This is a genomic window from Paenibacillus sonchi (genome assembly GCF_016772475.1).
Taxonomy (GTDB): domain Bacteria; phylum Bacillota; class Bacilli; order Paenibacillales; family Paenibacillaceae; genus Paenibacillus_AQ; species Paenibacillus_AQ sonchi.
This window is the reverse complement of record NZ_CP068595.1, coordinates 6,913,430-6,971,100: the sequence shown is the minus strand read 5'-3', so window position 1 is coordinate 6,971,100 and position 57,671 is coordinate 6,913,430. Positions and strand designations below refer to the sequence as shown.

The window sequence follows — 57,671 nt, the reverse complement described above, 5'->3', positions numbered from 1 at the left end:
AGTGCAGCCACCAATGCGCCGGCAGATGATATCAAAGACCGCAAGGTCACCATTAAGATCCATTATCCTACACCGGACCTGACGGAAGTGCGGGCGCAGGAAGATGATAAGATCAAGCGTTTCCAGGAGGAATACCCGAATGTAGAGATCGTCAAAGATGACTGGCAGTACAACGTTAGTGAAATCGGTGTGAAAATGGCTGCCAATGAAGCCCCGACCTTCTTCAATACGTACGCCACGGAAGCAAAATTCCTCGTCGAAAAGGGCTGGGTGGCGGACATCACCGATCTGTGGAACAAATATGAGTACAAGGACCAGATCAATCCCGTCCTGCAAAACCAGTTCATCATTGACGGCAAGGTATATGGCATCACCCAAAAAGGCTATGTCACCACAACGATGCTTAACAAAAAAATGCTGGATGACAAAGGTGTAGCTGTTCCGCCCATGGACTGGACCTGGGAGGATATGCTGAACACCGCCAAAGGAGCGGCCGACGCCAAAAAAGGCATCTCCGGTATCGCTCCGATGGGCAAAGGCAATGAAGCGGGCTGGAACTGGACCAACTTCCTGTTCGAAGCCGGCGGGGAGATCCAGAAGGTTGACGGCAGCAAAGTGGTAGCAACCTTTAACTCCGAGGCGGGTGTGAAGGCGCTGGATTTCTATAAGAAGCTGAGATGGGAAGCCAATGCCATTCCTCAGGACTGGGCACTGGGCTGGGGCGACGCTGTAGGCGCATTCCAGCAAGGACGCACAGCGATGGTCATGGCCGGTTCCGACGGTGTGATTGAGCAAGCCCTGAACCAGGGCGGCTTGAAACCGGAGGATGTGCTCACTTATCCAATGCCTGCTGCGGAAAAGGGCGGCAAGCACACGGGCGTACTCGGCGGCGACTATCTGGTCATCAACCCGAACGCCACCCCGGACGAGCAGGAGATGGCTTTCCGCTATGTCACTTTTGATTACTTCTCCGACAAAGGCCTGGAAGCACTGGATGCGATTCTGCAGCAGCGCAAAGCGGACGGCAAATACTTCATCCCGCCGCTTCTGGACTACTATGCCGCCGATTCTGATTTTGGCAAGAAAACCAAAGCTATCTATGACAAGTACGATATTGTCTATCAATACAACCCGGATATTATGGCGCTGCTGGATGGCAAGCCGGAGGCGCAATACAATACACAGGATTACTATGCAACGATGTCCAATGTGATTCAGGAGCTTTTCTCCAAAAAAGGTACGGACTCCAAAGCCCAGCTTGACGCCGCAGCCAAAACCGTACAGGAAAAGTTTTTTGATACGATTAAGGTTGAGTAGTGCGTAGAAAGAGTAGTCCGTGAAGACAACCAAATAGTTGAGAAGAAGGCCGGGAAAATTTCCGGTCTTTTTCCATTTTAGACAGGGATTCGGGAACATCGCAGTGGGCGTGTGTCCAAAAACGAAAAAGCTATTTGAGGTGGGAATATGTCAAGTGAAAAAATTCACGTTCGCAAAAAAGACAAAAAGAACGGAGAAAACATACATAAAATGGAACATAATCCTGATTAAGAGCGAATGAAAGCGCTTTGAAAACAAATCAAAAAAAACTTTATACTTTGTGAAAGATTTCACTATACAACCCTGATGCGATGTGATAAGATGAATGTGTAGAGAAAAACAACCTAAAAATTGACAGGAGGACGAGGGAGATGGCAGTTAAGAACGAAGTCGCCGCCCAAGTGAAACAAACCACTGCTGAAGAGTATATTCAGACTTTGGTGGATAAAGCAAAGAAAGCTCAAGAAGCTTACATGCAGCTGGATCAAGAGCAGGTTAACACAATCGTTCATGCAATGGCTCTGGCAGGACTCGACAAGCACATGTACCTGGCAAAGCTCGCCGTAGAAGAAACAGGCCGCGGCGTTTATGAAGACAAAATCACGAAGAACATCTTCGCAACAGAATATATCTGGCACGGCATTAAGTATGACAAGACAGTAGGCGTAGTAGAAGACAATCAATATGACAGTTTCCAAAAAATTGCCGAACCGGTCGGAATCGTTATGGGTATCACACCGGTAACAAATCCAACATCCACCACGATGTTTAAGGCACTGATCGCCGCTAAGACACGTAATCCTATTATATTCGGGTTCCATCCATCCGCGCAAGAGTGTAGTGCCGCAGCAGCCAAAATTCTCCATGACGCAGCCGTAAAAGCCGGCGCTCCTGAGAACTGCATCCAGTGGATCGAGCTGCCTACGATGGACAAAACAAACGCACTTATGAACAATCCGGACGTTGCGCTGATCCTGGCAACAGGCGGTTCGGCAATGGTTAAGGCAGCTTACAGCTGCGGCAAACCGGCTCTTGGCGTAGGCCCTGGTAACGTGCCTGCCTTCATTGAGAAGAGCGCCGATATCGATCAGGCCGTAACGGACATCATCCTTTCCAAAACATTCGACAATGGTATGATCTGCGCTTCCGAGCAGGCAGTTATCATTGAAGAAGCGATCTTCGATCAAGTGAAGAAGAAAATGATCGCCAACGGCTGCTACTTTGTAAATAAAGAAGAAGCTGCCAAGCTGACAAGCGGCGCAATGAACGTGGAAAAATGCGCTGTAAACCCTGCAATCGTAGGTCAATCTGCAGTGAAAATCGCTGAAATGTGCGGAATTCAGGTTCCTGCCGGCACTAAGATCCTGGTAGCAGAGCTTGAAGGCGTAGGCACCAAATATCCGCTGTCCGCTGAGAAATTGAGCCCGGTTCTGGCTTGCTACAAGGTTAAAAATGCTGACCAGGGTATCGAACGCGCGGCACAGGTTGTTGAATTTGGCGGTATGGGCCACAGCTCGGCCATCCACTCCCATAACGAAGAAGTGATCATGAAGTTCTCGAACCGTCTGCAGACCGGACGTATTCTCGTCAACTCGCCTTCCACACATGGCGCAATCGGCGATATCTACAATACGAATATCCCTTCACTGACTCTGGGCTGCGGATCTTACGGCCGCAACTCTGTATCGCAGAACGTAACTGCCGTCAATCTGATCAACGTGAAAAGGGTGAACCGTCGTACCGTGAATATGCAATGGTTTAAAGTACCTGACAAGATTTACTTCGAAAAAGGTGCCACTCAGTACCTGGCCAAAATGCCTGATATCACACGCGTAGCTATTATCACTGACCCAATGATGGTTAAACTGGGTTATGTAGAAAGAGTTGAGCACTACCTGCGGCAACGCCAGACTCCAGTAGCGATCGAAGTGTTCTCGGAAGTTGAACCGGACCCGTCGACCACAACTGTAGAAAAAGGTACAGCTATGATGAACAGATTCCAGCCGGACTGCATCATCGCACTCGGCGGCGGTTCCCCAATGGATGCTGCCAAAGGCATGTGGCTGTTCTACGAACATCCGGACGCTGACTTTAACGGTCTGAAACAGAAGTTCATGGATATCCGCAAACGTGTATACAAATTCCCTAAGCTTGGAAACAAAGCGAAATTCGTAGCAATTCCAACTACTTCGGGTACAGGTTCTGAAGTAACATCTTTCGCGGTTATTACTGACAAAACTACTGCCAACAATACGAAATACCCATTGGCTGACTACGAGCTGACTCCAGACGTAGCGATCATCGATCCTGAGTTTGTATACAGCCTGCCAAAAACAGCTGTTGCCGATACAGGTATGGACGTTCTGACACATGCCATCGAAGCTTACGTTTCGGTTATGGCAAGCGACTATACGGATGGTCTGGCTATCAAAGCTATCCAACTGGTATTCCAATATCTTGAAAAATCGGCACTGCAAGGCGACAAGCTTGCCCGCGAAAAAATGCACAACGCATCTACGCTGGCTGGTATGGCTTTTGCCAACGCATTCCTGGGCATCAACCACAGCTTGGCGCACAAATGGGGCGGACAGTACCACACTGCCCATGGCCGCACAAATGCCATTCTGATGCCGCATGTCATCCGCTACAACGCTAAGAAACCTACGAAGTTCGCTTCGTTCCCTGAAATATTCACACTTTGTAGCTGACGAACGTTATGCCGAAATCGCCCGCATTCTGGGATTGCCAGCCCGCACCACTGAAGAAGGCGTAACAAGCCTGATCAACGCTATCCGCGACATGAACAAAAAACTCGGCATCGAAGAGTCGTTCCAGGCACTTGGTTTCGATCCTAAGGATTTCGAATCCCGTGTAGATTATCTGGCTGACCGTGCATTTGAAGACCAATGTACAACTGCCAACCCTAAACTCCCGCTGGTTTCCGAACTTGCTGATGTATACCGCAATGCTTTCTACGGCAGATTCGACAACTAATTAACGGTTGTATGGCAAAAAATAAGGTTAAAGGTTAATATGGGACTGGATGGAAGTGACAAATATCACCGAAATAGTGATATTTGTCACAGTCCTTTTTCAGAAAATAAACTAAAATGTTTATATAAACAACGGTCCCGGATATGAAGATATAATTGTGAATTTTATAACAATATGATCTTTTATGGGATCACGAGACACGGGATTAACCTTCAAGCCCGCGATCTCTACAAATATAATAAATATAAATGGAGGGATTTAGCATGTCGGTGATTGAAAAAGATGTACAAGAAGTTAAGGCTGGATGGCGCGGTTTTGTAAAAGGAAAATGGTCCAGAAAAGTAAATGTGAATGATTTTATCGAAAAGAACATCAAACCTTATCTTGGCAAGGAAGACTTCCTTGCAGGCCCTACTAACAACACTACTGAACTTTGGAAGATTATTTCCGAAATGACCAAGCAGGAAATTGCTAATGGCGGTGTACTGGATGTGGATGTTAACACAGTATCCACGATCGTATCCCACCAACCTGGCTACATTGACAAAGACAAGGAACAAATTGTCGGCGTTCAGACTGATGCGCCTTTCAAACGTTCCATTCAACCGTTTGGCGGAATCAAGATGATGATCGATGCCACCAAAGCTTATGGCTTCGAACTTCCGCAAGGCATTGTTGACATGTTCACGAACATCCGCAAAACGCATAACCAAGGCGTATTTGATGCATATACTTCTGAAATGAGAGCTGTTCGTAAAGCCGGTATCATCACAGGTCTTCCGGATGCTTATGGCCGCGGCCGTATCATCGGTGACTACCGTCGCGTAGCTCTTTACGGCGTTGACTTCCTGATCAAAGAAAAGAAACAAGATCTTGCGAATCTTGAAGTGGATTCCATGACCGATAGCGTTATCCGTCTTCGTGAAGAACTTTCCGAACAGATTCGTGCACTCGGCGAACTGAAACAAATGGCTCAAATGCATGGAATGGATATCTCCAAGCCTGCTAACAACGCCAAAGAAGCTTTCCAGTGGGTATACTTCGGTTACCTCGCAGCTATTAAGGAACAGAACGGTGCGGCAATGTCCCTTGGACGTGTATCCTCTTTCCTTGATATCTATGTAGAACGTGACCTTGCAGAAGGCACTTTGACTGAAGAACAAGCACAAGAACTGGCTGACCACTTCATCATGAAACTGCGTATTGTGAAGTTCCTGCGTACTCCTGACTATAACGAATTGTTCAGTGGAGACCCTACATGGGTTACTGAATCCATCGGCGGTATGTCTGTAGACGGAACAACACGCGTTACCAAGAACAGCTTCCGCTTCCTTCACACCCTGTACAATCTGGGACCAGCTCCAGAGCCAAACCTGACTGTACTGTGGTCGGAAAAATTGCCTGAAGGCTTCAAAAAATACTGTGCTAAGGTTTCCATCGAAACCAGCTCAATTCAATATGAAAATGACGATTTGATGCGTCCGATCTACGGTGACGACTATGGTATTGCATGCTGCGTATCCGCAATGCGTATCGGTAAACAAATGCAATTCTTCGGAGCACGCGCCAACCTGGCCAAAGCTCTGCTGTATGCAATCAACGGCGGTGTGGATGAAAAATCCGGCGTGCAGGTAGGTCCTGAGTATCCGGCCATCACTTCCGAATATCTCGACTACGATGAAGTAATGAAACGCTTCAAACCAATGATGGAGTGGCTGGCTAAGACTTACATGAACACGCTGAATGTTATCCACTACATGCACGATAAATATTCTTACGAACGTATCGAAATGGCTCTGCATGACCGCGATATTCTGCGGACTATGGCTTGCGGTATTGCTGGTCTGTCTGTGGCAGCTGACTCTCTGAGCGCCATCAAACACGCTAAGGTAAAAGTAATCCGCAACGAACAAGGCATCGCGGTAGACTTCGAAACTGAAGGCGAATTCCCTTGCTATGGTAACAATGACGATGCCGTCGACAGCATTGCAGTAGAACTGGTTGAATCGTTCATGACGATGATCCGCAAGCACCACGCTTACCGTGATGCGCTGCCGACTCAATCGATCCTGACCATTACTTCCAACGTAGTATATGGTAAGAAAACTGGTACTACTCCTGATGGACGTAAAAAAGGCGAACCATTCGCTCCAGGTGCGAACCCAATGCACGGACGCGATAAGAAAGGCGCTTTGGCTTCCCTGAGCTCCGTTGCCAAACTGCCGTACGAAGATAGCTTGGATGGTATCTCCAACACCTTCTCCATCGTGCCAAAAGCTCTGGGTAAAGAAGAAGAAGGACGTAAATCCAACCTGGTATCGATGCTTGACGGATACTTTGCAAGCAAAGGTCACCACCTGAATGTTAACGTATTTGCCCGCGAACAATTGCTGGATGCTATGGAACACCCAGAGAACTATCCACAATTGACCATCCGCGTTTCCGGTTATGCTGTTAACTTCATCAAGCTGACTCGTGAACAACAAATGGATGTTATCAACCGTACATTCCACGGTGCAATGTAATACACAAGCGGTAGCTTGGGTTCTAGGTATACAGTGAAATAGCTGCAAGGTGATACCGCCCTTGAGTCAAGGGCGGTAATATCTTGTTTAAAATTGATTAAAATTTTAAGTTTCCGAAAGGATGACCTCATATGGCTAACGGACATATACATTCCTTAGAAACCTTTGGAACCGTTGACGGACCAGGTATTCGTTTTGTTTTGTTCATGCAGGGCTGTCTCTTGAAATGCCAATACTGCCATAATCCTGATACCTGGGGTTTGAATGAAGGCAGAGAAATGAGTATTGAAGATGTCCTTGCTGAAATTGAGCCTTATCTGAATTATTACCGTTCGTCCGGTGGCGGTCTGACGGTTTCAGGCGGTGAACCAACCCTGCAGGCGCATTTTGTAAAACAGCTGTTTACCGAAGTGAAGAAACGCTGGAACCTGCATACTACACTCGACACCAATGGTTATAATGAAGGCGACAAAATCAATGATCTGCTTGAACTGACAGATCTGGTGCTGCTTGATCTGAAGCACATTGATGATGAAGCGCATATCAAGCTTACCGGTAAATCCAATGAGCGTACGCTGAAGCTGGCCCGGTGGCTGTCTGATCATAACCGCAAGATGTGGATTCGCCATGTATATGTGCCCGGCATTCATAACCGTGAAGAGGACCTGCTGAACCTGGGACGCTTCATTGGCACACTGAACGGCGTGGAAAAGTTCGAAATCCTTCCTTATCATCAAATGGGTATCTATAAATGGGAAGTGCTCGGAAGACCTTATGAGCTTGAAGGTGTCCCTTCCCCAACCGAAGAAGAAGTGCAGCGCGCCTACCGGCTGATTGAAGAAGGCCGCAAGCAAACTGCATTGGTCTAAGCTGCTTGCCTTATCCAAGCCGTTCCAATAGTGAAACAACTGTTGGGACGGTTTTTTGCAGTAATAAGGAGTTAGGTTATATGACATAGGGAGATAGACAATCAATATGGTGCCGCTTACATTAGAGGTTTTTATCCCTGCTGTGGATGAATCTTAACCTTACGGTAACAAACCTTGTTTTCTATAATAAGAGATGTAAGGGAAATCAACATATAGGGAGGGTCACCCCAATGAAGAAAAGTGTAACATTGCTCTTGTCCCTGCTGTTCGTAAGCTCTGCAGTATTGGCTGGCTGCGGCGGCAGCAATTCCAAAGACAATAACGGTGAGGCAGCCGCAACGAAGGGGGCTAACGCCGGGAATGCTACGAATGCGCCTGCTACGGAAGAACCGGCCAGCAGCGAGCCTTTTGAAATGACCATTCGTCATACGCAGGTGGGGGCCGACAAACAGAAGCGGCTCGCGATCCTGGAGGATGTTGTAGGGAAAGTGCAGGCCGAAGTCCCTGGACTCACTTTTAAGCTGGACGGTGTGGACTCGGATGTCAACCGTAAGGAGAAGCTGCGCGGTGAAATGGCGGCCGGCAACCCTCCGGAGATTTTTGACCTCTTCGGCAGCCCCGACTCCAAAATATACGCCAAGGAAGGCAAATTGCTTGATCTGACACCGATTCTGGAAGAGCTGGGCATCAAAGACAAGTTCTCCAATCTTGATCCGTTTACGTACGAAGGTAAGATCTACGGACTGCCGATCGGCGGCTCCGGTGAAGGTTTCTTCTATAATAAAGAATACTACACCAGCAAAGGCTGGAAGGCGCCTACAACCTTTGCGGAATTGGAACAGCAGCTTGCAGATATCAAAGCTGACGGCAAAGTGCCGCTGGCCGGAGCCTCCAAAGCAGGCTGGGTGCCTTTGATGCTGGCTAACCATCTCTGGTCGCGTTATGCCGGGCCGGATGTGACGGCAAAATTCGCCACCGGAGAAGCCAAATGGAGTGATCCGAATGTGGTGAAAGGTTTTGCCAAGTATAAGGAATGGGAAGACAAAGGCTACTTCAAAAAAGGCGAGCTTGGCTTCGAATATGCTGAGTACACTACCCAGTTCACCAGCGGCGAAGCGATTCTAATGTATGACGGCACCTGGAAGTCCTCCGTATTCAAGGCAGGCCAATCCGGCGAAGGCCTGATCGGCAAGGTTGGCTTCTTCAATATCCCGCCAGTGGACGGAGGGGTTGGCGATCAGACAGCCTTGATGCGCGACGTGAACAATGGATATGGCTTCTCGGCTTCTGCAGGTGAGGATGAACGCCAGCTTGCGGCAGTGAAGTCTTTCATTAAGAATATGTACAATGAGGAAATGCAGATTCGCGGATTGGTTGAAGATGGCGTGCTGCCTGCCATGAAGATTGATCAGGCTGTACTGAATAAAAATATTACCGACGATTTGATGAGTGAAATTGTGGCTGTGCTGAACAACTCCGAATCTTCATTCCCGGCCTTCGACTCGCTGGTACAGGCGGATGTGACTACTGAAATCAGCAATATTCAGATTCAAAAGCTGATCGGCGGACAGACGACCCCTGAAAAAATGGGCGAGGCTCTGCAAAAAGTCCAAGAAGAAGCCAACGCGGCAGTGGAATAAGGAACGGTACACGGAATGTACCCTGGTGCTTGCTCCAGGGTACATTTTTATCAGATCTAACCAGCACCCTGATTCTCAAGCAATCGGAGGAAAGACATGAACAAATCACTCAGAAATCCACTGGTGTTCACTTTGTTTATATTGCCTGCATTACTCCTGTTTTTGATATTTTTTATTTATCCGATTTTCAGCTCGCTTTACTACAGCCTGACCAGTTGGAACGGTGTATCAGATACCGTTAAATTTACAGGGCTGAGCAACTTTGAAAAAGCCTTTGGCGATGACCGTTTCTGGGTTTCGGTCAAGAATAACGGCTGGTTTATTTTATTCTCTGTATTCATTCAGGTTCCCCTGATTGTGTTGTTCTCGCTGCTGATTGCGAATGTCAAAAAGCTGAAGGGACTCTATAAAACAGCAGTGTTCATGCCTTCCATTATGTCTACAGCGGTTATTGGCATTCTGTGGGGATTCATCTATGAGCCCAATATCGGATTATTCAATAAAGTGCTGGGGATCGTGGGAATCGAACCGGTATATTGGCTGTCGGATGAAAGGTTCGCTATGCTGTCCATTCTGATCACCAATGCCTGGCAGTGGACCGGATTCTATATTGTAATGGTGCTGGCAGCGATTCTGTCCATCCCCGGAGAATTGGATGAGGCTGCAGCCATTGACGGCGCTTCGCGCTTCCAGCGGGCTACACGCATCACTTTGCCGCTCATCGTGCCGATCATTTCCGTTGTGATTATGCTGTCCATCGCCGGTGCCATGAAGGCTGCGGATATCGTGATTGTTATGACGAAGGGCGGACCGGCAGGCTCAACTGAGGTAATGGCCACCTATATGATTAAATACGCAATTACCAACTTCAAATACGGATACGGGAACGCCATAGCCGTTCTGATCTTTATATTCACGCTTGTGGTCACGGTGCTGTACCAGCTGCTGTTCGCCCGGCGTAATGAAAGGATTGAATACTAATGGTGCGCTCATTGAAAAAAGGCATTCCTCATGCCGCATTGCTGGGTTATCTCGTAGTTGTGCTGTTTCCGTTCCTGTTTGTCTTATTCTCTTCCGTTAAGAAGGACAATAATGCGATAGCGCTGAACCCGTTTGGCATCCCGAAGGAATTTGTGTTTAACAATTATGTTGAAGCCTGGGTAAATGCCAAGATCAGCACGTACTTTTTTAACAGCTTATACATTTCGATATTATCTTCGGTGGTATCCATTCTGCTGGCTTCGATGTTCGCCTTTGCAGTTACGCGGATGCGTCAGGGCAAGTGGAATAAAATTCTTTTCTCGCTGGTTCTGATAGGAATGCTGATCCCAAACAATGCGTTGATGCTTCCGATTTATACGATTGTGCGCAAGCTGCATATCCTGAATACGCACTGGGCGCTGATCATCCCTTATATTGCCAATGCCATTCCGTTTACGATTATTATTTTGGCGGCGTTTATGCGTTCTTTGCCCAGTGAAATTGAGGAAGCGGCGGTTGTGGATGGCTTGAAGGCACCGGGTATCTTTGCTAGAATTATTGTACCTTTGACGGTTCCCGCCATGGTTACAGTATTCATTGTTAATTTCCTGGGAAATTGGAATGAGTTTTTGCTGGCCAATTATTTTCTTTCGAATGACGAGCTGCGCACGCTCCCGGTGGGAATGGTCCAATTCCGTGATCAGTATCAGATGAACTACGCGCAGATGTCCGCAGGCATTGTCTACAGTGTGCTTCCGGTCGTGATTATTTACGCCATTTTGCAGGAGAAGATTATTGAAGGGGTTACAGCGGGCAGCGTAAAAGGATAATCCTATTCACAGTCAGGGGCATTAGCCGATGAATTTGCGCTACAGGTTGTTTACGGCGTTTCTGGGCCTGATTATCATTCCTCTGTTTATTCTTGGCATGATTATGTTTTTTGTGACTTATAATTCTATTGAAAAGAAGTACAGCCAGCAATCCGAATATTCGCTGAAAGCGATCAGCTATAGTATTTCCAGCGTCTTCAAGGACATGGACAATGTCACAGACAACGGAATTGCCACCTCTGTATTTCATATGGCCCTTAGCGCAGAGGACCCGTCCAAACAGGATTTAACGGATGCCGAGCAGCTCAGCCTGAACGCCAGCCAGCGCAATTTCCGCAGTCTGCTGTACAATCATCCTTCGATCAGCTACGCTTTTCTTTACAATTTTAATGGAAAAGGCAGCTCGGAGATCGTCTCGGTGTTCAATAAGGAGAATTTCCGGACGCTGCCCTATGACAAGTTCAAGGGAAGTGAGCTGTACCAGGAAGTTATGGAGCTTAATGGTGTGCCCAAATGGCTCGCACCGCATGAATATCCGGAACTGACGGGAACGGAGCCTGTATTTACACAGATCCGTCTGGTGAAGGAGCTCAGTTTTTTTCAGAATATCGGCATTCTGGTGGTGCAGATCAAGAACTGGGAGTTCGAATCGATCTTCCGCAATCTGAAAATCGGGGACAGCGGCCAGAAGGTTTCCTTTATGCTGGTCAATGATGACGGAATGATTCTGTTCGACCCGGACCGCAAGCTGGACGGACAGGACTTCCGTTCATTTACGAATAAGAAGTTCGCCTTTCAAAAAGGATTCCAAAGCTTCAAAACAGAATTCGCCGGGGAGAAGAGCATCCTCTCGGTCTATCATCTTAAGGACTATCCCTGGAGCCTGGTCTCTGTGACTTCGTGGGATTCGTTGTCCCGTGAGGTGACTGTGTTTGCCCGCTGGTTCGTGGTTGTGATTTTCCTGTGCCTGCTGGGTGCAGTGATCTTCAACCTGTTTTTTATGAACCGGATTACAGGCGGCATTGCTGTGATTGTCCGTTTTATGCGCCGGGTTGAGGATGGGGATCTCACTACGCGCGTGGAAGAGAGGGGCAGCGACGAAATGACCCTGCTTGCCAAAGGCTTCAATGATCTGATGGACAAAATCAACAGTTTGTTCAATCGGGTCCATGTGGAGCAGCGGCGCAAAAACCAGGCTGAAATGCGGGTGCTGCAGGCACAGATCAAACCGCATTTTCTGTTCAACACGTTAGAGTCGATCAATGTGCTCGCCGTGCAGAATGAAGGGCGCAAGGTCAGCGAGATGGTCTACAGATTAGCCAGTATTCTGCGGATCAGCATTCAGGACAGGGATGAAATTACGCTGGAAGAGGAAGTCACACATCTGCGCAATTATCTGGATATCCAGAAATTCCGCTTCGAGGATGTATTCGATTATGAGATTGAGATTCCCCAGGAGCTGATGGGCTGCGGAATCCTTAAGCTGACTCTCCAGCCGCTCGTCGAGAACAGTATCCAGCATGGTTTCGAAGGCATTGACTACAAGGGCCTGGTTAGGATAAAGGGCTGGGAGAACCGCGGGAATCTGATTCTGCAAATCCAGGATAATGGAATCGGGATGACTTCAGCCCAGCTCGGGATGTTCCAGTACATGGTGGGTGAATCCGGGGAGTCAGCCGAACGGAACTCCGGGGACATAACAGGGCACGGCATTCATCTGGAGCGGCGCGGGCTCGGCGTCCGCAGCGTAGCTGACCGCATCCGGATTGAATATGGCGACAGATATGGGATTTTTATCTGCGCAAGTCCAGGGGAAGGCACTATCATCCAATGCGTCATCCCTAAATACGGGCAGGGGGAAGATCATTATGCTAAAAGTATTATTGGTTGACGATGAAGCCCCGATTCTGGGCAATCTGCGGCGCGTGCTGCCATGGCAGGAGATGGGGATGGAGATATACGGCATGGCCCGCAGCGGCATGGAGGCACTGCGCATTGCCGAGGAACAGGCCCCGGATCTTGTGCTGTGCGATATCCGCATGCCTGTCATGGACGGATTAACCTTCGTAGGCAAGCTGCGCGAGATGGGGCTGGACAGCGAGGTTCTGCTGCTCAGCGGCTATCAGGAATTCGATTACGCGCGGGAAGCCATCCGGCTGGGCGTGAAGGAATATATCTGCAAGCCGATTCATTATGAGGAGCTGGGCAACAAGGTGCGGGAAATCGGCACACGCATCCGCAGCAAACAGTACAAGGATAAGCTCTATAACAGTATTCCCCTGTTTCAGGAACTTACCCCGGCAGAGGACTCAGCCAAAAAAACGCCGGATCAGCTGATGAACCAGGCGGCCCAATATATTTCGGAGCGGCTGAGTTTTGATCTCGGGATTGAGGAAGTGGCACATAAGATCGGGATCAGCAGCAGTTATTTTTGCCTGCTGTTCAAGAACCGGTTTGCCATGACCTTTGTGGAGTATGTTACTCTCCAGCGGATGGAGGCGGCGAAGTTCATGCTGGCCAGCAGCGACAAGAGCATTGCGGCAATCAGCACGGGTGTGGGTTATCAGGAGCGCCGGTATTTTACAAAAGTGTTCCAGAAGCAGACGGGAATGACTCCTAAAGAATACCGCGATCAGCATAAAGTACCGGGAATACGGTGAGTATGACGCAGTGCGACACGTATATAACTAAACAAGCCATCACTTTTAAGGGCATAGCTCCTTTGAGGTGGTGGCTTCTTCTTGCGCCCCTATGATTCGCGAACCGATGGATATCTTCGTGTATAATGAGTTATACCAATCTTATAATAACCGGATAAAAGGAGCGCAGGCATGTCAAACCGTAAATGGATCTTTGCTCTTATCCCACTCTTTCTGCTGTTCGCCTGGCTGCTGGCTCAATTCACCCTGTCCTTTCTCCAGATTCATCGATTGGTCGAGCCGCTGAAGGCGGCTTCGCCGAGTGCCGCAGTATCCGGTCCAAAGGTTGTGCTGATTTCCCAGGAGCTGGACAATTATTTCTGGCGGTCTATTGAACAGGGCGCCCGCAAAGCTGCCGCCTCCTACGCCATGCGGCTGGATTATATCGGCCCGGACCGCATCAATCCGGCCGAGCAGATCAAGCTGCTGGACAAGACAATTGCAAGCAAACCCGACGCCATTCTGATTCAGGGCCTTAACAATCCGGATTACCGCCGGCTGATCGACAAGGCTGCGGGTCTTGGCATCCCTGTCATCACGGTGGATACGGATGAACCGGAATCCGAAAGAGTGGCTTACGTCGGAACGGATAACGAGCGGGCCGGGAGACAAATGGGAGAGCTTGTGGTGCAGGCCTCCGGTGAGCGGGGCGACATCGGAGTGCTGATCAGCAATGAGCAGGCCGAGAACCAGCGGCTTAGACTAGCCGGATTCCGCTCTGTTATCGGACGCTATCCCGGACTTCAAATCGTGGAAATCAGAGCTTCAGACATTTCGCGGCTTCAGGCTGCGCAGCAGGCGCAGAAGATGCTTATCCAGAGTCCGAATATCCGCTTCATGGTCGGGTTCAGTTCCATGGACGGCCTGGGATTCCTGGAGGCCAAAGAGCGGCTTGGTGCAACCGGACTGCATATTTTTGCATTTGACGATATGGAAGAAACGGTGGATGCCATCCGCCAATCGAAGATCGAATCAGCTGTTGTGCAGCAGCCCGTTGAGATGGGGGAGCAGGCCATTGAACAGCTCCATGATTATTTCAGCGGAAGCCCCCCTCCCACCTTGACGTATACCAAAACCTATGTAATCACGAAGGAGTCTCTGAACCCGGATGATGGAGGAGGTACGGAATGACGATTCGAGCCAAGCTGCTGATTGGTATCCCCCTCCTTGTGGTACTGGCCAACACCATTGCATTTTTTGTGTTCCAAAGTGGAAAGGTTGTTCAGCGGAGTTACGATGAAATGCTGGGCCGGATTCTTCTTATCGAGCAGAGCACCGAATGGGCGGATACTAATCTAAAGCTTCTGTATGCCTTTCTGCTTGATCCGCGAATAGATCAAGCGGAGATGAAATCTGCAGGCGGCCAGTTGGAGCGGTTGAGTGGCGAAATCAAACAGGAAGGCGGGCAGACTGACGTTTCGTTCACACTGGAGGATTACATCAGTATGACCGCCAGCTTTCTTGAACAAAAGCAGGCTGCCATCCAAGCTTCCGCCTCGGAAGACCCTCAGATCGCCTTTGAGCATTATGCGGAAGCTGAGAAGATCGTCGGTTATATCCGTGAGGAAGGTCAGCAGCTGGTCGATGCAGAGCTGGCGTTTTACCGACCGATCATCCAGAATATCCGGGAGGAGAACGATCGGATGAACCGGCTGGGTGCGGCATTATTCGGGATGAATGCGCTTATGGGGGTGCTGCTCGCGGTCTGGGCCTCGCGCAGCATTACGGGGCCTGTCGGCAGATTGGTCGGTCTGGCCAAGCAAATCGCTACAGGAAATCTGGACATCGGCCCCCAGCCAAGCAGGGATGACGAACTCGGCATCCTCTCGAATGCTATCCAGCAAATGTCGGCTGACCTCAGCGTTCTCATTGAACGGGACAAAAAGAGCCTGGAAATGCAGCGTCTTGTGAAGGAACTGGAGCTTCAGGCTCTCCAGAGCCAAATCAATCCCCATTTTTTGTTCAACACTCTTAATGTGCTCTCCAGACTGGCACTGCTGGAAGGAGCCGATAGGACAAGCGATTTGATCGTCTCAATGTCGAATCTGCTCAGATACAGCCTGCAGAAGCTGGACAAGCCTGTTACACTGCAGGACGAAATTGCCCATATCCAGGAATATGCCGCGATCCAGCAGGCGCGCTTTCGGGAACGCATCCGGTTTGAACTGGATTTCGATCCGTCTGTATTGCAGGAGGAGATACCGGCTCTGACGCTTCAGCCAATTGTCGAGAATGCTTTTCTGCACGGTGTAGCCAATATGGAGAGTGGAGCTGTTATCAGCCTGGTGCTTCGGAGAACCGGCGGCGAGGTGTGGATAGAGATTTCGGACAACGGGATCGGGATGCCTGAGGAGACTTTGCAGTCCATCTTGCGGCTGGAAGCCGGAGCTGAGAGCGGCAAGTCCACCGGACTCGGTACGCGGAATGTATTGAAACGGCTTCAACTGTTTTTTGGAGAGGAGAATTTGGTCCGAATCCACAGCAGGCTTGGTCAAGGAACAACGATAACCATTAGAATTCCTGCAGGAAAGGGAGGTGAGTAAAATTTATGTACAGGCTTCTGATCGCGGATGATGAGCCCTTGGAAAGAGAGGGGCTGGAATTAACCGTGGAGCGGTCCATGCCGGGGATATTCCGCTTCATTCATGCCGGCAACGGACGCAAGGCAATCGAATGCGCGGAGGAGCATCGCCCCCACATCGTCATTCTGGACATCAATATGCCTGGAATCGGCGGACTGGAGGCGCTTCGCGAGCTGAAGGAGCGGCTGCCGGATACCCGGTTCGTGCTTGTTACCGCCTATGATTATTTTGCTTATGCCCAGGAGGCGCTCTCTCTGGGGGCGAAGGAATATATTTTGAAGCCTGCCAAACGTGAACAGATTATCGGCACGCTGAAAAGATTGATCTCCGAGATCGAGCGGGAGAAGCAGCTGCGCGCCGAGGAGCTGGAGCTCCGCCACAAAATGTCCCAATTGCTGCCTCTCGTTGAAAATGAACTGGCATTGATATTAATGGTTGACCAGACGGCGGATTCCACCGCATCCCAGCTGTCGGAGTGGCTCGATTTCCCGCTTGATCAGGGAAGCGCCATCGTTGTGGCCTTCGAGGGGCACCCCTCCTTGCAGGAGAAGAAGAAGATTTACGACCATTTCCGCAGCTTTGTCAAAATCCATAGCTCTGCCAGCATTGTAAGCTCCTTGATCGACCATCACCTCGTCATTTTTGTACGGAAGCCTCTCTCCATGGGTGAGAACGACTGGCGTGAAAGGAATAAAGAGATTGCCAGGCAGCTTTTCGAGCTTGCCTCCCAGCAGACGGGAATTCAGGCTGCCGTCGGGATCGGATCGCTGCGAAGAGGAGAGGAGGGGTTCCGCGAGTCATATTTCGAAGCGGTATTTGCTTCAACGCTGCAGGAAAACGGAGAAGCTTATAGTCACTTTGAAGAGCTGAAGCGGATAGGCTCACCGCATGACCCTGGGCCTATAAGCACCGCTCCCCAGCAGTCCTACGTCATTTCGGCACTTCATCGGATTCGCGAGCAGCGGGAGGAGCAGACTTTGACGGTGCTGGGCAGGGCCAAAAAATATATCGAGGAACGTTACACGGACGATATTTCGCTGGAGGAGGTCGCCGATTACGTCCATTTGAATCCCCACTACTTCAGCAAAATATTTAAACAGGAATACGGAGAAACGTTCATAGATTTCGTAACCCGGCTGCGGATTGACAAAGCCATCTCGCTTATTGGCGAAGGCCGGCTGAGCCTGAAGGAGGTCAGCTTTGAAGCGGGTTACAAGGACCCCAATTATTTTAGCCGCGTCTTCAAAAAGATAACCGGCGTTTCGCCCACCGAGTTCCGGGGGAAGCAGCAATAGTCCTTTGAAGTTCCATGCCGGATCCCCGGCATGGATTTTTTTGAGGTATACAGTCAAAAAAATGCTAGTCTCCTCACAGCCCTCTTCCGTTCCCGGCTCAAGGTCAAGATAGTGCTTATAATCGCCCATTTAGTGAAGACGATAGCCGGCTTCCGCAGGCAAAACGCGTGCTATACTTCTTCACAGGAACTATCTTGAAGGGTTAGAGATAGATACATGGAAGGGAGTAACGGAAATGGCTATTGTTATTAATAAAGAGATATCTCAGACGAAAGCGCTTAAAAATGAGAAGCCCAATATGCTTTTTGTTACGCTGGTATCGATTGTTGCGGCGCTTGGAGGCATCTTGTTCGGCTTTGATATTGCGGTCGTCTCGGGGGCGGTCGGTCTGCTGCAGCAGCATTTTGCACTCAGCGAATTTCAAGTGGGATGGGCGGTATCCAGCTTGATTGTGGGAAGTGTAACAGGTGCTGCGCTTTCAGGGTATATGAGTGAACGATTTGGAAGAAAGAAGGTGCTGTTAGCCGCAGCCATTCTGTTCATTCTCGGTTCGGTGGGCTCGGCGGTACAGGATACTTTTACAGGGTATATTATCGCCCGCATGATCGGCGGCATCGGCATTGGGATTACTTCCACCATCTGCCCTGTCTATAATGCGGAAATCGCCCCTGCCAAATACCGGGGACGTCTGGTTGCTCTGAACCAGTTGGCTATCGTCTCGGGCATATTCCTGGTTTACTTTTTGAATCTGTGGATTGTCGGTATGGGAGACGAAGCTTGGGATGTTTCTACCGCTTGGCGCTGGATGTTCGGAGTGGGGGCCGTTCCGGGACTGTTGTTCATGATCCTCATGCTGTTCATACCTGAGAGTCCCAGATGGCTCATCAAACGGAACCGGCCCTATGAAGCGCTGCCGATTCTGGTGAAAATCCATGGGGAAGAAGCCGCTAAGCAGGAAGTTCTCGATATCAAGGAGTCGTTCAATAATGAAAGCGATTCGTTCAAGCAATTGTTCACTCCCGGCATCCGGAGTGCACTCTTCATCGGTGTCATGCTCGCCGTAATGCAGCATATTACCGGCATCAACGCCATTTTGTACTATGCCCCCGAAATATTCAAAGGAATGGGACTCGGTACGGATGCTTCTCTGACACAGACCATCTGGATTGGACTGATCAATGTGCTGTTCACCATTATTTCGGTATGGCTCATCGACAAGGTGGGCAGGAAAGCGCTGCTTCTGACCGGAACCTCATTAATGACCCTCTGTCTGGCGATTATCGGAGCTGCTTTTCAAATGGACTTGACTACGGGGCCGCTCGTGTTGATCTTGATTCTGATTTATGTCGCCTCTTTCGCCATATCGCTTGGACCGGTTGTATGGGTGATGCTGTCGGAGATTTTTCCGAACCGCATCCGGGGCAAAGCGGTCGCAATCGCTTCGATGGCCCTATGGGCCGGCGATTATCTGGTATCCCAGCTTTTCCCGCCATTGCTGAGTTCGGCGGGTCCTGCTAATACCTTCTGGATTTTCGGGATTGCCTCTTTGTTCTCTCTTCTGTTTATTTGGCGGGCCGTTCCTGAAACGAAGGGCAGATCGCTTGAGCAAATGGAGGCTATGTGGACGGGGAAAAGGTCTGAAGTCCATAACTAATCGCCCTATAAGCTATGCAAATATACAGGAAATGCACGAAAAGAGACGCTTACCTTGTTCCCAATGGTAAGCGTCTCTTTTGTATGGAGAAAAAAAGAAAACCGTGAGAATGAAATGGGCAATCGGCGATAATAAGAGCGGGAGGGCAAAAATGAATCCAGTAGGTGTATGTCCTTGTTTTTGTGAAAAAAATGGTAATTATTTTTGATCTTTTCTTAATATTTAATGAAACTTTTTGGGGTGTCATGCGTCTAATACTATGTTTTGTAAAATGAACGTGGCAAAAACCGCAGCGGCTGATCCGTTTGGATGCTGTGTTTTTGCGGGAATATAAGGCGTGCACAGAAAGTCTTAATTTCCTTATATAACACAAATGGGAGCAGAAGGAGTTATACCATGAATTTGAAAAAATTATCTTTAGTTGCAATCCTGGCTGTATCGCAGGTTGCAGCGGCAGTGCCGGCTTTTGCCGCCCCTGTAAGCACTACAACTATATCCGGCACAGTAGTTCAAGCGGCCGAGGCTACCCCGACGCCTGCGGCGACTCTAATGCCTGAATCAACAGATCCGCTGCCCCCGCTGGTGTCACCGGGCAGTGCAACGCCTACGCCTACGCCGGTACCAACATCTATACCAACAACGGCACCGGTAACTACTTCTTTACCTAATGCGACACCGGTGCCGACTAGTTCTGCACTGCCGGCTGCAACCCGGATCCGGCAATGACCCCGCTCCCTGGAGCGTCGGCGCTGCCTACTGAAGCTCCTGGCCTGGTTGCACCGCTTGCCACCGGAGGACAGATTATCCCTGCTGCAGGAGCAAACCAGCTCATCCTCATGATGAACAGCAACAAAATGTACATGAACGGCAAAGAGTATTTGGCCAACCAGCCAATGGCCGTCAAAAATGGGGTGTCCTATGTTTCGATCCGTGCCATGGTGGATATGGTTAAGGTGAAATATACCTATGATTACAAAACAAAGGAAGTTATTGTAACCAAGGGCGACAGCATCATGCGCTTTAAGACGGACAGCAAGATTTATACGGTAAATGGCAGCAAGGAGACCATGAAAGGGCCTGCATACCAGTTCAAGGGCACGTTCATGATTCCTCTGACCTCGATTACCAAAGCCCTTTCATTAAAATATTCTGTAGATAATGTGGGAAAACGTGTCATTCTTGAGCTGAACACAAAGCCAACGGCTTCCTTTACGGTACAGCCTGCAGAAATCTACGCCGGAGTAACACCGGTGACTTTTGTAACCAAAAACTCATCACCAAACGGCACTGCCATTGTACAAGAGCTTTGGAATGAAAATAAAAAAGACATGTACGATCAGCCGGGCTTTTATACAATCACTTATTCGGTCCAGGATGCAGCCGGACTATGGAGTGATCCGTATTCCGCGACCATTCAAGTGCTGCAGCCGAACCAGCCGCCAGTGGCGAATTTCTCAACGGATAAAGATGAATACAAAATGGGTGAGCCGGTTACCCTTACCGACCTTAGTACGGACCCTGAAGGAGAAGAGCTGACGGTTGAATGGACGAACCGCGCACTGGCTTATTTTAATCCGGGACCTGTTTCGCTTCAGCTCAAAGTGACAGACAAACATGGATTGAGCAGCACGTTCGAAAAAACCATCAATATTACAAGCGAACAAATGTATACCCAGGATGAGGTAGCGAAGCTGTTCACTGTTCCGGGAGACATTATCTCTATGGACGGCGGAATGATTCCGGGACTGCCTAACCTGACGTACAATTTATCTTCCGAGCCTTATATGCTGATTCGCAGCAACAGTCCGGAAACGGTCAACGCCGAGGGCGTGCTGTACCGCGAAACTGCACTTGGCTCCACCCGTTTTCTGGTCCATCACATGAACAATATGTCTACAAGACAAAAGCTGTATGTTATTGCAACGAACCGCAATCTGTATCCAACGACGATTACCACCCAGTACCTGGGGATTGCCGGTCCGGCCTTGTCGCCGGAATATACAGGTAAAATTTCGATCCAGAAATATTTTAATTCCATGCTCACCAACTCCAGCTATGGAACCATCACGCTTCAGCCGGGACAGAGTATTCCCATTATGACTGACGTGAGCAAAATCGCCATGAAGCCCGGTGAAGTGCTCTCGCTGAGCGCGGATCTGTTCAGTGATTTAGCTGTGCAGTATGATGTTGTGATGGTTGAGCAGAGTAAAGATCCGGTAGCGCTGCTGTCAACGCTTCCTCTGCTGGACCGTGATGGGGTGCACAACCGGGGAACCTACCCGGATTCGACCCGCATCATCAGTGTGTTCGATCAGGTTGGGGCCACACAATCCAAGCTGGTGCTTGGCGACAACGACAAAGACAAGAATCTGATTGGTACCGATCCGATGAGCGGAACTGAGGCTTCAAACGCAGGTAACTTCGGTGTACTCTACAAAATCAGGCTTGAGAGTGTCGCTAAGAATACGCTGATTACGTTCAATCCGCGCGGAGGCAATTATCTGGGCTCGCTGATGGTCAACGGTACGATTGTCAATCTGCCGAACAAAGGAAACTTGGCCAGTTCCGATATGAATGCCGTGGTCTACCGCTCGGGGAACTACGAAGGTCCGGTGGATATCGTATTCTCGGTTGCTTCCGGCAGCAATCTTCCGGTGAACCTTGTCTTCACACCGATTCCGGCTCCTAAATAAGCCGGCGGCTTCACTAACAGGCCCGTCAGCACTTCCTATGGGGAATGGCTGGCGGGCCTTTTGCTGCCGGTAAGCGCGGCTTCATTGACGGGGCTTTGGTTTTGGGGCATTATAAAGAGAGTGCAACACAAAGACCATGTTATGGGAGATGAGCGAATGCTGTCGACAGATCAAATACTGGAAGCCATGTCGGGGCAGGGACTGCGAATCACCGATCAGCGCAAAACGCTTGCCAAGCTATTCGGCGAGAATACGGGATATTTATCCGCCAAGGATGTATATGAGCATATGGGCCGCAAATACAGCGGACTCAGCTTCGATACCGTATACCGCAATCTGCGGGTGATGGAGGAGCTGGGAGTTTTGGAGCAAGTGGTGTTTGAGGACGGGGTGAAGTTCAAAGGCAGCTGTAATCAGGATCATCACCATCACCATATGATTTGTCTTCAATGCATGAAGACTTACCCGATTCATTTCTGCCCGATGAATCTGACGGATACGCCCGACCAGTTCCGGGTGGTTAAGCATAAATTCGAGGTGTTCGGCTACTGCAAGGAATGTGAACAGCACCGTGAAGAAGAGACAGCCCTGGCGGCACACGGCAAAGAAGGCCACTGACATGAGTGCGGGACGCAGAGCCATTCAGGCGCCAATCCGTGTATACCGCAAGTATATCTCCCCATCAAACCGGCAACCTGCCGGTTCTATCCCACGTGCTCAGCCTATGCTCTGGAGGCGATCGAGGTCCATGGTCCGGTAAAGGGCTCATGGCTTGCCGCCAAGCGGATCGCCAGATGCCATCCCTTTCATCCCGGAGGGCTTGATCCGGTGCCGCCGCGGGATGAACGGTTATCGGGGGATGAATCAGTCAAGCCAACTTGACATGAAGCCTGCACATGGGTATATTTTGAATAATACGATGATTTCCAAAGAACGGATAAGTAGATCAGGACGACCATTACAGAGAGCCGGAAGCGCTGGGAACCGGTATGGTACGCCAGGTCGAATATGGTCCGGGAGGAACTGTAGGCGAGCGGCAGGCCGTGCAAGGGCGGATGCGTAAGGCTACGGCGTGATCCAGCGTTAATGGACAGTTCCCAGGCGGGAACTGGCGAAGCCTGTGCTCTGTGAGGAGCCGGGGAATTTTGGGTGGTATCGCGTGAGTAATCTCTCGCCCCATATCGGGGCGGGAGTTTTTTGTGTTTGCCAAGACGAAAGGATGACCAGGAAATGAGCGACAAGAAAACATTTTATCTGACAACCCCGATCTATTATCCGAGCGACAAGCTGCATATCGGCCATGCCTACTCGACGGTGGCCGGGGATGCTATGGCCCGCTACAAGCGGCTGCGCGGCTATGAAGTCCGTTATCTGACCGGTACCGATGAGCATGGGCAGAAGATTGAAGAGAAGGCAGCAAAGGCCGGCAAGACGCCGCAGGCGTTCGTCGACGACATCGTGGTGGGAATCAAGGAGCTGTGGCGCAAGCTGGACATCTCTAATGACGATTTTATCCGTACCACGGAGGAGCGCCATAAACAGGTGGTGGCGGATATTTTTGACCGGCTGCTGAAGCAGGGCGATATTTACAAGGGGGAATATGAGGGCTGGTACTGTATCTCGGATGAAACCTTTTACACAGAAACTCAATTGGTGGATATCGAGCGTGATGCGGACGGCAAGGTGATCGGGGGCAAAAGCCCGGATAGCGGCCATCCCGTCCAGCTGGTGAAGGAGGAAAGCTATTTCTTCCGGATGAGCAAATATGTGGACAGGCTGCTGGCGTATTATGAGGAGAACCCGGATTTTATTCAACCGGAATCGCGCAAAAATGAAATGATCAACAATTTCATCAAGCCGGGGCTGGAGGATCTGGCCGTCTCCCGGACAACGTTTGATTGGGGCGTTAAGGTCAAAGGCGATGACAAGCATGTGGTCTATGTATGGATCGATGCCCTGACCAATTATATCACAGCCCTGGGCTATGGCTCCGGGGACCGCAGCCTGTACGATAAATTCTGGCCTGCGGATGTTCATATTATGAGTAAGGAAATTGTCCGTTTCCATACGATTTATTGGCCGATCATTCTGATGGCGCTTGGCGAACCGCTGCCGAAAAAGGTGTTTGCGCATGGCTGGCTGCTGATGAAGGACGGCAAAATGTCCAAATCCAAGGGCAATGTCGTGGACCCCGTAACCCTGATCGACCGCTATGGCCTGGATGCGCTGCGCTACTATCTCCTGCGCGAGGTTCCGTTCGGCTCGGATGGCACCTTCACCCCGGAGAGCTTTGTCGACCGTGTCAACTATGACCTCGCAAATGACCTTGGAAACCTGCTGAACCGCACGGGGGCCATGGTGGAAAAGTATTTCGCTGGTGTGCTTCCGGCCTACGCGGGCAATGTGACTGCTGTTGACGGTGAGCTTGAGGCAGCGGCTAAGAGCACATATGCCAAAGTGGAAGAAGCTATGGAAAAAATGGAGTTCTCTGTAGCGCTCACAGCGATTGGCGCGTTCATCAGCCGGACGAATAAATATATCGATGAGACTCAGCCTTGGGTGCTCGCGAAGGACGAGAGCCGTAATGGCGAGCTGGCTTCTGTGATGAGACATCTCGTGGAAGGGCTGCGCACCGCATCCATTCTGCTGCAGCCGTTCCTGACCGAGGCACCGGCCAAAATCTGGCAGCAGCTCGGTATTGAGCCGGGTGAGCTGACCACCTGGGACAGCGGCAAGTCCTTCGGCCTGATTCCGGCCGGCACGAAGCTTGCAAAAGGCGATCCGATCTTCCCGCGCCTGGATGTGGCGCAGGAAGTGGCCTACATCGCCGAAGCGATGGGCGCCGGTAAACCGGCGGCAGCGGAGGCGGAGCCGGCTCCTGAAGCCGGAGCCGCACCAGCCGCAGCAGCCGGGCCGGAGGAGGAGCACAAGGAAGAAATCGGCATCGACGATTTCGCCAAAGCGGAGCTGCGGGTGGCCCAGGTTATCGCGGCCGAACCGGTGAAGAAGGCGGATAAGCTGCTGAAGCTGCAGCTGGATCTGGGCTATGAGCAGCGCCAGGTGGTCTCCGGCATTGCCAAGTTCTACACACCGGAGGACCTGGTGGGACGCAAGGTGATCTGCATTGTGAACCTGAAGCCGGTGAAGCTGCGCGGCGAGCTGTCGCAGGGCATGATCCTGGCCGCCTCCAAAGGCGACCAGCTGACCATTGCCACCGTGCCGGACAGCATGCCGAACGGCGCGATTGTGAAGTAGGCCGGGACTGATCCGGCCTTGGCTTACAGAAAGGGACAACCTGCGAAAATGGCGCAGTTGTCCTTTTTTTATTGTTTAGGTTGTAGTGGGCTTGTTGACTTATCGTAACTATTACTATTATAATTCAAATAGTAAAATTTACGATTTGAGGAGTCGATCAATCCAATGTTAACCAAGAGCCTGCACAGGGGCGTGCTGCTTACGCTGACTTTGCTGGTATTTTTGCTGCTTGCAGCCTGTGGTCCGAAGAGCAGCGGAAGTATCGTGGAAGGTAAAGTCAACGTAATTACTACTTTTTATCCTATATATGAATTTGCCAGCGAGATTGGCGGGGAGGATATCCATGCCATCAATCTGCTGCCGGTAGGTGTAGAGCCGCATGATTGGACACCGCGCAGCCAGGATATTATCAATACCTCCAAAGCTCAGCTGTTCCTGTACAATGGAGCGGGGCTGGAAGGCTGGGTGCCGAATTTCCTGAAGAGCCTGGATGCGGACAGCGAAGCCAAAGCGGTGGAGGTCAGCAAAGGTGTTGATTATATCATGACTGACGAGGAAGACGGGCATGATCATGGTGGAGAAGGGGAAGCAGAAGCAGAAGGCCACACAGACACTCTGCATACCGACCCCCACACCTGGGTAAGCCCCAGATCAGCGCTTATTATGGCGGAGAATATAAAAGAAAGCCTGCAGTCTGTTGACCCTGCGCATAAGGATGGTTACGAAGAGCGTTACAACAAGCTTGCGGAGCGTCTGAAGGCGCTGGACAGTAAATTTGCAACAGAACTTGCCAAGCTGCCTAATCATGAGATTGTGGTATCCCACCAGGCTTTTGCTTATTTGGCCCGTGATTACGGGTTGACCCAGCATGCCATTATGGGACTGTCCGCCGATGCGGAACCGCGCAGCCAGGACCTGCTGAAGCTTGCCGATCTGGTGAAGAAGGAAGGCATCCGCTATATTTTCTTCGAAGAGCTGGTATCGGACAAACTGGCCAAAACTCTTGCGGCTGAAGCCGGGGTATCCACCATGGTGCTTAATCCGGTAGAAGGGCTGACAGAAGCACAGGAGAAGAATGGGGACAATTATTTCACCCTGATGGAGAAAAATTTGCAAAATCTGATTCTGGCCTTACAATAATAAGGAAAGTATAAGTAGAAAGTATAAGTGAAAGGCGGTACTCACATGCAACCGGTATCCCTGGACTGCCATCAGCATATGATCGAAATACAGGACCTATCCTTCTCCTACGGCGAACAGAAGGTAATAACGGAACTCAGCTATACGGTGAAGGAACGGGATTTCCTCGGCATTATCGGCTCCAACGGGGCAGGTAAAACCACTCTTCTGAAAATGATCGTCGGTTTGCTCCCCGCAACCAGCGGCGAAATCAAGCTGTTCGGACAATCGGTCAAAAAGTTCAAGGACTGGGAGCGGATTGGCTATGTGCCGCAGAAAAACGCGTTTAACCCATTGTTTCCGGCAACTGTGCGTGAGGTCGTGATGTCCGGATTATACAATAACAAAAATCTGATCCGCAGAGTATCCAAAGCACAGCAGCAGAAATGCGACGATGCGCTGGAAGTGATGCGGATACAGGATATAGCGGATAAAAGAGTCGGCCAGCTGTCCGGCGGCCAGCAGCAGCGCGTCTTTCTGGCCCGGGCGCTGATCAATCATCCCGATCTGCTGATTTTGGACGAACCTACGGTCGGCATTGATGCCGAGACGCAGGCAGGGTTCTTCGAATTGATTATGCATATGCATGCGCATCACCACATGACGTTCCTGATGGTGTCGCATGACATTGACATGATCAAGAACTATCTGGGCGAGGAGTCGGTGCAAAAGAACGGCAAAATCAATTTTTACTGCCGCCATTCCCATGACGCCCAGGATTGCGCCGTAGACAACCTGCAGCATACAATCTCATAATCTGACTCTGTATAAGCTGAACTTAAGAATCAGGTATGCGCCCCGACGAATCCCTGTGTTGACAGGGGGCGTCACTTAAGTTCACTCTATATAGTTAATTTGCGCAGGGGATTAATAATTGCATGCTAAGGTTAGTTTAGTTGTACTTTGTGCAGTTAAAAACTAACTTTTTCGTGCGTATAAGGAGCTAATTGCACTTCGTACACTTATATATGCTTAATGTTGATCAAACGCCGGGTTAGCCCGCTTCTTAGTGTACGAAGTACATTTAAAACCTCCAAACAACCTTTTATATATCAAATAGTTGCAGCAAATACAGTTATAACGTTTGATGCGAAAAGGAGTTTACGCAAAAACGCAATTATTTAATGACGCAAAGACGATATATAGTTAGTCATACGATAAAGCAGGGGTTTGTATCAGTAGTATCTAGATCCCGCATCCGTTAAGCGTATGGTGGGCTGGTAAGAGTCCGGTTTGGGTTTGTGATATCAGTACCTAGATCCCGCGTCCGTTAAGCGTGTCCCGAAGGGACGGAAAGCGATCCTTCATCCCCGTCTCTAAGCACCATCTACCGATTCTCTCACGCAAGTTGCCCTTGCCGGGTGTCCAGAGGGCGGAGCCCTTGGGCCCTCCCTTGGAAGGGAGGGTTTGGGAGGGATCGAATATAAAGGAGATTGAAATTTTGGAAATTCTATTCAGTGATTTTTTTCAGCGGGCGCTTGCGGGCGGGCTGATGATCGGGATTACTGCGCCGCTCATCGGCGTGTTTCTGGTCCTGCGCCGCCTGTCCATGATCGGCGATACGCTGGCGCATGTGACGATTGCCGGGGTAGCGCTCGGCTTTTTGACCGGCTTTTATCCGCTGGGAGCGGGGCTGATCTTTGCGGTCGTGGCGTCCTTCGCGATCGAGAAGCTGCGCAAGGCGTACAAAAGCTATGCCGAGCTGTCGATCGCCATCATTATGTCGGGCGGGGTAGCGCTGGCCTCGCTTTTTTTTACCTTGGGCAAAGGGTATAATGCGGATGTGATGAGCTACTTGTTCGGCAGCATTTATACGCTCGACAACACCGATCTCATCGTCGTGGGGATCGTTACGCTGGCGGTGGTGGTCGTGGTAACCCTGTTTTTCAAAGAATTTTTTCTGCTCAGCTTTGAGGAGGATGCAGCCAGCGTGAGCGGGCTGCCCGTGAAGCTGCTGAATATGCTGATTACAGTGCTGACGGCGCTTGTGATCAGCACGGCGATCAAGATCGTCGGCTCGCTGCTGGTGTCGGCGCTGCTGACTATTCCCGTGGCAATCAGTCTGCTGCTGTCGCGCAGCTTCAAGTCTTCGGTGATGCTGTCCGTCATCATTGCAGAGATTGCGGTGGTTGGCGGGCTGGTGGTGGCAGGAATTTGGAATCTGGCCCCTGGCGCCACGATTGTTCTCCTGCTGATCGCATTTTTGTTCTTGACACTGATCGGTAAAAAAGGTCTGCCAGCGTAAGAAGTTCGTGAAAGTGTTCTGCTTTTCTGCCCATAACGAAGTGACCCTTAAGCCCGGAAGGAGAGAAGCCACTTTGTCTAATCTGAATGCAGGAATTGCTTTTGCTGCCGGTGTGGCGTCTTTCATATCGCCCTGCTGTCTGCCGCTGTACCCTTCCTATCTGAGCTATATCACCGGTCTGTCCGTTCAGGAATTAAAGGCCGGAAGCAATACCCGAAAGGCCCGGTTCCGGACCATCAGCCATACGCTGGCCTTTATTCTTGGGTTGTCGGCAGTGTTCTATACCATCGGCTTCGGAGCCGGGCTGTTTGGAGAAGTATTTCAGGAGCAGCGGGATTTAATCCGGCAATTGTCTGCCATTCTTGTGATGGCGATGGGGCTGTTCCTGCTGGGGATTTTTCAACCCAAGTTTCTGCTCCGTGAACACAAACTCAATCTGCGATGGAAGCCGGCAGGCTATCTGGGCTCGTTCATTCTCGGCATCGGCTTCTCAGCAGGCTGGTCTCCATGCATTGGCCCGATCCTGACTCCAATCATTGCGCTGTCGGCCAGCGACCAAGGGGCCTGGTTTACGCTGATTACGGCCTATTGCATCGGCTTTGCGCTGCCCTTCTTCGTGCTGGCCTTCTTCCTCGGCGGAGCGCGGCGCATCCTCAAATATTCCAATCTGCTGATGAAGGTGGGCGGCGGACTGATGATTTTCATGGGACTCCTGCTGTTTACGGATCAGATGTTCCGCATCACCATATGGCTGCAGGGAATTACGCCGGATTGGCTGAAGTTCTAACTGCTGAACCCAATGACCGCCTTCCAATCAGGTAAAATAATCAATTCCCGCTTGCGGGAAATGTTCAAAAATCCGCTCTGTGATGAATTCCCGCAGGGCGGTTTGCTGTTCATCGGGATAGACGTATTTGTGCTGGCCCCAGCGGCCCCATTTCTTTTTACGCTTCTCGATGTCCATTTCCAGTTTGGATTTCGGATAACGTTTCTCGATGACGGTTTTGGCCGTCTTGGTGAACCGGTGCTGAATCATTTCAAAAGTAAGGCCTTTGCCCGCTTCCGGCGGCAGCGCCTGGGCCAGCTTCGCCAGCAGCCCGGCGTACCCTTCCTGCCAGCCCTCATGCCAGATGATCGGGGCGATGATGAAGCCAAGCGGGTACCCGGCCCGGGCGATTTGTTCGGCAGCTTCAATCCGTTCCTCGAAGCGTGCGGTCGCCGGCTCGAAATTCCGGATCACGTAATCGGCGTTCACACTGAACCGGATTCGGGTGTGGCCGTTATGCTTCAGGCGGAGCAGCGGCTCAACATGCTGGTATTTGGTGACAAAACGCAGCCGCCCCAGCGGCTCGTCCGCAATGAAGGTAATCAGCTCGGCCAGAGAACCGGTGATATGCTCCAGTCCCAGCGGATCGGAGGTGCACGCCGCTTCAAAGGAAGTGATCTCCGGCGCGCGTTCTTCGATATATTTTTTGGCCGCGTCGATCACATCGCCTGTATTGACATACACACGGATATACGGTTTGGCGCCAAGGGTTGTCTGCAGGTAGCAGTAATGGCAGTGGCCCATGCAGCCGGTGGCAATCGGAATGGCATAGTCAGCAGAGGGCTTGGACTGGTCAAAGGTCAAGGTTTTGCGGATGCCCACCACAAGGGTCCGTTTGGCAATTTTATATTGCTCCAGCTCTGTTTCTCCCGGCAGATTGGTAATCCGGTTGTGTGAAGTAGTCATGCGGTAAGGGATATTCTGCGCTTTGACCCATTCCATGATCCGCTCACCTTTGGGATATTTCAGCGCCTCCGGCTCAAAAAAACAAGTTCAGGAATAAACAGGCCGGTGGGCCTGCGGTGTTTTTTGGCGGAGGGGCGTTCGGTTATTGCCGTGGTCATGAATTCACGCTCCTTATGAATGAGGATATGGCTATTGTGCCGAGATCGGGCCGGTGAAAACCATGGAAAACATCGCTAGGCGCTGTGGGAACTGTGCCGCAGGACTTGCCAAGGAGCGGCAGAAACATGTATCATTGTTAGAGCAAGGTCCGCCCCGGCGCCACGCTCATTATAGAAAAGAGGTAAAGTTGAATGCCAACACCCAGCATGGAGGATTATTTGGAGCGCATATACAAGCTCATCGACGAGAAGGGTTATGCGCGGGTCTCGGATATTGCCGAGGGACTGGAAGTCCACCCCTCCTCTGTGACCAAGATGATCCAAAAACTGGATAAGGACGAATATCTCATCTATGAGAAATATCGTGGGCTTGTCCTAACAAGCAAAGGGAAAAAAGTGGGAAAACGTCTCGTTGACCGCCACCAGCTGCTGGAGGAATTCCTCGGCCTGATCGGAGTCCAGCAGGAGCATATTTATAAGGATGTGGAAGGAATCGAGCATCATTTGAGCTGGGACTCCATTACGCGCATTGAGACGCTGGTGGAGTATTTTCGCCGTGATGAAGCGCGTCTGCAGACCTTATACGATATTCATCTTGAACTGGTCAGCGACTCATAAATGATGTTGTTTTTGTGTGATTACCGCAACCTTTCCAGTTTTTTTACGTCATAACGGTATCGTTCTTTTTTGTTTCAGGACTCCGTTTGGCAAGAGAAACGGCCGTCTCCCTTTTGATAAGGACGAGAAGGCCGTTTTTTGGTGTCCGCGCAAAATTTTACTGTATACCGGGGAGGAATTATGAATTACCGTAAATGGATGTTAGGGTTATTGGTGCTGCTGTTATGTCTCCCGCTCGGTATGACCGGCGTTCGGGCGACGGCGATACCGATAACCATTGAGCTGGACGGCGAGGCCTTGAGCAGTGATGTGCCGCCGTTTATTACCGCTTCAGGTGTGACTATGGTGCCTGTAGGTGTAGTCAGCAAAGGGCTGGGTGCAGCGGTCGAGTGGAATCAGAGCAATAAGACTGCTACGATCAGCAAAGGGGAGAATGTGCTGAAGCTCACCAGCGGCAAAAAGACAGCCGATGTAGGGGGAACACCGGTAGCCTTGGATACCTCTGTGCAGATTGTGCAGGGCCGGGTGACAGTGCCGTTGCGTTTTGTAAGTGAGCAGCTTGGGCTGCAGGTCGTCTGGAATCAGGCAACCAAACACATTGCGCTGTATTCAAATACGGAGATTGTCGGACCGTCCGCGCCGGTAGTGCCTGCACCGACAAGCGTGCCGTCACCAACCCCTGTGCCGACACCTAACGTGCCAACGCCGAACGTGCCGACACCAACAGTTCCTGTACCGACAGTTCCATCGGTTCCGGGAGCGAAGGCCCCGAAAGAAATGAAGGGCGCCTGGATCTCAACCGTGTTCAATCTGGACTGGCCTTCTACTTCCTCAGCGGGCAATGAGGCCAAGCAGAAGCAGGAATTCAACACATTGCTCGACAAGCTGCAAAAAACCGGCTTCAATGCCGTATTCGTGCAGGTCAGACCCTCCGGAGACAGCCTGTATCCCTCGGTGCTTGTTCCCTGGTCCAAGGTATTGACCGGCTCGCAGGGCAAGAATCCGGGTTATGATCCGCTGGAATTTATGATCAGTGCCGCTCACAGCAGGGGCATGCAGTTCCATGCCTGGTTCAATCCGTTCCGTGCGACAACAGATGCCAACACGGCCAATCTGGCGGGCAATCATGTGGCAAAAGCCCATCCGGAATGGATCGTCAAAGCGGACAGCAAGCTCTATATTAATCCGGGCATTCCGGAAGCCCGCCAGCATATCATCGATACCGTAATGGAAGTAGTGAAGGGCTATGACATTGACGGGGTCCATCTGGATGATTATTTCTATCCATCCGGATCTTTTGCCGATGATGAGGCGTTCAAGACCTATAATTCCAAGTCCATCAGCTCCAAGGGGGATTGGCGGCGGGACAATATCAATGATTTCATCAGCCGGCTCGGCCAGTCCATTCATGGCGTGAAATCGGATGTCTCCTTCGGTGTCAGCCCGTTTGGCGTCTGGCGCAACAAGAAGGCGGACAGCACGGGTTCCGATACCACGGCAGGGGTATCTGCCTATGACGACATGTACGCCGATACGCGGACCTGGATACGCAGCGGCTGGATCGACTATATTGCCCCGCAGATTTATTGGAGCCTCTCCTTCAATGCGGCACGGTACGACAAGCTCGTGGACTGGTGGGTGAACGAGGTGAAGGGTACCGGAGTCAAGCTCTACATAGGACAGGCCACCTACAAAGTAGGAACCGACAAAAGCGCTGAGTGGCAAAGCGGCGAACAGATTATCAACCAGTTAAAATATAATGAGAAATACAATGAAGTAGCCGGCAGCATTATGTTCAGAGCGAACGATATTGTAAGCCGCGATCCTTTTGGACTCGCCAGCCTGCTGACCTTTTATTTCAAGTCATGAAATTTCCCCCGTGCTCATAGATAAGCATTAGGTCTATGGAACGGGGGATGACTGTCTATGGAGATCAATGCCGTATTTGAAGGCGGGGGTGTGAAGGGGATCTCGCTCGCGGGCGCGGTTCAGGCATCAGAGCAGGCGGGGGCGGTGTTTAAGCGGGTGGCCGGAACCTCTTCGGGCTCGATCATCGCTTCGCTGCTTGCGGCGGGGTATGACGGTGAAGACATGAGCAGGATTATCCAGGCCACCGCTTTTACCTCCTTTCTAAAAAGGGGCTTTCTCTATAATACGGCTTATGTGGGACCGGCCTTTCGGGTGCTGATCAAAAAAGGGCTGTATTCCGGGGAGGCACTGGAGTCGTGGATACGCGGGATTTTGAAAGAAAAAGGGCTTGTCACCTTTGGAGATCTGCCCCGCGGCAAGCTGTCCATTATCGCCTCCGATATTACGAACGGCCGTCTGGTTGTGCTGCCTGACGACTTGAAGCTGTATGGGATCTCCCCGGACGGCTTCGAGGTGGCCAAAGCGGTGCGGATGAGCTGCAGCATCCCGTATTTTTTTGATCCGGTGATGCTGCGGCTGAGCAATGAAGCGGCTAAAGGAAAGTCTTTTGCTGAGCAGTTTGTCTATATGGTCGATGGCGGCTTGTTAAGCAATTTTCCGTTGTGGCTGTTCGACGAGAAGGAGGAGGGCTTCAAAAGCCCGGGCCGCAGAATCCCCACGGTCGGGTATCAGATGATCGGCAAAACCGAACCGCAGCCGCACAGGATTACCGGTCCTTTCAGCATGCTGCAGGCTATGGTGGGCACCATGCTGTCTGCCCATGATGAACGGTATATTGAAACGGAGAAATTTATCCGGACGGTTAAGATTCCCACCTTGGGCATCGCGATGACGGAGTTCAATCTCGCGCCGGAGAGAAGTGACGAGCTGTATGCGGCCGGATACAAGGCGGGGGAGGCGTTTTTCGCAAATTGGCGGCCGCTTCCGAAGCCTACGATTTTCTAAGTCCATTTGCATAAAAAAGCCTTCCCGCGTATTGCAGCGCGGGAAGGTTTTTTTAATGATATTTGGGCAGCTGCTCATCGTTTTTGCCTTTGCTGCCTTCGATCACCTGAAACGGATAGGTTTTGCGTTTGCCGGGAGCTGCCGGCTGCGTTTTGCGCAGGCCTGCGACTTTGGCCATGGTTTTTTGGGAAGGGATGACTTTCGTTTGGGATCTGCCTGAACCCCGGCCATAGCCGGCCTTGAAAGACCGGTTCGCGTAAAACACAATTCCTAAAAGCAAAAGCGGAATAATCAAAGACGTCAATGCCCCGAAGCCCACCAGCATAAACCGCGTAACCAAACCCAGTACCGCCAGCGCTACACTTATCCAAAAAATCAAAGCATGCTTGATCATAGACCACTCATCCTTTCGCAGGATCCAATATTCCGCCTGACACACTTGCTTCAGTATATGCCCCTGCTTCGATTGCGGCATCCAGCTCCCGCATCCGGTTAAATGAGGCGATGGAGACTTCGACCATTTCATCCTTGGGCTCCTTGGTTGTCAGCAGCTGCAGCCACAGTCCGGGGTAGCCCAGGTACTTCAGTCCCGGAATGTCTCTTACGGCATTGGTTCCTTTCAGAACCTCAAAGGAGATACCGATTACGACAGGCAGCAGCACAATCCGCTGCACTACACGTTCAACCAGGTTATCCCAAGGGAACACCGAATAGATAATGACGCCAAGGATAATCGTCAGCATCATGAAGCTGCTTCCGCAGCGGTAATGCAGACGGCTGTACTTCTGCACGTTCGCTACTGTCAGCTCTTCACCGGCTTCAAATGCGCTGATGACCTTGTGTTCGGCGCCATGGTACTGGAACAGCCGCTTCACTACAGGGGTCTGGGAGATAGCCCACAGATAGACGAGCAGCAGAACCAGCTTAATTCCTCCTTCTACGAGGTTGTGCAAAATGTAGTTATCAAATGCATTCTTGAACAGAAAATTTTCAACAAAGACGGGAACAAGGGTAAAGATCAGCTTGCCGAAAAGGAAAGATAAAATCCCCATGATCGCTACGCCAAAAATCATCCCCAGGCTCCAGCCCTCTTCCTTTTTCTTGGCTTTCTCCTGCTGCTTAGCCTGATCCTCCGGCTCCGTCTCATCCTCGGCATAGGATTCCGCCGAATAATTCAGGTGCTTCGAGCCTTTGGCGCTGGAATCTATAATACTGACAAGGCCGCGAAGAAGCGGTATCCTGCGCAGTTTTACGACCCAGCTCTTATCGCTTCTCGGCACCTCCAAAAATGTAATTTCCCCGTTCTTCCTTCTTACGGCAGTTACGTTGATATGCTTGCCGCCGAACATAACGCCTTCAATGACGGCTTGGCCGCCGTAACTTGGAGTTTCTTGGGACAACCAATTCACCTTCCCGTGTTTTAATGTGGTTTATATAATACATTGTAACTAATTTATGGCGACATTGCTAGTTGGATTGCCTTTTACTGTACATACTAGGAACTGGGAGGAGAGAGCCGGCAGGCAATTCCAATCCATTGAAAGAGAGGCAGCATAATGAGCAAATCCCATAAGCAAAAATCGGAACATACGAACCCCTTTCTTTTCAGCATAGAGCTGGGCTTTTTCGCCGGATTCATCTGGGGTGGGGTACGCTGGCTGATCTATACCCTGCGTTTTACCAAGGTAATCCCCGGATTTCTGGCCGAGCCCTTTTTTAAGCATGAGTTCCTGATGACACCGGCGGGTCATCTGTTAGGATATTTATGTTTTATTGCTTTTTCGGTGGTAGCGTCCCTGCTGTATGTGCTGATCTTGCGCAAGCTGAAGGGGCCATGGCCGGGGATGATCTTCGGGATGCTGTGCTGGTCGGCGATCTTCCTTGCCGGATCCTGGCAATTCCTGCAGCAGAAGATGTTCAGGCTGCCGTGGAACTCTGTGGTCAGTGAATTTTGCATCTTTTTGCTCTGGGGATTATTCATCGGATATACGGCGGCAATGGAATACACAGATGAACGGAAACGCGAACAGCAGACAAAGCTTGCCTGACAGCCCGAAAAAACTTCTCAAGGGCATGACCCTATGTTAAAATACAATGTGGCTATTTCGAGAGGAGAATGAAAATGGGCAACAAGCGTGTCTCCAAGCTGCGCAAGGTTTTGCAGGAACAGGGATTGGATGCGATCTTAATAACCAGCGGCATTAACCGCCGCTATTTAAGCGGATTCACCGGTTCTTCCGGTTATGTGCTGATCACCGGCGATGACAGCTATCTGCTGACTGACTTCAGGTATATGACACAAGCGGCGGAACAGGTTACAGGCCTGAAGGTGGTACAGCATGGTCCGAAATTTATTGAGACGGTCCGCGAGCTGCTGCAGGGCGCGAATGTCCGCATCGGCTTCGAACAGGATGATGTGACTTTCAGTGCTTACAGTACATATGCGGCTGCACTGCAGCCTGCGGTGCTGGTGCCGGTCTCCAAGGCTGTTGAGAATCTGCGGGCGTTCAAGGATGAAGGCGAACTTGCAGTGATGCAGCGTGCTGCGGATCTGGCGGATGCCACGTTCAGCCACATCCTGAATGTGATCAAGCCCGGCATGACCGAACGTGACGTGGATCTGGAAATGGAATTCTACATGCGCACCCACGGCGCAACCTCATCTTCGTTCGATACGATTGTGGCTTCCGGTGAACGATCAGCGATGCCGCATGGCGTGGCAAGCAGCAAGGTCATTCAGAACAACGAATTCGTGACCTTCGATTTCGGTGCGCTGTTGGATGGCTACTGCTCGGATGTAACACGTACGATCGCTTTGGGCTCTCCGGACCCCAAGCTCAAAGAAATTTACGATATTGTGCTTGAAGCGCAGCTTCACACGCTGGCCAATATCAAGCCGGGCATGACCGGAAGGGAATGCGACGCTCTGGCGCGCGACATCATCACCCGTTACGGCTACGGTGAATATTTCGGACACAGCACAGGACACGGTCTGGGTATGGAAGTTCATGAAAACCCGCGGTTGTCCAAGCTGGCGGATGAAATTATGGAACCGGGTATGGTTGTAACTGTGGAGCCAGGCATTTATTTGCCGGGTCTGGGCGGGGTGCGGATCGAAGATGATATCGTGATCACCGAAAGCGGCATGAAGCTGCTGACCCATTCTTCAAAGGATTATTTAGTATTGTAAGGTGTTAATAATCAGGTAAACAGGTAAATTGATTCCAGGAGGGATTTTTAGTGATTTCAGTTAACGATTTCAAAACAGGCTTGACCGTAGAGGTGGATGGGGATATTTTTACCGTCCTCGATTTCCAGCATGTTAAGCCGGGTAAAGGTGCCGCATTCGTGCGCTCCAAGCTGAAGAACCTGCGCAACGGCAACACTGTTGAGCGCACCTTCCGTGCCGGTGAAACGATCGGCCGCGCCATCATCGAAAACCGTGGTGTGCAATATTTGTATGCAAGCGGATCGGACCATGTATTCATGGACAACGAAACCTACGATCAGTTTGAGTTGTCCGCCAAGCAATTGGAATGGGAGCTTAACTTCCTGAAAGAGAACATGACCGTGAATATCGTCAGCTACCAGGGTGAAATCCTCGGGATCAACCTGCCGACCAGCGTAGAGCTGAAGGTTACGGAAACCGAGCCGGGCGTTAAAGGCAACACGGCCCAGGGCGCAACCAAAGCGGCAACGCTGGAAACAGGCCTCACAGTACAAGTTCCGCTCTTCATCAACGAGAACGACGTTCTGCTGATCGATACCCGCGAAGGCAAATACATCTCCCGCGCGTAGATTGTCAAGCGAAGTGATATTTTCAGCCTCCCCGCGTTTGCGGCGGGGGTTTTTTAGTTTTGGGAAATTATGAATGGAAGCAAGCAGGCCCATCCAGATGCGGATTGCCGATGCGGGTGCGATGCGAGTCTCTTTCTAATCAGGTCAGAATTCACATTCTATCCTGAAATAACGATGTCCGATTCATACGACATGGTTATGGAAGCCTCGAATTTGGTGAAGCCAAATTGAGGGCCTTCTCCGAGATTGCATCGTCTGAAGTGCCGCCAATGGGCGGCAAAGAATGTCTATTGCATTCTCTGCAGCAGAATAACCCATAAATCAGTCGAAAAGCTCCATCTATTGCACTCTGTACATTAGATTCCCTTGAAAAAGCTGTTTTGGACGCGATATCCGAAAATCTGTTGCACGAAATACAGCAGAAGGCGATTCAACGCAGAATCAGAAGTATTCTGTTGCACAAAGTGCAGTCATTCAAAAAAATCCACTATGGTTGTCCCGCATGAAGACTACGGATTTCAAGGCCAGTCTATATAGTTGGAAAAAGGGAACCTAATTTTCCTCAGAAGGCAGCAATCGTAAGACTTAAGTGGAAAAAGTAAACTTAATTGGGCGAAATTACTCCGTCAGGGGCGGAATGTGCTGAATTAGTTGTCCTTTTTCCACCTATCCTATGGAGCACACGGTACGAGAACGGATTAGTTGTCTTTTTTCCACCTATTCTGTGGAGCACATGGTGTGAGAACGGATTAGTTGGCCTTATTCCATTTATTTTGTGGAGCACATGGTGCTTATGCGATTTAGTTAACCTTTTCCACTTGCTCAGGATTCATGGAAGGTTCTGGACAGGGAAAAATTGGTGTTCAGAAAATAAGCGGATTTTTTTGTGAAACTATTAACGCATGAGGTGTTTTTCGTATTATACTGGTTTAAAGCACGAGACCAAATTATAAGCTGTTACATAGACCGAAATAGGGAGTGAAATGGACTTTGTCACTTTATGTCATGAAATTCGGAGGCAGCTCCGTCGGCGACATTGAACGAATGAAACGTGTTGCGGGGCGCATCGCAGATAAGCAGGATGAGGGTCACCGCTGTGTTGTGGTTGTATCCGCCATGGGAGATACCACGGATGAATTGATCGATCAGGCCAAACAGTTGAACGGGCAGCCGCCTGCACGCGAAATGGATATGCTGATGACAACCGGGGAGCAGATCTCCGTTGCGCTTTTGTCCATCGCCCTGAGTGGGATTGGCCGCAGCGCTGTATCTTATACCGGCTGGCAGGCCGGATTCCGGACCGATGAGACGCATGGCCGGGCACGAATCAATGAAATCGATCCCCGCCGGGTTCTGGAGTCGCTGGAGCGCGGGCAGATTGTGATCGTAGCCGGTTTTCAGGGGATGACCGTGGACGGGGAGATTACCACACTGGGGCGCGGCGGCTCGGACACTACAGCCGTAGCACTGGCTGCAGCCATCCAAGCGGATGTCTGCGAAATCTATACGGACGTGGACGGCATCTATTCCACGGACCCGCGTATCGTGAAGACAGCGCGCAAGCTGAATGAAATCTCCTATGATGAAATGCTGGAGCTGGCTAATCTCGGGGCAGCTGTGCTGCATCCGCGGGCTGTGGAATACGCCAAACGATATCAGGTGAAGCTGGTCGTCAGATCAAGCTTTAATCATAATGAAGGTACTGTTGTGAAGGAGGAAGCAAGCATGGAGCAGGGTGTGGTAGTTAGCGGAATTGCATATGACAAAAACGTGGCGCGGATCAGTATTCTCGGGGTGCCGGATGTGCCGGGAGTTCTCGCACAGGTATTCGGCAAGCTGGCCGAGGAGGGTGTGGACGTCGATATCATCGTGCAGAGCGGTGTGCAGAACGAGAAGGCCGACTTCTCCTTCACCGTTGCACTGAGCGAGCTGGCGCATGCCAAAAAGGTTATCGAGGGGCTTCACAGCGAGCTTCCTTACCGCGAAGTCACCTCCGAGGATAATCTGGTCAAGGTATCGATTGTCGGCGCGGGTATGGTCAGCCATCCCGGTGTAGCGGCGCAAATGTTCGATGTGATCTCCAAGGAAGGCGTGAGCGTCAAGATGGTCAGCACTTCCGAGATCAAAGTGTCATGCGTAATTGAATCCGGCAATCTGCAAAAGATTATCCAGGCGCTTCACACCGCCTACAATCTGGATACAGAAGAGCAGGCGTTTGTCGGAGGCCCGAAGGACCGCCGCTAAAAGCCGGAAGGCTTCGGCCCCGCCTTACAGCTTGCCTTAACTGAAATGTCCCGCTGCCTAATGGTAGCGGGACATTTTTTGCGGGAAATATGGAATGAAGGCTGGCAACAATGGCTTCAATGTCTTCCACAACAAATGCCAGATGCCGGATTCCCGGGGTATTTGCAAAAGGCAACTGAATCTCTCGCTCATCTGACGGCGAAATATATTGGATTAGCTCTATCCCCTCTCCTTCCGATTCCCATTCCCCTTGCACCTCAAGGCCAAAATCGAGAAAAAACGCTTTAGCAGCAGAGAGATCATTAACGACTACACCCGCATGATCTATTCTATGGATCTTCAAATCTCAAACCCCCTATGTTTTAAGAATTCGTGAACTCGCTGTCCTGATTATACCCATTAAAGCGGGCCATAGTTTCTTTTGGTTTGCTCTTTTCTAGCGTGGTATCTTAGGAACGTCTCAATAGCTTGATAGAACAAAATCACCCTGGTGGGTGAGTAACAAAATGGGGCTTACGGCCGCAGGAATTCCCAACCACTCCAAAATCAACGGGGGCATGCTGAAGACGGATCGCCCTATTCCTTCACGATCTATCCGCAGCCGTTGCGGACAGGAAAGCCGTTATGGATAGAAGATTCGTCTATTCCGCAGGACTAACGGACTGAGATGCCTTTATTTGTCCCTTTCCCCTTTATTCCGGGCTCCATCGAACGATATAAAGGCTCCTGAGTCCGTAACTGCTGAAAAAGTAAGATTTTTGGCAAAATAAGGGCTCCTCTGTCCGCTCCAGTCCGCGGATGGAGCCCAATCCTCCTGCATTGCTTAAAGCCTCTGAGGCTTCCAAGATCTCCACAAAACAAAACAGTCCCATCCTCCGCTTACCGCAGAGGATGGGACTGCTTGGGTATGAATATGGGTTTGGGAGCTTTGTGCTAATACTACCCCAGCCGTCTGAACCGGCCGACAATCTCCACCGTCTCCAGCACGTTGACGAACGATTTGGGGTCGGTTTCGAGGATCGTTTTGCGCAGCTCGGCCAGCTCGTAACGGGTGGTTACGGTCATGAGCATGGTGTTCCCTTCGTGGCTGTACCCGCCTTCCGCATTAACTACAGTGATGCCGTGGGGCAGGCAGGTGAGGCGGCTCAGCATCTTTTCCCGCTCCTTGGTGATAATGAAGCAGGTCAGCTTAATGTGGCGGATATGGATCATATCGACCACACGGCTTTTGACGAAGATACAGAGCATGGCGTAGAGGGCGGAGTCCCAGCTTTTGAAGAAGCCCAGGCTCAGAATGACCAGCCCATCCAGCACAAACAGAACGGTGCCCATCGGAATGTCGCGCTTGCGCGTAATGATGGAGCCCAGAATATCGAATCCCCCGGAGGAGCCCCCGGCCCGAAGAGAGAAGCCCACCCCGCCGGCGATGATGACTCCCCCGAAAATACTGGCCAGAATCGGGTCCTTGGTCAGCTTGATCAGCGGAATAACGGTCAGGAACCAGGTGGTGGATACGACTGACAGCAGGCTATAGAAGATGTATTTTTTGCCCACGGCTACAAAACCCCAGATCAGGATAGGCAGATTAATAGCAAAATAATACAGCGAAATGTACTTCGGATTGGTCAGGTAACCGATGACGGATGCTGCTCCCGCAACCCCGCCGCTGAGCAGCTGGTGCGGAATGAGGAACAGGCGCAGCCCGCTCGCGACCAGAAAGGCCGAGAAAATAATGATGGCGACTTCTTTCACTTGCTTGGCAACCGGCCCTGAAACGAGCGGCATTACAACATTACGAACTTGCATGACATAAATCCCCTCTTCTTCGGATGTCTGTATCTGCATTTTAGGATGGTGCCTGAAAAGATAAGGAGCCCATAGTTTAACCAAGAGCCTGCACTTATATTTTCCAGATCAATCTGTTCAAAATGCGCAAAATATATTTTATCATACCGATGATATTTTTTTATAGAGGGGTTCACTATGATTTCTTTCACACTTCTACTTGGTATATTCGCTTATTTCTTCTGTCTAAAGTGGGCCCGTCCCGCATATCCATGGATAACAGCAAGAAAATTACGGGATTCCCGGCAATAGATTTGTAAAAGGAGTGAAGCGGATTGGACAAGTATGTGAGCTGGATGGCGGCGCTGCGGCTGCTGTCGGGGAGTGTGGAAATAGCGGCGGCGCTGATTATGCTGAAGCTGAACCAGGTGGATAAGGCGCTGGCAGTCAACTCCGGATTGGCTCTTGTCGGGCCGACGATTCTGATTCTAACCACAGCGGTGGGGCTGACGGGGATGGCACAGGATCTGTCGTGGGGCAAGCTGGGCTGGATTGGCTGCGGGGTGGCTTTTCTCTTAATCGGGATTCTAAAAAAATGATAGATGATAGTCATAATGCACGCGTACAAGCATAAGTATGGATTAAAGCTATTTAAGTAGAGGACAGCTTGGGGGTACTCTGTATGGTTAATGACTGGCTGCTGTTGTTTCCTGAACGAATAAGAGCACTGCTGGGAGGCTTGCCCGCTCCCCTGCTCGGCAAGGTGGAAGAGATTCGTATCCGCGAAGGCCGCCCGCTGGAGATTAATTATTCCGGAGGCAAATACCATTTTCTCGGTGTTAGCGGCAGCCTGACGCTGAGTCCCGAAGAAGCGTACAAGCCTGAACGGGAGGATACGCACCGGCTGCTGGACCTGATCAGCAATCATTCGCTCTATACGATGGAAGAAGAGCTTCGCAAGGGGTTCATTACGATCCCCGGCGGGCACAGGATTGGCCTTGCGGGCCGGACCGTGCTGAGCGGCGGGGGCGTGGAGCATCTGCGCGACATCACCGGCTTCAATGTGCGGATCGCCCGTGAGCTGCCGGGCATCGCCGACGGTGTGCTGCCGTACCTGCTCGACAAGGGGCGGCAGCGGATTATGCATACGCTGGTGCTCTCGCCTCCGCAGCACGGCAAAACCACCCTGCTGCGCGATCTTGCCCGGCAGATCTCGGCGGGCACAAGAAGCGGGCGCGAGGGCAGCCGTCCGGGCCTGAAGGTCGGCATCGTCGATGAGCGCTCCGAAATCGCCGGCAGCCGCCGCGGGATTCCCGCTTTTGATGTCGGCCCCCGGACAGACATCCTCGACGGGTGTCCCAAAGCGGAGGGCTTGATGATGATGATCCGCTCCCTCTCGCCCGATGTGCTGATCGCCGATGAGATCGGCCGGCCGGAGGATGCCGAAGCCGTCACTGAAGCGCTGCACGCCGGCATCACGGTTGTTGCTTCGGCGCACGGCAAGGAAGTGTCCGAGCTGGCCCGGCGGCCCGGACTCGGCGGACTGCTGGAGCACCGGATGTTTGAGCGCTATGTGATCCTCCACCGGACAGAGGCGGGGCTGTCCTTCCGCATATTGGACGGGCAGAGACGCAGTCTGCTGCTGGTGGCTCCTGAAGGCCGGCAGGGCGGTGAACGCCATGCTTAAGCTCTTCGGAGCGGTGCTGATCGTCCTGGCAGGCACGCTGGCCGGGTTCAAGCGGGCCGCCCAGTATGCTGACAGGCCCAGGCACATCAGAGGCCTGATCGCCGCCCTGCAGCGGCTGGAGACGGAGATCCAGTACGGCTACACCCCGCTGCCGGAAGCGCTGCGCCGGATCGGGATGCAGTCGAAGGAGCCGCTGAAGGCTTTTTTCACCACAGCGGCCGATGAGATGAGCCCGCCGCTGGACCGCAGCGCCGAAGATGCCATTTCGAAGGCCATGGAAGAGCACTGGAAGACGGCTTCCCTGAAAGGGACGGAGAAGGAAATACTCCGGCAGCTCAGCTGCACGCTGGGTACCAGCGACCGTTCGAATCAGAGCACTCACATCGCGCTGGCTTTGCAGCAGTTGAAGCAGGAGGAGACAGCGGCCAGAGAAGATCAGGGCAAATATGAAAAAATGAGCAAAAGCCTGGGTCTGCTGCTTGGAGCATTGATCGTCATATTGATCTTTTAGCGAGGTGCCAGGAATGAATATTGAAGTCAACGCGATCTTCCAGATTGCCGGCATCGGCATTATTATCGCCATGATCCACACGGTGCTTAAACAGATGGGCAAGGAAGACATCGCCCACTGGGTAACGATTGTCGGCTTTATCATCGTGCTGTTTATGGTCATCCGCATGCTGGACGGCCTGCTCCAGGAAATCAAAACGATTTTTCTTTTTCAATAGGCCAAGGCTATGGAAATCATTCAAGTGGTGGGAATTGGGCTCTTGTCGACGGTCCTGATACTCGTACTGAAGGAACAAAAGCCGATGTTTGCCTTCCTGCTGACCACGGCCGCAGGCATTCTGATCTTCCTGTTCCTGATCGGCAAGATCGGAACGATTCTGGGGACGCTGGAGCGGGTGGCCGAGTCCTCGGGCATGGAAATGATCTATATCAAAACGGTGTTCAAAATTATCGGAATTTCCTATATCGCAGAGTTCGGGGCGCAGATCGTGCGCGATGCCGGACAGGAATCGATTGCTTCCAAAATTGAGCTGGCCGGCAAGGTGCTGATCATGGTGCTGGCCGTGCCGATTATCAGCATTATTATCGAGACGGTGATGAAGCTGCTGCCAACCTGACAAGCATTGGGGTATGAGGGGAAGTTAGAAGCGGGGCGGGGGAAGGGTATGCGGACGCGCGGTGTTTTTCGGCCACCAAAATTAAAAATCATTCTGCTGCTCCTGCCCGCCCTGCTGCTGCTGTGGTGTTCAGGAACCGCCTTCGCCGCCGGAGCACTCCCCTCTCCGTCGCCGCCGCCGCAGTCTGCTCCCCAGGGAGGTTCATCTTCTGCGGTAGACCATTGGGTGAAGGGGCAGGTGCAGAATCTGCCTACAGGCGAAGTGGAATCGTACTGGAATAAGCTGATGAAGGACTATGGCGGATTTTTTCCCGAAGGCAAAACCCCGTCGCTGATGGATATGCTGCTGCCGGGCGAGGATGGCCTCAGCTTCAAAAGTGTGTTGAAGGGACTCACTTCTTTTATGTGGCATGAGGTGATGTTCAACGGCAAGCTGCTGGTAACGATTGTGATGATCAGTGTGCTCAGCATGATTCTGGAGACGCTGCAGACCGCTTTTGAACGGAAATCCGTCAGTAAAATCGCCTATATGCTCTGTTACATGGTCGTACTGGTCATTGCCGTCAACAGTTTCAATGTAGCCATTGGCTATGCCAAGGATGCCATCGACCGCATGACCGACTTCATGATGGCGATGATTCCGCTGCTGTTCGCCTTGCTGGCTTCCATGGGGAATATCGTAACGGTCTCCGTCACCCATCCGCTGATTGTGTTCATGATCCATACGGTGAGCACGCTCATTCATACTGTGGTTTTCCCGCTGTTCTTCTTCTCGGCGGTGCTGCATCTGGTGAGCGCCATGTCGGATAAATACAAGCTGACCCAACTGGCCAATCTGCTGCGGAATGTGGGTGCCGGAATGCTGGGCGTGCTGCTGACTGTGTTCCTCGGCGTGATCTCTGTCAGGGGAATAACCAGCTCAGTGACGGACGGAGTGACCCTCCGCGCTGCCAAATACATTACAGGAAACTTCGTCCCGGTGATCGGGAAAATGTTCGCGGATGCCACGGATACGGTGATTTCGGCATCGCTCCTGGTGAAGAACGCCATCGGGCTTTCGGGTGTCATTATCATCTTGTTCCTCTGCGCGTTTCCGGCGATAAAAATACTCGTGCTTGCCCTGATCTACAACGTGGCTGCCGCCGTCATGCAGCCCCTGGGCGAGACACCGATTGTAGTCTGTCTGCAGACGATCGGCAAAAGCATGATCTACGTCTTCGCGGCCCTGGCCGCCGTATCATTGATGTTCTTCCTGGCCGTCACGATCATGCTGACCGCCGGTAACGTCACCGTCATGATGAGGTAAGGCGCTTATGCTTCCGGTGCGGATTTGTACGAAGACGCTGCAGGAAGCGGTGCAATACAAACTTTTAGGAGGCAAGCGATGACCTGGTTGGGGGATTGGCTGCGGGAGCTCATTCTGGTGGTGCTGCTTGCCGCTTTTGTAGAGATGCTGCTGCCGAGCAAATCCATGGAGCGGTATGCCCGGCTGGTGCTCAGCCTGCTGGTCCTGCTGACCCTGCTAAGCCCGATCGTATCTATGCTGAAGGGCGACGCGACCGGTGCGCTTAGCCTGGCTATGAATCAGCAGGAGCAGCAGGGCGGCGTGCTGACAGGAGCAGGCAAAGGGGCCGGCTCTCTGGAGAAGATTCTGGCAGACGGCCGGATGCTGGCCGCCGGGGCGCAGGAGCAGAGCCTGAAGCTCGCTGCGGAAGAGGTGGCCGGACAGATGCGCGACCAGATTGCCGGCAGCACCGGTCTGCAGGGAGCCAGGGTTACAGTGAAGCTGGGCATGGGTAGTGCCTCCGGCAGCCCTGGGGACGAGGCAGTGCCTGTGATTACCTCGGTGACGGTTGCCCTCCCGGCAGCTGTCCCGGCTGCAGGAGCAGGCAGCAGCGGGGGCAGTATGGCGGCGGGGACAGCCGCCGGCCCGGCTTCGGAGCCGATTGTAATTACACCTGTGGAACCGGTGCAGGTTAGCCTGGGTACCGGCAAGGAAGAGGCTGCGGCAGCAGCCGGAACAGCGGCAGCTCCGCCCGAAACACCCGGTGGCAGCAGGTCCGCTGCCGGAAAAGGAGCAGACCAAGAGGATGTAGAGTCGGTTATCAAGCTGCTGGAGCAGAACTGGAATCTGACCCGGGAAATCATTCATTTACAGAGCAGCGGTGCCGGCGCAGAGAAATTATAGAAATACAGAAGGAAACCAATTCAAAACGGCAGGAGGGATAAGAGATGGGCAACTGGCTGAAAAAGCTGGAGCAATGGGCCGGGGGCGGAGGCTCGGGCAGTCCGAAGCGGAGTCATACCTTCCGCTGGCTGATCATACTCGGGCTGCTCGGTGCAGCGATCATGCTGTTCAACTCCTTTGTGAATGTGAAGAAGCTGGACAGCGAGAATACGGGGCGTGAGCCGCCGGCGGCGGAAAGCTCGCAGGCGACGCTGCAGCAGGGAAATGAAGCAGCCCCCAATTCTTTTGACAGCATTGAGCAGGCGCTGGAAGACCGGACCAAAGAGATTCTGGAGAAAATCGTCGGTGTCGGCACGGTGGATATCATGGTCACAGTGGATTCTACAGAGGAAATCGTTGTGCAGCGCAATATGAACGACTCCCAGCAGCAGAGCGAAGAAACCGATGCCAGCGGCGGCAAGCGTCATACCACACAGTACACAAGGGATGGTGAAATCGTTACCTACAGCCAGTCGGGCGATGAAACCCCGATTATCACCAAGCGGATCAAACCGCAGGTGCGCGGCGTGCTGGTTGTCGCCAAAGGGGCGGAGAACAAAATCGTCCGGGGGCTGATTGAGGAAGCGGTCGAAAAAGGCTTGAACGTGCCGGACTACCGCATTTCCGTCGTTCCACGCAAGCAGGAATAGCCGGTTCAGATTCATTTTTTAACGAAGGGTATGTAATAAAACTTTAGGAGGAATTCAGAATGAAGGGCAAAAGACAAACGATTTGGTTGGTTTCCATGCTCAGCTTGATGGTGGTCCTTTCCGCTTACTATTTGTTTACGGAAGATTCCGGAGCGTCCATTCCCAAGGAAACAGCGGGCAGCGTTCAGGTGGACAATATGAAAAGCGGAGCCGACGGGGCGCAATCCCCTGCTCTGGACAGCGGTCTTGTCATTAACGAAGTATCTGCACAAGACATTGCCAAGGACTCCGGCAAAGCCGCTGTGAATGAGGACAGCAGCGCAGCTGCCGTTACAGCTGACAGCGACAATGGCAAGGCAGGAACAGACGATAAAAAAGCTGCAACAGAAGACAAGTCTGCCGCTGCAGGTACAAGCGATGACAGCTCAGCCGCCGGTACCGGCGATGCCGCAGCCGATGCGGTTACAGCAGAAACCGGCAGCGGTACAGACCAAACTGCAGATGCGTCCAAACCAGCCAAAGACAACACGAAGGCGGATAAAGACACCGCAGCAGCCAACACAGAAAAAACGCCGGCCAAAGACGACGCCGCCATTCTGGATGAAGTCGCATCACAGAGTGTATCGGCCAGCAGCCTGTTCACCAACTATCTCTATGAACGTGAGCAGAAGAACCTGAAAGACCAGAATGATCTGCTCGCATTAATCAATGACATGGATAAGACTCCTGCCGAGAATGCAACAGCCAAAGAGCAGCTGAGCAAGCTGGAGGAAAAGGAATCCAAAATCACAGGCATCGAAGAGCAGTTGCAGCAAAAGTACGGTGAAGCGATTGTGAAAGAGGAAGCCGGCGAAACCTATACCGTTGTTGTCCTCAGCGATAAGCTGGATGTGAAGCAGGCGGTCGGCATCGTGGACCTCGTCATGAAGGAACTCAGCGTTACTCAGGATAAGATCAGAGTTCAATATGTTTCCCAGCAATAATATTCCCGTTAAAAAAAATAGCAGAAATTGCCGAAAGAGCTCGGGTTGTCCCGGGCTCTTTCCATTTCCAGCGTTTATGATATAATACATAAAGTTATCTGGGATACGCTTCCTGAGAAGAACGGAGAAGCCTTTTTTGCTTGTGGCTTCGAGAGAAAGCTGAAGGAGTGAACTATTAAATGTTCAAGTTAAGCGAGATTAAGGAATTGATTAAATTGCTGGACCAAACCTCCTCCGTACATGAACTGGAGATTGAAAGCGAAGGAATGAAGCTGGCTATCCGGAAACCGGATCGCGCCGAGGCTGACGGTATGGCAATTCAGGCGACTCCTTATGCCTATCCCTTTACGCCAGCCCCGCAGCCGCAAACCCCGCAGCAGCATGCTGCACCGGTGGTTGTTACCGAAATTCCGGCAGCCCCGCAGCAGCCGGCGTCCCCTGAAGGCGCATTGCATAAAATTGTTTCTCCCATGGTTGGGACCTTCTATAGTGCCGCTTCTCCGGAAACCCCTTCCTTTGTCAATGTAGGGGACCGGGTCAGCGAGAAGTCAACGGTCTGCATCATTGAAGCGATGAAGCTGATGAATGAGCTGGAAGCGGAAGTGAGAGGCGAAATCGTCTCCGTCCTTGCAGAGAATGGACAGCTTGTGGAGTACGGCCAGCCGCTGTTTCTGGTGAAACCGGAATAACAGCCGCGAGAATCATGAGATGAGGAGCTAGCAAGCTTCCTAAAACTTTGGGAGGAAACGCATGAACATTCAAAAAGTGTTGATTGCCAACCGCGGCGAAATTGCAGTCCGCATTATCAGAGCCTGCCGTGAACTGGGGATATCCACCGTTGCGGTATACTCGGAGCCTGACCGGGATTCACTGCATGTCCGGCTGGCTGATGAAGCGTATTGCATCGGCCCGATGCCGTCCAAGGACAGCTATCTGAACTTTACCAATATTATGAGCGTGGCCACTTTAACCGAATGCGATGCCGTGCATCCCGGCTACGGATTTTTGGCTGAGAATGCGGATTTCGCGGAGATCTGCGAATCCTGCAACATCACCTTTATCGGGCCATCGCCTGAGGCCATCACCCGGATGGGTGACAAGGCTGTGGCTAAGGAAACGATGAAGAGGGCCGGGGTCCCGATCATTCCAGGCTCTGACGGGCTTGTGGGCGATGTGGAGGAGGCTGTCATGCTGGGCCGCGATATCGGCTACCCGATCATCGTCAAGGCTACCGCAGGCGGCGGAGGCAAGGGAATCCGCATTGCTGAGGATGAGGAATCCCTGGTGAAGCAGATTACCGCTGCCCAGCAGGAGGCGCAAAAAGCCTTCGGCAATGCCGGGGTATACCTGGAGAAATTCCTGACCGGCATGAAGCATGTGGAGATCCAGATTATTGCCGACAATCACGGCAATGTGGTTCATCTGGGGGAACGGGACTGCTCTGTGCAGCGCCGCCGCCAGAAGCTTATTGAAGAAGCACCCTGCTCCGTGCTGACCCCGGAAATCCGCGAAGCCATGGGCCAGGCTGCCGTCCGTGCCGCGCAGGCTGTGAACTATTCCGGCGCAGGGACGCTTGAATTTTTGCTGGGACCGGACGGTCAATTTTATTTCATGGAAATGAATACCCGGATTCAGGTCGAGCATCCGGTAACGGAGATGGTCACCGGCGTTGACCTGATCAAAGAAATGATTTCCGTGGCGGAGGGCAATCCGTTGTCGTTTACCCAGGAAGACATCAAGATCAACGGCTGGTCCATTGAATGCCGCATCAATGCGGAGGATCCGGAGCGGAATTTCATGCCTTCACCGGGCAAAATCGGCTTTTATCTGCCGCCGGGAGGACTCGGGGTGCGGGTGGACAGTGCGGCATATCCGGGGTACACGATCTCTCCTTTTTATGACTCCATGATTGCCAAGCTGATTGTATGGGCTCCTACCCGCCGGGAAGCTATCGCCAAGATGAAGCGGGCGCTCTCCGAATTTGCTGTAGAGGGCATACATACCACGATTTCATTCCACCAGAAATTGCTGGAGCATCCGGTGTTTTTGGATGGCAATTTTGACATCAAATTCCTGGAAGAGTATGAAATTTAGGACGGCTTTGCTTTGTTTGTCATAAAGTTCGCCAAATGATATAGTATGTTTAATAAGAGACGTGCTTTGCGCTTGGATTATTGAACAACTTTTTCTTTGAAAGGTGTGAGGACCACAATGAGTACATTGCCGACAGAATATGAACGTACGGAAATCGGTGAAATCCAGATCGCTCCTGAAGTGATTGAGGTTATCGCAGGTTTGGCAACCGTGGAGGTTAAGGGCGTGGCAGGCATGAGCGGCGGTTTCGCCGGCGGCATCGTTGAGCTTCTTGGCCGCAAGAACCTGTCCAAAGGCGTAAAGGTAGAGGTTGGACAACGCGAGGCAGCGGTGGATGTGTCTGTGATCATCGAATACGGCAACCGTCTCCCGGAAGTGGCGGCTGAAATTCAGCGCAACGTGAAGCGTTCCATCGAAACGATGACAGGCTTGACCGTTGTTGAAGTGAATGTGCATATCCATGATGTGCAGTTCCGCAGCAACAATACTGCAGAGAAGACCGAAGAGACGGATGCGGTTCTCCGCGTGAAATAAGGAAGCAGTTCATCCATAAACCCCCGACAGCACCGTCGAGGGTTTACTCTAATTTAAGGAGGTTATGTGACTCGTGGCCAAAATTTTGGACAGGCTTTTGCTGTTCCTCTACAGCTTATGCATCGGAATATTATCTGTAATTGCCATCCTCCTGTTAAGCGGTGCCATTCCGGACTCCTATGAAGCGCTGGACAGACCAGAGGCATATATAGCTGCAATCGCTGTGGCCGTTATTCTGTTCCTGCTCAGCATCCGTTTCTTCTACATTTCGCTGCGCCGTGACCGTGCTTCCCTGCCTTCGGTCGATCAGCGGACAGAATATGGAGACATTCAAATCTCCATGGAAACGATTGAGAATCTGAGCCTGAAGGCTGCCGGCAAAGTCAAAGGCATCCGGGATCTCAAGTCGCGCATCCGCGTCTCCCAGGCGGGCCTTGAGATTATGATCCGCGCCGTTGTCGACGGGGAGCATTCCCTGCCGCTGCTGACAACCGAGGTTCAGCGCCAGGTGCATGAATTTGTGCAGGAAACGACCGGAATTCCTGTAGCGGACGTGTCTGTATACATTGCTAACCTCACACAGTCTCCAAGCTTCAAAAGTCGAGTGGAATAGAGGTGAGTTTCCCTTATGTTCTGGAAAGCAGTATGGGAAAGTCACGGAGGTAGGATTGCCGGGGTCACCTTCGGTGTCGTTCTCGGGTTGATTTATCTGATTAGCGGTTTTTGGGATATGCTGTTCTTTGCACTGGTTGTGTTCATAGGATATACGCTTGGCCAAAGAAAGGATACCGCCCAGCCGCCGCTGTTCCAGTGGCAGGAGCTGGTCCAGCGGCTGTCCGGGCGCTGGCGTCCCTTCAAATGAACCGCGATAGCTTTTCTCCCGGAGCCTGGAACCCATACGTATGAGTTTCCTGATGCCGGAAGAAGGGCTGCGCGGTTTTTTTTCGCTGCTGTCCGCTATGTTGTACGGGGTTCTGAAACCTTCACTTCTGAGTGAACAAACCTGAATTGCGGGTTCTCCACGCTGCCAAAATGCGATAGAGCCCCTACTTTAATGAACAAATGTTCAGTAAATAAACTTTTTTCTGATTTTTAAATGTACGGAATACAATTGGGGATAGAACTTGCTCCTTTAAGCTGAAAATAATTGCATGAAATACAATTAGCCGCTTCTGCCTGATCATAAGAAACAATGAAACATTTAATAAAGTATGCGAGATAAGATTGTAGGAGGAAACACATGAAAAGACGTTTAGCAAGAGAAATTATTGTCCAAAGCCTGTATCAGATGGAAATGAATGATGTGGAAAGCGCGGATGCGGTAGAGATGCTGATTGCCGAAGCGGCAGAAGAGAATGAATCCGAACATGTGATTACAGACGAAGTCGAGCTGAAGGCTTATGTAGTCGGGCATGTCAACGGCGTGTGGGAGCATAAGATGGCGATTGACGATATGCTGGAGCATTACCTGAAGGGCTGGCAGATGAGCCGTCTTTCCCGGGTGGACCGCCAGATTCTCCGTTTGGCCACCTTCGAGATGGTCTTCGCGGATGACGTGCCTGCCAAGGTTGCTGTCAATGAAGCCATCGATCTGGCCAAACATTTCGGCACTGAAGATTCCGGCAAATTCGTTAACGGTGTGCTGGGCAAGATGATTCAGGAGATCGATACGCTTAAGACCGAACTGTAGCAGAGCTGTTGACGTTTGTTTTTTGCCTGATCCAGACATGATGTGCCAACTTCAGTCCAAATTTCAAAACAGATAAAGGGGAGAGAATTACATGACAGCAGCAATCATCAGCGGTAAACAAGTATCTGACGAAATTCGTACGGGCATTGCCCGGGAAGTTGCCCAACTGGCCGAACGGGGTGTAAAGCCCGGGCTTGCTGTTGTGCTGGTCGGTGAAGATCCGGCTTCCCAGGTCTATGTGCGCAACAAAGAGAAGTCCAGTACTGAGCTTGGGTTCCATTCAGAAGTGCACAGACTGGACGCGGCAACTAGCCAGGAGGATTTGCTGGCGCTGGTGGCCGAGCTGAACCGCCGGGATGAGATTGATGGAATACTGGTTCAGCTTCCGCTTCCGGAGCACATTGACGAGAAGGCTGTCATTAATGCCATTGCTGTAGAAAAAGATGTGGACGGCTTCCATCCGATCAATGTGGGGAATCTGGTCATCGGGGATGACAGTCTTCTGCCCTGCACGCCTGCAGGTGTGATCGAGCTGATCAAACGCACAGGCACCGGAATGTCCGGCAAGCACGCGGTCGTTATCGGACGCAGCAACATTGTCGGCAAACCGGTATCCCTGCTGCTCCAGCGCGAGAATGCAACAGTGACCATGTGTCACTCACGCACCGCAAATATCGCCGAGCTTAGCCGCCAGGCGGATATTCTCGTGGTGGCGATCGGCCGGGCCAACTTTATTGACGGCTCTTTTGTAAAGCCGGGCGCGGTGGTGATCGATGTCGGGATGAACCGCCTGGATAACGGCAAGCTGGCCGGGGACGTGGATTATGAAAGTGCGAAGGAAGTTGCCGGCTATATCACTCCGGTACCGGGCGGCGTCGGACCAATGACCATAACCATGCTGATGGCCAACACGCTGACTGCGGCTAAGCGCCGCCGCGGCCTGGATCAGGAATAGGCCGCATTCATGGCACCGGAACGGCAGGTCTACTCGATAAAGGAGCTTAACCGTTATATCCGCATGAAGCTGGATTCCGATGTGGTGCTCTCCGATGTATGGGTCCGCGGGGAAATCTCGAATTTCACCCACCATGGCAGCGGTCATATGTATTTCACACTGAAGGATGAGAGCAGCCGGATCAAGTCAATCATGTTCGCATCGCATAACCAGCGGCTGCCTTTTGTTCCGAAGGAAGGGACGAAGGTCATCGCCAGAGGCAATGTGACTGTCTACGAGCGGGACGGGCAGTATCAGTTCTATGCTATGCATATGCAGCCTGACGGGATCGGCAGCCTGTACCTGGCATATGAACAGCTGAAGAACAAGCTGGAGCTGGAGGGGCTGTTCGCGGCGGCACGCAAGCGGCCGCTTCCGCGGTTCCCGCGCTGCATCGGGGTCATAACCTCCCCGACCGGCGCGGCTGTGCGGGACATTATCATCACGCTGCAGCGGCGGTTTCCGCAGGTGGCGGTGGTGCTCTATCCTGTCCTCGTGCAGGGCAAGGGGGCAGGGCCGTCCATTGTGAAGGCCATTCAGAATCTGAACGCGATGGGCGAAGCCGATGTGCTCATCGTCGGCCGCGGGGGCGGCTCCCTGGAGGAGCTGTGGGCCTTCAACGAGGAGGCCGTCGCCCGGGCGATCGCGGCCTCCGGCATCCCGGTCATCTCGGCCGTGGGCCACGAGACCGACTTCACGATCGCCGACTTCGCCGCCGATCTTCGGGCGGCGACCCCGACGGCGGCGGCCGAGCTGGCGGTGCCGCACGCCGCCGAGCTGGCGGCGCAGCTCCGCACGGCGCAGCAGCGCCTGCGCCAAGGGCTGCTGCGCCGCTCGCAGCGCGGCGGCGAGCGCCTCGCCTCGCTGCAGCGCTCGCTGGCGCTGGTCGGCCCGCGCCGCCAGCTGGCCCAGCACGCGCAGCGGCTGGACATGCTGCGCGCCGGGCTGCTCCGCGCAGCGAGGGACCGGCACGGCCGCGCGCGCGAGCAGCGGGCCGTGCTGCACCACAGCCTGCAGCGCTTCCACCCGCAGGCGAGTGTCAGCGCTGCGCGGCGGCGCACCGAGAGCCTCACCCGCGAACTCGCGGGTGCCATGCAGGTGCGCCTGCAGGAGAAGCGCTCGCGCTTCGCCGCCGAGCTGCGCCATCTCGATGCGCTCAGCCCGCTGAAGGTGATGTCGCGGGGCTACAGCCTCGTCTACGATGAGAAGGAAGAGCATTTAATCAAATCGCTGAAGGAAGTTGAGCTTGGCGATGTGGTCAACATCAAGCTGAATGACGGACAGCTAAGCTGCCAGGTGTGGGGAATGAAGGAGGATGGCATAACGAATGGCGAAGGAAGCTGAATTGGAACTGGATTTTGAGGGAGCGATGGAGCGGCTGGAAGAAATCGTGCGGGAGCTGGAGCACGGCGACGTTCCCCTGGAGAAGGCAATCGATTTATTTCAGCAGGGCATGAAGCTGTCGCAGCTGTGCGGGAACAAGCTGGAGCAGGTGGAACGCAAAATCGAAATGATCACCGAGATGGACGGCGAGCTGCGCAAGAAACCGTTCGGTGCCCGGCTGGAAGGTGACAGCGATGAGCCCGTTTGAGCCGAAGCAGGAAGCGGAGCCCGCGGGGACATCCTTGCGGCAGCCGCTGAAGGAATATATAGCCGAGATCAGCAGCCTGGTGATGAGCGAGCTGGAGGCGGCCTTGCCCGGAGAGTGGAGCGTACCCGGCAATCTTAAGGACGCGATGAACTACTCGCTGCAGGCGGGCGGCAAACGTCTGCGTCCGCTGCTCGTCATCGCCGCCTGCGAGGCGCTGGGCGGCAGCCGCCAGGCAGCGCTGCCTGTAGCCGCTGCCATTGAGATGGTACATACCTACTCGCTGATCCACGACGATCTGCCCGCTATGGACAATGATGATTACCGGCGCGGCAAACTTACCAATCACAAGGTTTACGGCGAGGCTACGGCCATACTGGCCGGAGATGCGCTGCTCACCCATGCGTTCTACAGTGTTGTGCAGGCTTCGCGGAAGCATGGCGTGCCCGCAGAACACGCGCTTTCCGTTGTGGAGGACCTGGCGGAAATGGCAGGCCCGAGAGGGATGGTCGGCGGGCAAATCGCCGATATGGAAGGCGAGCAGGGCCTTACCAGCCTGGAGCAGCTTCAATACATCCACCGCCACAAGACAGGGGATCTGATTGTCTTTTCCCTGACGGCCGGGGGACGCATTGCCGGGGCGGACAGCAGGCAGCTGGAAGCGCTGCGCGATTTCGGCACGCATATCGGCCTGGCCTTTCAGATTCAGGATGATATCCTGGATCTGGTCGGGGACGAGGGCAAGCTCGGCAAAAAAACAGGCAGCGACCTCAAACAGCAGAAGGTCACCTACCCGTATTTTATCGGCCTGGACGCTTCCCGCGATGAGGTGAAGCGGCTGACGGAAGCCGCCCGCAGCGCTGTCCTTGAAGGCGGTTTTCAGGACAATACGCGTCTCTTGGACATTGCGGACTACCTTATGAAGCGCGATCATTAGAGCAAATTCCGGAGCGGCTGTGTTTCGACAGCCGTTTCGTTTGTGTTATAATGGGGTTTATATATATTTTACAACATCTAGGAAAGCGGGGAATACTCGTGCTGCTTCCACAAATAAATGATCCTCAGCAACTTAAAGCTTTGTCAGTTGAGGAGCTGGCTACCCTTGCGGAGGAAATCCGCCGGTTTCTGATCGAGAAGCTTACTGCAACCGGCGGGCACCTTGGCTCTAATCTGGGGGTAGTGGAGCTCACGCTGGCCCTGCACTACTGTTATGACAGTCCCCGGGACAAAATGATATACGACGTAGGGCATCAGGCATATGTCCATAAGATCCTTACCGGCCGCCAGGACCGTTTTGACACGCTGCGCAAGAAAGACGGGTTGTGCGGTTTTGTGAAGCGGGCAGAGAGCGAGCATGATGTCTGGGAAGCCGGACACAGCAGCACCTCCCTGTCTGCGGCCATGGGAATGGCGATGGCCCGTGACCTGAAGGGCGAGGACAACAAGGTTATCGCAGTAATCGGGGACGGGGCGCTTACCGGCGGGATGGCGTTTGAAGCGCTTAACCATATCGGCCATGAACGCCGCAAGCTGATGGTTATCCTGAATGACAACGAAATGTCCATCGCTCCGAACGTAGGGGCAATGCATAATTATCTGAGCAAAATCCGTTCAGACCGCCATTATCTGCGCGCCAAGGATGAAGTGGAAGGACTTCTCAAGAAAATTCCGGCCATCGGCGGAAGACTCGCCAAGACAGCCCAGAATGTAAAGGACAGCCTCAAATACATGATGGTGCCCGGCGTGCTGTTCGAAGAGCTTGGCTTTACTTACCTGGGTCCGGTTGACGGCCATGACGTAGAGAAGCTGATCGATACCTTCCATCAGGCGGATAACGTATCCGGACCTGTATTGGTGCATGTTCTGACTACCAAGGGCAAAGGGTATAAACCGGCTGAAACCGATTTTTATAAGTCACACGCCATTTCGCCATACAAAATTGAGTCCGGCCAGTCTCTGAAGGCTGTCGGCAATCCGATGTACACCGAAGTGTTCGGGGAGACGCTGATTGAGCTGGGCCGAGAGGACAAACGGCTGATCGCCGTTACACCGGCAATGCCGGGCGGATCGGGCTTGTTCCCGTTCGCCAAGGAGTTTCCCGACCGGATGATTGATGTCGGCATTGCCGAGC

52 protein-coding genes and 3 pseudogenes (1 of these 55 cut by a window edge) are annotated in these 57,671 nt (G+C 52.1%); 50 read left to right on the top strand and 5 right to left on the bottom strand.

What is annotated here, in order from left to right; translation table 11 throughout:
• Positions 1–87 precede the first annotated feature (87 nt).
• From JI735_RS31385 to JI735_RS31280, 22 genes and pseudogenes are all read left to right on the top strand, one after another.
• Positions 88–1,317: an ABC transporter substrate-binding protein gene (locus JI735_RS31385; RefSeq protein WP_233476136.1), complete on the top strand. Its 1,230-nt coding sequence runs from the start codon at positions 88–90 to the stop codon at positions 1,315–1,317.
• 371 nt (positions 1,318–1,688) lie between these two features.
• Positions 1,689–4,311: pseudogene (adhE, locus tag JI735_RS31380) on the top strand (bifunctional acetaldehyde-CoA/alcohol dehydrogenase).
• Positions 4,312–4,574: 263 nt separating this feature from the next.
• Complete coding sequence (pflB, locus tag JI735_RS31375; protein ID WP_039838559.1) at positions 4,575–6,836, top strand: formate C-acetyltransferase; 2,262 nt, start codon at positions 4,575–4,577, stop codon at positions 6,834–6,836.
• Positions 6,837–6,967: 131 nt separating this feature from the next.
• Complete coding sequence (pflA, locus tag JI735_RS31370) at positions 6,968–7,705, top strand: pyruvate formate-lyase-activating protein (RefSeq protein ID WP_039838558.1); 738 nt, start codon at positions 6,968–6,970, stop codon at positions 7,703–7,705.
• A gap of 230 nt (positions 7,706–7,935) precedes the next feature.
• A complete protein-coding gene (locus JI735_RS31365; RefSeq protein ID WP_039838557.1) occupies positions 7,936–9,345 on the top strand; it encodes an extracellular solute-binding protein in 1,410 nt (469 codons plus the stop codon).
• Positions 9,346–9,441: 96 nt separating this feature from the next.
• Complete coding sequence (locus tag JI735_RS31360; RefSeq protein ID WP_020429174.1) at positions 9,442–10,326, top strand: carbohydrate ABC transporter permease; 885 nt, start codon at positions 9,442–9,444, stop codon at positions 10,324–10,326.
• Positions 10,326–11,156 (top strand): carbohydrate ABC transporter permease, encoded by an 831-nt coding sequence (locus tag JI735_RS31355; protein ID WP_020429175.1) that lies wholly within the window; start codon positions 10,326–10,328, stop codon positions 11,154–11,156. Before JI735_RS31360 ends, JI735_RS31355 begins: the two co-directional genes overlap by 1 nt.
• Positions 11,157–11,184: 28 nt before the next feature.
• The gene (locus tag JI735_RS31350) at positions 11,185–13,047 is read left to right on the top strand and encodes a cache domain-containing sensor histidine kinase (protein ID WP_039838556.1); all 1,863 of its coding nucleotides are present in this window, start codon (positions 11,185–11,187) and stop codon (positions 13,045–13,047) included.
• A complete protein-coding gene (locus JI735_RS31345; RefSeq protein WP_039838555.1) occupies positions 13,025–13,816 on the top strand; it encodes a response regulator transcription factor in 792 nt (263 codons plus the stop codon). Before JI735_RS31350 ends, JI735_RS31345 begins: the two co-directional genes overlap by 23 nt.
• A gap of 171 nt (positions 13,817–13,987) precedes the next feature.
• On the top strand, positions 13,988–14,986 hold the full coding sequence (locus JI735_RS31340; RefSeq protein ID WP_039838554.1) for a substrate-binding domain-containing protein: 999 nt from the start codon (positions 13,988–13,990) through the stop codon (positions 14,984–14,986).
• Positions 14,983–16,398, top strand: coding sequence for a sensor histidine kinase (locus tag JI735_RS31335; RefSeq protein ID WP_039838553.1), 1,416 nt, complete (start codon positions 14,983–14,985; stop codon positions 16,396–16,398). The genes JI735_RS31340 and JI735_RS31335 overlap by 4 nt, the downstream gene beginning before the upstream one ends.
• Positions 16,399–16,403: 5 nt before the next feature.
• Complete coding sequence (locus JI735_RS31330) at positions 16,404–17,732, top strand: response regulator (protein WP_202676777.1); 1,329 nt, start codon at positions 16,404–16,406, stop codon at positions 17,730–17,732.
• Between the two features lie 235 nt (positions 17,733–17,967).
• On the top strand, positions 17,968–19,386 hold the full coding sequence (locus tag JI735_RS31325; RefSeq protein ID WP_039838550.1) for a sugar porter family MFS transporter: 1,419 nt from the start codon (positions 17,968–17,970) through the stop codon (positions 19,384–19,386).
• A 396-nt stretch (positions 19,387–19,782) separates the two neighbouring features.
• The gene (locus JI735_RS31320) at positions 19,783–20,112 is read left to right on the top strand and encodes a hypothetical protein (protein WP_202676776.1); all 330 of its coding nucleotides are present in this window, start codon (positions 19,783–19,785) and stop codon (positions 20,110–20,112) included.
• Entirely contained in the window at positions 20,109–22,079 is a 1,971-nt protein-coding gene (locus JI735_RS31315; protein WP_202676775.1) for a copper amine oxidase N-terminal domain-containing protein, read from the top strand. The genes JI735_RS31320 and JI735_RS31315 overlap by 4 nt, the downstream gene beginning before the upstream one ends.
• Before the next feature lie 156 nt (positions 22,080–22,235).
• On the top strand, positions 22,236–22,697 hold the full coding sequence (locus tag JI735_RS31310) for a Fur family transcriptional regulator (RefSeq protein WP_039838548.1): 462 nt from the start codon (positions 22,236–22,238) through the stop codon (positions 22,695–22,697).
• A gap of 1 nt (position 22,698) precedes the next feature.
• Positions 22,699–22,961 (top strand): annotated as a pseudogene (gene yidD / locus JI735_RS31305) (membrane protein insertion efficiency factor YidD).
• Between the two features lie 348 nt (positions 22,962–23,309).
• Positions 23,310–25,334 carry a methionine--tRNA ligase gene (metG, locus tag JI735_RS31300; protein ID WP_202676774.1) on the top strand — a complete coding sequence of 675 codons (2,025 nt, stop codon included), beginning with the start codon at positions 23,310–23,312 and terminating at the stop codon, positions 25,332–25,334.
• 165 nt (positions 25,335–25,499) lie between these two features.
• A complete protein-coding gene (locus JI735_RS31295) occupies positions 25,500–26,474 on the top strand; it encodes a metal ABC transporter solute-binding protein, Zn/Mn family (protein ID WP_039838543.1) in 975 nt (324 codons plus the stop codon).
• A gap of 45 nt (positions 26,475–26,519) precedes the next feature.
• Positions 26,520–27,269, top strand: coding sequence for a metal ABC transporter ATP-binding protein (locus tag JI735_RS31290; RefSeq protein WP_039838542.1), 750 nt, complete (start codon positions 26,520–26,522; stop codon positions 27,267–27,269).
• Positions 27,270–27,954: 685 nt separating this feature from the next.
• Positions 27,955–28,758, top strand: coding sequence for a metal ABC transporter permease (locus JI735_RS31285; RefSeq protein ID WP_039838541.1), 804 nt, complete (start codon positions 27,955–27,957; stop codon positions 28,756–28,758).
• A 73-nt stretch (positions 28,759–28,831) separates the two neighbouring features.
• On the top strand, positions 28,832–29,545 hold the full coding sequence (locus JI735_RS31280) for a cytochrome c biogenesis CcdA family protein (protein ID WP_039838540.1): 714 nt from the start codon (positions 28,832–28,834) through the stop codon (positions 29,543–29,545).
• A 27-nt stretch (positions 29,546–29,572) separates the two neighbouring features.
• Here the strand turns inward: JI735_RS31280 and splB are convergent.
• Positions 29,573–30,648 (bottom strand): annotated as a pseudogene (splB, locus tag JI735_RS31275) (spore photoproduct lyase).
• 192 nt (positions 30,649–30,840) lie between these two features.
• On the opposite strand from splB, the gene mntR reads away from it, so the two are divergent.
• From mntR to JI735_RS31260, 3 genes are all read left to right on the top strand, one after another.
• Positions 30,841–31,266 carry a transcriptional regulator MntR gene (gene mntR / locus JI735_RS31270; RefSeq protein ID WP_019909637.1) on the top strand — a complete coding sequence of 142 codons (426 nt, stop codon included), beginning with the start codon at positions 30,841–30,843 and terminating at the stop codon, positions 31,264–31,266.
• 180 nt (positions 31,267–31,446) lie between these two features.
• On the top strand, positions 31,447–33,135 hold the full coding sequence (locus JI735_RS31265) for a family 10 glycosylhydrolase (RefSeq protein ID WP_039838545.1): 1,689 nt from the start codon (positions 31,447–31,449) through the stop codon (positions 33,133–33,135).
• A 57-nt stretch (positions 33,136–33,192) separates the two neighbouring features.
• A complete protein-coding gene (locus JI735_RS31260) occupies positions 33,193–34,140 on the top strand; it encodes a patatin-like phospholipase family protein (RefSeq protein WP_039838538.1) in 948 nt (315 codons plus the stop codon).
• 52 nt (positions 34,141–34,192) lie between these two features.
• On the opposite strand, the gene JI735_RS31255 is transcribed toward JI735_RS31260, so the two are convergent.
• Both JI735_RS31255 and JI735_RS31250 read right to left on the bottom strand, forming a co-directional pair.
• Positions 34,193–34,534 (bottom strand): hypothetical protein, encoded by a 342-nt coding sequence (locus JI735_RS31255; protein ID WP_020429194.1) that lies wholly within the window; start codon positions 34,532–34,534, stop codon positions 34,193–34,195.
• Between the two features lie 7 nt (positions 34,535–34,541).
• On the bottom strand, positions 34,542–35,489 hold the full coding sequence (locus tag JI735_RS31250) for a DUF1385 domain-containing protein (RefSeq protein ID WP_085979315.1): 948 nt from the start codon (positions 35,487–35,489) through the stop codon (positions 34,542–34,544).
• Positions 35,490–35,696: 207 nt separating this feature from the next.
• On the opposite strand from JI735_RS31250, the gene JI735_RS31245 reads away from it, so the two are divergent.
• The 4 genes from JI735_RS31245 to JI735_RS31230 all read left to right on the top strand — a co-directional run bounded on the left by JI735_RS31245 (position 35,697) and on the right by JI735_RS31230 (position 40,182).
• Positions 35,697–36,188, top strand: coding sequence for a YqhR family membrane protein (locus JI735_RS31245; protein ID WP_039838536.1), 492 nt, complete (start codon positions 35,697–35,699; stop codon positions 36,186–36,188).
• Between the two features lie 74 nt (positions 36,189–36,262).
• Positions 36,263–37,330, top strand: coding sequence for a M24 family metallopeptidase (locus tag JI735_RS31240; RefSeq protein WP_039838535.1), 1,068 nt, complete (start codon positions 36,263–36,265; stop codon positions 37,328–37,330).
• Positions 37,331–37,380: 50 nt separating this feature from the next.
• Entirely contained in the window at positions 37,381–37,938 is a 558-nt protein-coding gene (gene efp, locus JI735_RS31235) for an elongation factor P (RefSeq protein ID WP_020429198.1), read from the top strand.
• A gap of 990 nt (positions 37,939–38,928) precedes the next feature.
• Positions 38,929–40,182 (top strand): aspartate kinase, encoded by a 1,254-nt coding sequence (locus JI735_RS31230; RefSeq protein ID WP_039838532.1) that lies wholly within the window; start codon positions 38,929–38,931, stop codon positions 40,180–40,182.
• On the opposite strand, the gene JI735_RS37585 is transcribed toward JI735_RS31230, so the two are convergent.
• The gene (locus tag JI735_RS37585) at positions 40,103–40,525 is read right to left on the bottom strand and encodes a VOC family protein (RefSeq protein ID WP_202676773.1); all 423 of its coding nucleotides are present in this window, start codon (positions 40,523–40,525) and stop codon (positions 40,103–40,105) included. The two genes, JI735_RS31230 and JI735_RS37585, sit on opposite strands and share 80 nt — an antisense overlap.
• A 151-nt stretch (positions 40,526–40,676) precedes the next feature.
• Between JI735_RS37585 and JI735_RS31220 the strand changes: the two genes are divergently transcribed.
• Complete coding sequence (locus JI735_RS31220) at positions 40,677–40,814, top strand: hypothetical protein (protein WP_202676772.1); 138 nt, start codon at positions 40,677–40,679, stop codon at positions 40,812–40,814.
• Between the two features lie 307 nt (positions 40,815–41,121).
• Here the strand turns inward: JI735_RS31220 and JI735_RS31215 are convergent, their stop codons facing one another.
• Positions 41,122–41,988 (bottom strand): YitT family protein, encoded by an 867-nt coding sequence (locus JI735_RS31215; protein ID WP_083886921.1) that lies wholly within the window; start codon positions 41,986–41,988, stop codon positions 41,122–41,124.
• A 314-nt stretch (positions 41,989–42,302) separates the two neighbouring features.
• On the opposite strand from JI735_RS31215, the gene JI735_RS31210 reads away from it, so the two are divergent.
• The 20 genes from JI735_RS31210 to dxs form a co-directional block, all read left to right on the top strand.
• On the top strand, positions 42,303–42,566 hold the full coding sequence (locus tag JI735_RS31210) for a YqhV family protein (RefSeq protein ID WP_025705504.1): 264 nt from the start codon (positions 42,303–42,305) through the stop codon (positions 42,564–42,566).
• Positions 42,567–42,649: 83 nt separating this feature from the next.
• Positions 42,650–43,654, top strand: coding sequence for a stage III sporulation protein AA (gene spoIIIAA / locus JI735_RS31205; protein ID WP_202676771.1), 1,005 nt, complete (start codon positions 42,650–42,652; stop codon positions 43,652–43,654).
• Complete coding sequence (spoIIIAB, locus tag JI735_RS31200) at positions 43,647–44,165, top strand: stage III sporulation protein SpoIIIAB (protein WP_060861637.1); 519 nt, start codon at positions 43,647–43,649, stop codon at positions 44,163–44,165. Before spoIIIAA ends, spoIIIAB begins: the two co-directional genes overlap by 8 nt.
• Positions 44,166–44,178: 13 nt before the next feature.
• The gene (gene spoIIIAC / locus JI735_RS31195; RefSeq protein ID WP_020426549.1) at positions 44,179–44,382 is read left to right on the top strand and encodes a stage III sporulation protein AC; all 204 of its coding nucleotides are present in this window, start codon (positions 44,179–44,181) and stop codon (positions 44,380–44,382) included.
• A gap of 9 nt (positions 44,383–44,391) precedes the next feature.
• Positions 44,392–44,781, top strand: coding sequence for a stage III sporulation protein AD (gene spoIIIAD / locus JI735_RS31190; protein ID WP_025703761.1), 390 nt, complete (start codon positions 44,392–44,394; stop codon positions 44,779–44,781).
• Positions 44,782–44,829: 48 nt separating this feature from the next.
• Complete coding sequence (gene spoIIIAE, locus JI735_RS31185; protein WP_039838526.1) at positions 44,830–46,086, top strand: stage III sporulation protein AE; 1,257 nt, start codon at positions 44,830–44,832, stop codon at positions 46,084–46,086.
• Positions 46,087–46,164: 78 nt separating this feature from the next.
• Positions 46,165–46,968: a stage III sporulation protein AF gene (locus tag JI735_RS31180; RefSeq protein WP_202676769.1), complete on the top strand. Its 804-nt coding sequence runs from the start codon at positions 46,165–46,167 to the stop codon at positions 46,966–46,968.
• A gap of 44 nt (positions 46,969–47,012) precedes the next feature.
• Positions 47,013–47,657 (top strand): stage III sporulation protein AG, encoded by a 645-nt coding sequence (gene spoIIIAG, locus JI735_RS31175; protein ID WP_039838525.1) that lies wholly within the window; start codon positions 47,013–47,015, stop codon positions 47,655–47,657.
• A 59-nt stretch (positions 47,658–47,716) separates the two neighbouring features.
• On the top strand, positions 47,717–48,640 hold the full coding sequence (locus JI735_RS31170; RefSeq protein ID WP_202676768.1) for a SpoIIIAH-like family protein: 924 nt from the start codon (positions 47,717–47,719) through the stop codon (positions 48,638–48,640).
• Positions 48,641–48,819: 179 nt separating this feature from the next.
• Entirely contained in the window at positions 48,820–49,329 is a 510-nt protein-coding gene (gene accB / locus JI735_RS31165; RefSeq protein WP_039838522.1) for an acetyl-CoA carboxylase biotin carboxyl carrier protein, read from the top strand.
• A gap of 61 nt (positions 49,330–49,390) precedes the next feature.
• On the top strand, positions 49,391–50,734 hold the full coding sequence (gene accC, locus JI735_RS31160; protein ID WP_039838521.1) for an acetyl-CoA carboxylase biotin carboxylase subunit: 1,344 nt from the start codon (positions 49,391–49,393) through the stop codon (positions 50,732–50,734).
• Positions 50,735–50,851: 117 nt separating this feature from the next.
• On the top strand, positions 50,852–51,268 hold the full coding sequence (locus JI735_RS31155) for an Asp23/Gls24 family envelope stress response protein (protein ID WP_020426558.1): 417 nt from the start codon (positions 50,852–50,854) through the stop codon (positions 51,266–51,268).
• 73 nt (positions 51,269–51,341) lie between these two features.
• Positions 51,342–51,881, top strand: coding sequence for an alkaline shock response membrane anchor protein AmaP (gene amaP, locus JI735_RS31150; protein WP_020426559.1), 540 nt, complete (start codon positions 51,342–51,344; stop codon positions 51,879–51,881).
• A gap of 15 nt (positions 51,882–51,896) precedes the next feature.
• The gene (locus tag JI735_RS31145) at positions 51,897–52,130 is read left to right on the top strand and encodes a DUF2273 domain-containing protein (RefSeq protein ID WP_060867425.1); all 234 of its coding nucleotides are present in this window, start codon (positions 51,897–51,899) and stop codon (positions 52,128–52,130) included.
• 378 nt (positions 52,131–52,508) lie between these two features.
• Complete coding sequence (gene nusB / locus JI735_RS31140) at positions 52,509–52,958, top strand: transcription antitermination factor NusB (protein WP_039838520.1); 450 nt, start codon at positions 52,509–52,511, stop codon at positions 52,956–52,958.
• Between the two features lie 91 nt (positions 52,959–53,049).
• Complete coding sequence (gene folD / locus JI735_RS31135; protein WP_039838519.1) at positions 53,050–53,913, top strand: bifunctional methylenetetrahydrofolate dehydrogenase/methenyltetrahydrofolate cyclohydrolase FolD; 864 nt, start codon at positions 53,050–53,052, stop codon at positions 53,911–53,913.
• A 9-nt stretch (positions 53,914–53,922) separates the two neighbouring features.
• Positions 53,923–55,296 (top strand): exodeoxyribonuclease VII large subunit, encoded by a 1,374-nt coding sequence (gene xseA / locus JI735_RS31130; protein ID WP_202676767.1) that lies wholly within the window; start codon positions 53,923–53,925, stop codon positions 55,294–55,296.
• A complete protein-coding gene (gene xseB, locus JI735_RS31125) occupies positions 55,280–55,543 on the top strand; it encodes an exodeoxyribonuclease VII small subunit (protein ID WP_020428430.1) in 264 nt (87 codons plus the stop codon). Before xseA ends, xseB begins: the two co-directional genes overlap by 17 nt.
• Positions 55,530–56,477, top strand: a complete 948-nt coding sequence (locus tag JI735_RS31120) for a polyprenyl synthetase family protein (protein ID WP_202676766.1) — start codon at positions 55,530–55,532, stop codon at positions 56,475–56,477. The genes xseB and JI735_RS31120 overlap by 14 nt, the downstream gene beginning before the upstream one ends.
• A gap of 98 nt (positions 56,478–56,575) precedes the next feature.
• Positions 56,576–57,671: the 5' portion of a 1-deoxy-D-xylulose-5-phosphate synthase gene (gene dxs / locus JI735_RS31115; protein ID WP_039835058.1), read on the top strand. The gene runs 809 nt beyond the window's last position; 1,096 of the gene's 1,905 nt are visible here — the first part of the coding sequence; it begins with the start codon at positions 56,576–56,578; its stop codon lies beyond the right edge, outside the window.

Excerpts from the sequence above, each read along its gene's own strand:
- pflB (WP_039838559.1), top strand. The coding sequence starts at position 4,575 with ATGTCGGTGATTGAAAAAGATGTACAAGAAGTTAAGGCTGGATGGCGC.
- pflA (WP_039838558.1), top strand. The coding sequence starts at position 6,968 with ATGGCTAACGGACATATACATTCCTTAGAAACCTTTGGAACCGTTGAC.
- JI735_RS31365 (WP_039838557.1), top strand. The coding sequence starts at position 7,936 with ATGAAGAAAAGTGTAACATTGCTCTTGTCCCTGCTGTTCGTAAGCTCT.
- JI735_RS31360 (WP_020429174.1), top strand. The coding sequence starts at position 9,442 with ATGAACAAATCACTCAGAAATCCACTGGTGTTCACTTTGTTTATATTG.
- JI735_RS31355 (WP_020429175.1), top strand. The coding sequence starts at position 10,326 with ATGGTGCGCTCATTGAAAAAAGGCATTCCTCATGCCGCATTGCTGGGT.
- JI735_RS31350 (WP_039838556.1), top strand. The coding sequence starts at position 11,185 with ATGAATTTGCGCTACAGGTTGTTTACGGCGTTTCTGGGCCTGATTATC.
- JI735_RS31345 (WP_039838555.1), top strand. The coding sequence starts at position 13,025 with ATGCTAAAAGTATTATTGGTTGACGATGAAGCCCCGATTCTGGGCAAT.
- JI735_RS31340 (WP_039838554.1), top strand. The coding sequence starts at position 13,988 with ATGTCAAACCGTAAATGGATCTTTGCTCTTATCCCACTCTTTCTGCTG.
- JI735_RS31335 (WP_039838553.1), top strand. The coding sequence starts at position 14,983 with ATGACGATTCGAGCCAAGCTGCTGATTGGTATCCCCCTCCTTGTGGTA.
- JI735_RS31330 (WP_202676777.1), top strand. The coding sequence starts at position 16,404 with ATGTACAGGCTTCTGATCGCGGATGATGAGCCCTTGGAAAGAGAGGGG.
- JI735_RS31325 (WP_039838550.1), top strand. The coding sequence starts at position 17,968 with ATGGCTATTGTTATTAATAAAGAGATATCTCAGACGAAAGCGCTTAAA.
- JI735_RS31320 (WP_202676776.1), top strand. The coding sequence starts at position 19,783 with ATGAATTTGAAAAAATTATCTTTAGTTGCAATCCTGGCTGTATCGCAG.
- JI735_RS31315 (WP_202676775.1), top strand. The coding sequence starts at position 20,109 with ATGACCCCGCTCCCTGGAGCGTCGGCGCTGCCTACTGAAGCTCCTGGC.
- JI735_RS31310 (WP_039838548.1), top strand. The coding sequence starts at position 22,236 with ATGCTGTCGACAGATCAAATACTGGAAGCCATGTCGGGGCAGGGACTG.
- metG (WP_202676774.1), top strand. The coding sequence starts at position 23,310 with ATGAGCGACAAGAAAACATTTTATCTGACAACCCCGATCTATTATCCG.
- JI735_RS31295 (WP_039838543.1), top strand. The coding sequence starts at position 25,500 with ATGTTAACCAAGAGCCTGCACAGGGGCGTGCTGCTTACGCTGACTTTG.
- JI735_RS31290 (WP_039838542.1), top strand. The coding sequence starts at position 26,520 with ATGCAACCGGTATCCCTGGACTGCCATCAGCATATGATCGAAATACAG.
- mntR (WP_019909637.1), top strand. The coding sequence starts at position 30,841 with ATGCCAACACCCAGCATGGAGGATTATTTGGAGCGCATATACAAGCTC.
- JI735_RS31265 (WP_039838545.1), top strand. The coding sequence starts at position 31,447 with ATGAATTACCGTAAATGGATGTTAGGGTTATTGGTGCTGCTGTTATGT.
- JI735_RS31260 (WP_039838538.1), top strand. The coding sequence starts at position 33,193 with ATGGAGATCAATGCCGTATTTGAAGGCGGGGGTGTGAAGGGGATCTCG.
- JI735_RS31255 (WP_020429194.1), bottom strand. The coding sequence starts at position 34,534 with ATGATCAAGCATGCTTTGATTTTTTGGATAAGTGTAGCGCTGGCGGTA.
- JI735_RS31250 (WP_085979315.1), bottom strand. The coding sequence starts at position 35,489 with ATGTTCGGCGGCAAGCATATCAACGTAACTGCCGTAAGAAGGAAGAAC.
- JI735_RS31245 (WP_039838536.1), top strand. The coding sequence starts at position 35,697 with ATGAGCAAATCCCATAAGCAAAAATCGGAACATACGAACCCCTTTCTT.
- JI735_RS31240 (WP_039838535.1), top strand. The coding sequence starts at position 36,263 with ATGGGCAACAAGCGTGTCTCCAAGCTGCGCAAGGTTTTGCAGGAACAG.
- JI735_RS31215 (WP_083886921.1), bottom strand. The coding sequence starts at position 41,988 with ATGCAAGTTCGTAATGTTGTAATGCCGCTCGTTTCAGGGCCGGTTGCC.
- spoIIIAA (WP_202676771.1), top strand. The coding sequence starts at position 42,650 with ATGGTTAATGACTGGCTGCTGTTGTTTCCTGAACGAATAAGAGCACTG.
- spoIIIAB (WP_060861637.1), top strand. The coding sequence starts at position 43,647 with ATGCTTAAGCTCTTCGGAGCGGTGCTGATCGTCCTGGCAGGCACGCTG.
- spoIIIAC (WP_020426549.1), top strand. The coding sequence starts at position 44,179 with ATGAATATTGAAGTCAACGCGATCTTCCAGATTGCCGGCATCGGCATT.
- spoIIIAD (WP_025703761.1), top strand. The coding sequence starts at position 44,392 with ATGGAAATCATTCAAGTGGTGGGAATTGGGCTCTTGTCGACGGTCCTG.
- spoIIIAE (WP_039838526.1), top strand. The coding sequence starts at position 44,830 with ATGCGGACGCGCGGTGTTTTTCGGCCACCAAAATTAAAAATCATTCTG.
- JI735_RS31180 (WP_202676769.1), top strand. The coding sequence starts at position 46,165 with ATGACCTGGTTGGGGGATTGGCTGCGGGAGCTCATTCTGGTGGTGCTG.
- spoIIIAG (WP_039838525.1), top strand. The coding sequence starts at position 47,013 with ATGGGCAACTGGCTGAAAAAGCTGGAGCAATGGGCCGGGGGCGGAGGC.
- JI735_RS31170 (WP_202676768.1), top strand. The coding sequence starts at position 47,717 with ATGAAGGGCAAAAGACAAACGATTTGGTTGGTTTCCATGCTCAGCTTG.
- accB (WP_039838522.1), top strand. The coding sequence starts at position 48,820 with ATGTTCAAGTTAAGCGAGATTAAGGAATTGATTAAATTGCTGGACCAA.
- accC (WP_039838521.1), top strand. The coding sequence starts at position 49,391 with ATGAACATTCAAAAAGTGTTGATTGCCAACCGCGGCGAAATTGCAGTC.
- JI735_RS31155 (WP_020426558.1), top strand. The coding sequence starts at position 50,852 with ATGAGTACATTGCCGACAGAATATGAACGTACGGAAATCGGTGAAATC.
- JI735_RS31145 (WP_060867425.1), top strand. The coding sequence starts at position 51,897 with ATGTTCTGGAAAGCAGTATGGGAAAGTCACGGAGGTAGGATTGCCGGG.
- nusB (WP_039838520.1), top strand. The coding sequence starts at position 52,509 with ATGAAAAGACGTTTAGCAAGAGAAATTATTGTCCAAAGCCTGTATCAG.
- folD (WP_039838519.1), top strand. The coding sequence starts at position 53,050 with ATGACAGCAGCAATCATCAGCGGTAAACAAGTATCTGACGAAATTCGT.
- xseA (WP_202676767.1), top strand. The coding sequence starts at position 53,923 with ATGGCACCGGAACGGCAGGTCTACTCGATAAAGGAGCTTAACCGTTAT.
- xseB (WP_020428430.1), top strand. The coding sequence starts at position 55,280 with ATGGCGAAGGAAGCTGAATTGGAACTGGATTTTGAGGGAGCGATGGAG.
- JI735_RS31120 (WP_202676766.1), top strand. The coding sequence starts at position 55,530 with ATGAGCCCGTTTGAGCCGAAGCAGGAAGCGGAGCCCGCGGGGACATCC.